Source organism: Nonomuraea turcica, from assembly GCF_030718205.1.
Lineage (GTDB): Bacteria > Actinomycetota > Actinomycetes > Streptosporangiales > Streptosporangiaceae > Nonomuraea.
The window spans coordinates 226,030-281,051 of sequence record NZ_JAUZQF010000016.1 but is presented as its reverse complement, the minus strand read 5'-3'; the positions used below and the strand labels follow the sequence as shown (position 1 = coordinate 281,051).

Annotated in this window: 58 protein-coding genes, 1 tRNA gene and 2 pseudogenes (2 of these 61 only partly in view); 36 read left to right on the top strand and 25 right to left on the bottom strand. The window is 68.7% G+C overall.

The window, feature by feature from the left end:
- From moaC to Q9G87_RS36820, 5 genes are all read left to right on the top strand, one after another.
- Window positions 1–425, top strand: partial view of a cyclic pyranopterin monophosphate synthase MoaC gene (gene moaC / locus Q9G87_RS36840; protein ID WP_305921188.1) — the 3' portion only. 55 nt of this gene lie to the left of the window's left edge; the window shows 425 of its 480 coding nt (coding positions 56–480); its start codon lies beyond the left edge, outside the window; it ends in the stop codon at window positions 423–425.
- On the top strand, window positions 425–904 hold the full coding sequence (locus Q9G87_RS36835) for a MogA/MoaB family molybdenum cofactor biosynthesis protein (protein ID WP_305921187.1): 480 nt from the start codon (window positions 425–427) through the stop codon (window positions 902–904). The genes moaC and Q9G87_RS36835 overlap by 1 nt, the downstream gene beginning before the upstream one ends.
- A gap of 47 nt (window positions 905–951) precedes the next feature.
- Entirely contained in the window at window positions 952–1,605 is a 654-nt protein-coding gene (locus Q9G87_RS36830; RefSeq protein WP_305921239.1) for a GNAT family N-acetyltransferase, read from the top strand.
- A gap of 129 nt (window positions 1,606–1,734) precedes the next feature.
- A complete protein-coding gene (gene sepX / locus Q9G87_RS36825) occupies window positions 1,735–2,340 on the top strand; it encodes a divisome protein SepX/GlpR (RefSeq protein WP_305921186.1) in 606 nt (201 codons plus the stop codon).
- A 49-nt stretch (window positions 2,341–2,389) separates the two neighbouring features.
- Window positions 2,390–2,466 (top strand) — tRNA-Ala (locus tag Q9G87_RS36820).
- Window positions 2,467–2,569: 103 nt separating this feature from the next.
- Here Q9G87_RS36820 and Q9G87_RS36815 read toward each other — a convergent pair.
- The 4 genes from Q9G87_RS36815 to Q9G87_RS36800 form a co-directional block, all read right to left on the bottom strand.
- Complete coding sequence (locus tag Q9G87_RS36815) at window positions 2,570–2,869, bottom strand: tyrosine-type recombinase/integrase (protein WP_305921238.1); 300 nt, start codon at window positions 2,867–2,869, stop codon at window positions 2,570–2,572.
- A gap of 631 nt (window positions 2,870–3,500) precedes the next feature.
- The gene (locus Q9G87_RS36810) at window positions 3,501–4,631 is read right to left on the bottom strand and encodes a serine hydrolase domain-containing protein (RefSeq protein WP_305921185.1); all 1,131 of its coding nucleotides are present in this window, start codon (window positions 4,629–4,631) and stop codon (window positions 3,501–3,503) included.
- A 390-nt stretch (window positions 4,632–5,021) separates the two neighbouring features.
- Window positions 5,022–5,354 carry an SDR family NAD(P)-dependent oxidoreductase gene (locus tag Q9G87_RS36805; RefSeq protein ID WP_305921184.1) on the bottom strand — a complete coding sequence of 111 codons (333 nt, stop codon included), beginning with the start codon at window positions 5,352–5,354 and terminating at the stop codon, window positions 5,022–5,024.
- Window positions 5,355–5,571: 217 nt separating this feature from the next.
- The gene (locus Q9G87_RS36800) at window positions 5,572–5,892 is read right to left on the bottom strand and encodes an antibiotic biosynthesis monooxygenase family protein (protein WP_305921183.1); all 321 of its coding nucleotides are present in this window, start codon (window positions 5,890–5,892) and stop codon (window positions 5,572–5,574) included.
- 97 nt (window positions 5,893–5,989) lie between these two features.
- On the opposite strand from Q9G87_RS36800, the pseudogene Q9G87_RS36795 reads away from it, so the two are divergent.
- Window positions 5,990–6,379, top strand: a pseudogene (locus tag Q9G87_RS36795) (DUF6461 domain-containing protein); the annotation flags it as partial.
- Window positions 6,380–6,523: 144 nt separating this feature from the next.
- Here Q9G87_RS36795 and Q9G87_RS36790 read toward each other — a convergent pair.
- Together Q9G87_RS36790 and Q9G87_RS36785 are read right to left on the bottom strand one after the other, a co-directional pair.
- The gene (locus tag Q9G87_RS36790; RefSeq protein ID WP_371825880.1) at window positions 6,524–7,360 is read right to left on the bottom strand and encodes an aldo/keto reductase; all 837 of its coding nucleotides are present in this window, start codon (window positions 7,358–7,360) and stop codon (window positions 6,524–6,526) included.
- A 42-nt stretch (window positions 7,361–7,402) separates the two neighbouring features.
- Window positions 7,403–8,422, bottom strand: coding sequence for a hypothetical protein (locus tag Q9G87_RS36785; protein ID WP_305921181.1), 1,020 nt, complete (start codon window positions 8,420–8,422; stop codon window positions 7,403–7,405).
- 101 nt (window positions 8,423–8,523) lie between these two features.
- On the opposite strand from Q9G87_RS36785, the gene Q9G87_RS36780 reads away from it, so the two are divergent.
- Window positions 8,524–9,174, top strand: a complete 651-nt coding sequence (locus Q9G87_RS36780; RefSeq protein WP_305921180.1) for a TetR/AcrR family transcriptional regulator — start codon at window positions 8,524–8,526, stop codon at window positions 9,172–9,174.
- Between the two features lie 529 nt (window positions 9,175–9,703).
- Here the strand turns inward: Q9G87_RS36780 and Q9G87_RS36775 are convergent.
- From Q9G87_RS36775 to Q9G87_RS36765, 3 genes are read right to left on the bottom strand one after another with little or no spacing between them, the layout of a single operon-like run.
- Window positions 9,704–10,447 (bottom strand): glucose 1-dehydrogenase, encoded by a 744-nt coding sequence (locus Q9G87_RS36775; protein WP_305921179.1) that lies wholly within the window; start codon window positions 10,445–10,447, stop codon window positions 9,704–9,706.
- Complete coding sequence (locus tag Q9G87_RS36770; protein WP_305921178.1) at window positions 10,447–11,427, bottom strand: alpha/beta hydrolase family protein; 981 nt, start codon at window positions 11,425–11,427, stop codon at window positions 10,447–10,449. Before Q9G87_RS36770 ends, Q9G87_RS36775 begins: the two co-directional genes overlap by 1 nt.
- Window positions 11,424–12,347 (bottom strand): zinc-binding dehydrogenase, encoded by a 924-nt coding sequence (locus Q9G87_RS36765; protein WP_305921177.1) that lies wholly within the window; start codon window positions 12,345–12,347, stop codon window positions 11,424–11,426. Before Q9G87_RS36765 ends, Q9G87_RS36770 begins: the two co-directional genes overlap by 4 nt.
- 88 nt (window positions 12,348–12,435) lie before the next feature.
- On the opposite strand from Q9G87_RS36765, the gene Q9G87_RS36760 reads away from it, so the two are divergent.
- Window positions 12,436–13,389 (top strand): LysR family transcriptional regulator, encoded by a 954-nt coding sequence (locus Q9G87_RS36760; RefSeq protein WP_305921176.1) that lies wholly within the window; start codon window positions 12,436–12,438, stop codon window positions 13,387–13,389.
- A gap of 207 nt (window positions 13,390–13,596) precedes the next feature.
- Here Q9G87_RS36760 and Q9G87_RS36755 read toward each other — a convergent pair whose 3' ends face one another.
- The 4 genes from Q9G87_RS36755 to Q9G87_RS36740 all read right to left on the bottom strand — a co-directional run bounded on the left by Q9G87_RS36755 (window position 13,597) and on the right by Q9G87_RS36740 (window position 18,587).
- Window positions 13,597–14,124, bottom strand: coding sequence for a GNAT family N-acetyltransferase (locus tag Q9G87_RS36755; RefSeq protein WP_305921175.1), 528 nt, complete (start codon window positions 14,122–14,124; stop codon window positions 13,597–13,599).
- Between the two features lie 124 nt (window positions 14,125–14,248).
- Complete coding sequence (rph, locus tag Q9G87_RS36750) at window positions 14,249–16,849, bottom strand: rifamycin-inactivating phosphotransferase (RefSeq protein ID WP_305921174.1); 2,601 nt, start codon at window positions 16,847–16,849, stop codon at window positions 14,249–14,251.
- Between the two features lie 440 nt (window positions 16,850–17,289).
- Window positions 17,290–17,793 (bottom strand): dihydrofolate reductase, encoded by a 504-nt coding sequence (locus Q9G87_RS36745; RefSeq protein ID WP_305921173.1) that lies wholly within the window; start codon window positions 17,791–17,793, stop codon window positions 17,290–17,292.
- Window positions 17,790–18,587: a thymidylate synthase gene (locus tag Q9G87_RS36740; protein ID WP_371825877.1), complete on the bottom strand. Its 798-nt coding sequence runs from the start codon at window positions 18,585–18,587 to the stop codon at window positions 17,790–17,792. The genes Q9G87_RS36745 and Q9G87_RS36740 overlap by 4 nt, the downstream gene beginning before the upstream one ends.
- A 353-nt stretch (window positions 18,588–18,940) precedes the next feature.
- On the opposite strand from Q9G87_RS36740, the gene Q9G87_RS36735 reads away from it, so the two are divergent.
- The 3 genes from Q9G87_RS36735 (at window position 18,941) to Q9G87_RS36725 (ending at window position 20,494) form a co-directional block, all read left to right on the top strand.
- Window positions 18,941–19,141, top strand: coding sequence for a hypothetical protein (locus Q9G87_RS36735; protein WP_305921171.1), 201 nt, complete (start codon window positions 18,941–18,943; stop codon window positions 19,139–19,141).
- A gap of 100 nt (window positions 19,142–19,241) precedes the next feature.
- Window positions 19,242–19,598 (top strand): PadR family transcriptional regulator, encoded by a 357-nt coding sequence (locus tag Q9G87_RS36730; protein WP_305921170.1) that lies wholly within the window; start codon window positions 19,242–19,244, stop codon window positions 19,596–19,598.
- Complete coding sequence (locus Q9G87_RS36725; RefSeq protein WP_305921169.1) at window positions 19,595–20,494, top strand: hypothetical protein; 900 nt, start codon at window positions 19,595–19,597, stop codon at window positions 20,492–20,494. The genes Q9G87_RS36730 and Q9G87_RS36725 overlap by 4 nt, the downstream gene beginning before the upstream one ends.
- Before the next feature lie 82 nt (window positions 20,495–20,576).
- Here the strand turns inward: Q9G87_RS36725 and Q9G87_RS61380 are convergent.
- Window positions 20,577–20,781 (bottom strand): annotated as a pseudogene (locus Q9G87_RS61380) (IS30 family transposase); the annotation flags it as partial.
- A gap of 46 nt (window positions 20,782–20,827) precedes the next feature.
- Window positions 20,828–21,106: a helix-turn-helix domain-containing protein gene (locus tag Q9G87_RS60890; RefSeq protein WP_371825876.1), complete on the bottom strand. Its 279-nt coding sequence runs from the start codon at window positions 21,104–21,106 to the stop codon at window positions 20,828–20,830.
- 100 nt (window positions 21,107–21,206) lie between these two features.
- On the opposite strand from Q9G87_RS60890, the gene Q9G87_RS36715 reads away from it, so the two are divergent.
- The 3 genes from Q9G87_RS36715 to Q9G87_RS36705 all read left to right on the top strand — a co-directional run bounded on the left by Q9G87_RS36715 (window position 21,207) and on the right by Q9G87_RS36705 (window position 23,319).
- On the top strand, window positions 21,207–21,707 hold the full coding sequence (locus tag Q9G87_RS36715) for a SigE family RNA polymerase sigma factor (protein ID WP_305921168.1): 501 nt from the start codon (window positions 21,207–21,209) through the stop codon (window positions 21,705–21,707).
- Between the two features lies 1 nt (window position 21,708).
- A complete protein-coding gene (locus tag Q9G87_RS36710; RefSeq protein WP_305921167.1) occupies window positions 21,709–22,575 on the top strand; it encodes a hypothetical protein in 867 nt (288 codons plus the stop codon).
- Between the two features lie 228 nt (window positions 22,576–22,803).
- Complete coding sequence (locus Q9G87_RS36705; protein ID WP_305921166.1) at window positions 22,804–23,319, top strand: DinB family protein; 516 nt, start codon at window positions 22,804–22,806, stop codon at window positions 23,317–23,319.
- Between the two features lie 240 nt (window positions 23,320–23,559).
- On the opposite strand, the gene Q9G87_RS36700 is transcribed toward Q9G87_RS36705, so the two are convergent.
- Window positions 23,560–24,207 (bottom strand): nitroreductase family protein, encoded by a 648-nt coding sequence (locus tag Q9G87_RS36700; RefSeq protein ID WP_305921165.1) that lies wholly within the window; start codon window positions 24,205–24,207, stop codon window positions 23,560–23,562.
- A 12-nt stretch (window positions 24,208–24,219) separates the two neighbouring features.
- Window positions 24,220–25,581, bottom strand: a complete 1,362-nt coding sequence (locus Q9G87_RS36695; protein WP_305921164.1) for an MFS transporter — start codon at window positions 25,579–25,581, stop codon at window positions 24,220–24,222.
- 135 nt (window positions 25,582–25,716) lie between these two features.
- Between Q9G87_RS36695 and Q9G87_RS36690 the strand changes: the two genes are divergently transcribed.
- The 8 genes from Q9G87_RS36690 (at window position 25,717) to Q9G87_RS36655 (ending at window position 32,187) form a co-directional block, all read left to right on the top strand.
- A complete protein-coding gene (locus tag Q9G87_RS36690) occupies window positions 25,717–26,196 on the top strand; it encodes a MarR family winged helix-turn-helix transcriptional regulator (RefSeq protein WP_305921163.1) in 480 nt (159 codons plus the stop codon).
- A 140-nt stretch (window positions 26,197–26,336) separates the two neighbouring features.
- The gene (locus tag Q9G87_RS36685; protein ID WP_305921162.1) at window positions 26,337–26,681 is read left to right on the top strand and encodes a hypothetical protein; all 345 of its coding nucleotides are present in this window, start codon (window positions 26,337–26,339) and stop codon (window positions 26,679–26,681) included.
- Window positions 26,678–28,621: an AbfB domain-containing protein gene (locus Q9G87_RS36680; protein ID WP_305921161.1), complete on the top strand. Its 1,944-nt coding sequence runs from the start codon at window positions 26,678–26,680 to the stop codon at window positions 28,619–28,621. Before Q9G87_RS36685 ends, Q9G87_RS36680 begins: the two co-directional genes overlap by 4 nt.
- Window positions 28,622–28,882: 261 nt before the next feature.
- Window positions 28,883–29,221, top strand: a complete 339-nt coding sequence (locus Q9G87_RS36675; protein ID WP_305921160.1) for a sigma-70 family RNA polymerase sigma factor — start codon at window positions 28,883–28,885, stop codon at window positions 29,219–29,221.
- Entirely contained in the window at window positions 29,221–29,952 is a 732-nt protein-coding gene (locus tag Q9G87_RS36670; protein ID WP_305921159.1) for a hypothetical protein, read from the top strand. Before Q9G87_RS36675 ends, Q9G87_RS36670 begins: the two co-directional genes overlap by 1 nt.
- A 180-nt stretch (window positions 29,953–30,132) precedes the next feature.
- Window positions 30,133–30,981, top strand: a complete 849-nt coding sequence (locus Q9G87_RS36665; protein WP_305921158.1) for a TIGR02569 family protein — start codon at window positions 30,133–30,135, stop codon at window positions 30,979–30,981.
- A gap of 471 nt (window positions 30,982–31,452) precedes the next feature.
- Window positions 31,453–31,575 (top strand): hypothetical protein, encoded by a 123-nt coding sequence (locus Q9G87_RS36660; protein WP_305921157.1) that lies wholly within the window; start codon window positions 31,453–31,455, stop codon window positions 31,573–31,575.
- Between the two features lie 243 nt (window positions 31,576–31,818).
- Complete coding sequence (locus Q9G87_RS36655; protein WP_246083276.1) at window positions 31,819–32,187, top strand: nuclear transport factor 2 family protein; 369 nt, start codon at window positions 31,819–31,821, stop codon at window positions 32,185–32,187.
- Window positions 32,188–32,241: 54 nt separating this feature from the next.
- Here Q9G87_RS36655 and Q9G87_RS36650 read toward each other — a convergent pair whose 3' ends face one another.
- Window positions 32,242–33,465: an alpha/beta hydrolase fold domain-containing protein gene (locus tag Q9G87_RS36650; RefSeq protein ID WP_305921156.1), complete on the bottom strand. Its 1,224-nt coding sequence runs from the start codon at window positions 33,463–33,465 to the stop codon at window positions 32,242–32,244.
- A gap of 109 nt (window positions 33,466–33,574) precedes the next feature.
- On the opposite strand from Q9G87_RS36650, the gene Q9G87_RS36645 reads away from it, so the two are divergent.
- Genes Q9G87_RS36645 through Q9G87_RS36630 form a run of 4 tightly spaced genes read left to right on the top strand, consistent with a single transcriptional unit; the run spans window position 33,575 to window position 35,936 of the window.
- Window positions 33,575–34,021 carry an alpha/beta hydrolase gene (locus Q9G87_RS36645; RefSeq protein ID WP_305921155.1) on the top strand — a complete coding sequence of 149 codons (447 nt, stop codon included), beginning with the start codon at window positions 33,575–33,577 and terminating at the stop codon, window positions 34,019–34,021.
- Complete coding sequence (locus tag Q9G87_RS36640; RefSeq protein ID WP_305921154.1) at window positions 34,018–34,611, top strand: dihydrofolate reductase family protein; 594 nt, start codon at window positions 34,018–34,020, stop codon at window positions 34,609–34,611. The genes Q9G87_RS36645 and Q9G87_RS36640 overlap by 4 nt, the downstream gene beginning before the upstream one ends.
- Complete coding sequence (locus Q9G87_RS36635; protein ID WP_305921153.1) at window positions 34,608–35,528, top strand: NAD-dependent epimerase/dehydratase family protein; 921 nt, start codon at window positions 34,608–34,610, stop codon at window positions 35,526–35,528. Before Q9G87_RS36640 ends, Q9G87_RS36635 begins: the two co-directional genes overlap by 4 nt.
- A gap of 24 nt (window positions 35,529–35,552) precedes the next feature.
- Complete coding sequence (locus Q9G87_RS36630) at window positions 35,553–35,936, top strand: PPOX class F420-dependent oxidoreductase (RefSeq protein ID WP_305921152.1); 384 nt, start codon at window positions 35,553–35,555, stop codon at window positions 35,934–35,936.
- 103 nt (window positions 35,937–36,039) lie between these two features.
- Here the strand turns inward: Q9G87_RS36630 and Q9G87_RS36625 are convergent, their stop codons facing one another.
- Both Q9G87_RS36625 and Q9G87_RS36620 read right to left on the bottom strand, forming a co-directional pair.
- Window positions 36,040–36,198: a hypothetical protein gene (locus Q9G87_RS36625; RefSeq protein ID WP_305921151.1), complete on the bottom strand. Its 159-nt coding sequence runs from the start codon at window positions 36,196–36,198 to the stop codon at window positions 36,040–36,042.
- Between the two features lie 16 nt (window positions 36,199–36,214).
- Window positions 36,215–36,787 carry a dihydrofolate reductase family protein gene (locus Q9G87_RS36620; protein ID WP_305921150.1) on the bottom strand — a complete coding sequence of 191 codons (573 nt, stop codon included), beginning with the start codon at window positions 36,785–36,787 and terminating at the stop codon, window positions 36,215–36,217.
- Window positions 36,788–36,859: 72 nt separating this feature from the next.
- On the opposite strand from Q9G87_RS36620, the gene Q9G87_RS36615 reads away from it, so the two are divergent.
- Window positions 36,860–37,432 carry a TetR/AcrR family transcriptional regulator gene (locus Q9G87_RS36615; RefSeq protein WP_305921149.1) on the top strand — a complete coding sequence of 191 codons (573 nt, stop codon included), beginning with the start codon at window positions 36,860–36,862 and terminating at the stop codon, window positions 37,430–37,432.
- Between the two features lie 78 nt (window positions 37,433–37,510).
- On the opposite strand, the gene Q9G87_RS36610 is transcribed toward Q9G87_RS36615, so the two are convergent.
- Both Q9G87_RS36610 and Q9G87_RS36605 read right to left on the bottom strand, forming a co-directional pair.
- Window positions 37,511–37,951: a pyridoxamine 5'-phosphate oxidase family protein gene (locus Q9G87_RS36610; RefSeq protein ID WP_305921148.1), complete on the bottom strand. Its 441-nt coding sequence runs from the start codon at window positions 37,949–37,951 to the stop codon at window positions 37,511–37,513.
- A gap of 73 nt (window positions 37,952–38,024) precedes the next feature.
- Window positions 38,025–39,026 carry an NADP-dependent oxidoreductase gene (locus tag Q9G87_RS36605; protein ID WP_305921147.1) on the bottom strand — a complete coding sequence of 334 codons (1,002 nt, stop codon included), beginning with the start codon at window positions 39,024–39,026 and terminating at the stop codon, window positions 38,025–38,027.
- Between the two features lie 97 nt (window positions 39,027–39,123).
- On the opposite strand from Q9G87_RS36605, the gene Q9G87_RS36600 reads away from it, so the two are divergent.
- The 6 genes from Q9G87_RS36600 to Q9G87_RS36575 all read left to right on the top strand — a co-directional run bounded on the left by Q9G87_RS36600 (window position 39,124) and on the right by Q9G87_RS36575 (window position 46,867).
- A complete protein-coding gene (locus Q9G87_RS36600) occupies window positions 39,124–42,219 on the top strand; it encodes a BTAD domain-containing putative transcriptional regulator (RefSeq protein ID WP_305921146.1) in 3,096 nt (1,031 codons plus the stop codon).
- Between the two features lie 69 nt (window positions 42,220–42,288).
- Window positions 42,289–43,188, top strand: a complete 900-nt coding sequence (locus Q9G87_RS36595; RefSeq protein ID WP_305921145.1) for a zinc-binding dehydrogenase — start codon at window positions 42,289–42,291, stop codon at window positions 43,186–43,188.
- Between the two features lie 122 nt (window positions 43,189–43,310).
- The gene (locus tag Q9G87_RS36590) at window positions 43,311–44,294 is read left to right on the top strand and encodes a phosphotransferase family protein (protein ID WP_305921144.1); all 984 of its coding nucleotides are present in this window, start codon (window positions 43,311–43,313) and stop codon (window positions 44,292–44,294) included.
- Window positions 44,295–44,493: 199 nt separating this feature from the next.
- On the top strand, window positions 44,494–45,669 hold the full coding sequence (locus Q9G87_RS36585) for an MFS transporter (protein ID WP_305921143.1): 1,176 nt from the start codon (window positions 44,494–44,496) through the stop codon (window positions 45,667–45,669).
- Between the two features lie 261 nt (window positions 45,670–45,930).
- A complete protein-coding gene (locus Q9G87_RS36580) occupies window positions 45,931–46,482 on the top strand; it encodes a TetR/AcrR family transcriptional regulator (RefSeq protein ID WP_305921142.1) in 552 nt (183 codons plus the stop codon).
- Window positions 46,466–46,867 carry a DUF5360 family protein gene (locus tag Q9G87_RS36575; RefSeq protein WP_305921141.1) on the top strand — a complete coding sequence of 134 codons (402 nt, stop codon included), beginning with the start codon at window positions 46,466–46,468 and terminating at the stop codon, window positions 46,865–46,867. Before Q9G87_RS36580 ends, Q9G87_RS36575 begins: the two co-directional genes overlap by 17 nt.
- Window positions 46,868–47,011: 144 nt before the next feature.
- Here Q9G87_RS36575 and Q9G87_RS36570 read toward each other — a convergent pair whose 3' ends face one another.
- The 3 genes from Q9G87_RS36570 to Q9G87_RS36560 form a co-directional block, all read right to left on the bottom strand.
- Window positions 47,012–47,716, bottom strand: a complete 705-nt coding sequence (locus Q9G87_RS36570) for a TetR/AcrR family transcriptional regulator (protein WP_305921140.1) — start codon at window positions 47,714–47,716, stop codon at window positions 47,012–47,014.
- Window positions 47,717–48,006: 290 nt separating this feature from the next.
- Entirely contained in the window at window positions 48,007–50,643 is a 2,637-nt protein-coding gene (locus Q9G87_RS36565; RefSeq protein WP_305921139.1) for a hypothetical protein, read from the bottom strand.
- Between the two features lie 130 nt (window positions 50,644–50,773).
- The gene (locus tag Q9G87_RS36560) at window positions 50,774–52,087 is read right to left on the bottom strand and encodes an alpha/beta hydrolase family protein (RefSeq protein ID WP_305921138.1); all 1,314 of its coding nucleotides are present in this window, start codon (window positions 52,085–52,087) and stop codon (window positions 50,774–50,776) included.
- Between the two features lie 237 nt (window positions 52,088–52,324).
- Here Q9G87_RS36560 and Q9G87_RS36555 point away from each other — a divergent pair, with 237 nt between their 5' ends.
- From Q9G87_RS36555 to Q9G87_RS36545, 3 genes are all read left to right on the top strand, one after another.
- Window positions 52,325–53,659, top strand: a complete 1,335-nt coding sequence (locus Q9G87_RS36555) for a sensor histidine kinase (RefSeq protein ID WP_305921137.1) — start codon at window positions 52,325–52,327, stop codon at window positions 53,657–53,659.
- A complete protein-coding gene (locus Q9G87_RS36550) occupies window positions 53,656–54,333 on the top strand; it encodes a response regulator (protein WP_305921136.1) in 678 nt (225 codons plus the stop codon). Before Q9G87_RS36555 ends, Q9G87_RS36550 begins: the two co-directional genes overlap by 4 nt.
- A gap of 256 nt (window positions 54,334–54,589) precedes the next feature.
- Window positions 54,590–55,022 carry the 5' portion of a dihydrofolate reductase family protein gene (locus Q9G87_RS36545; protein ID WP_305921135.1) on the top strand. 287 nt of this gene lie beyond the right edge of the window, so 433 of the gene's 720 nt are visible here — the first part of the coding sequence; the start codon lies at window positions 54,590–54,592; the stop codon falls past the right edge of the window.

Here is a 55,022-nt window from a genome sequence, read left to right as displayed (position 1 = left end):
CCGCCAAGGACGTGTCGGCGCGTAGTGCCGTGGCCACCGGCCGGGTGCTGCTGTCCGCCGAGGTGGTCGCGTTGCTGCGGTCGGGGGAGGTGCCCAAGGGTGACGCGCTGGGGGTGGCGCGGATCGCGGGGATCATGGGGGCGAAGCGAACTCCTGATCTCATCCCGCTCTGCCATCCGATCGCGTTGCACGGGGTGAAGGTCACGCTGGACGTCGAGGACTGGGGCGTGGCGATCACGTGCCGGGTGAAGACGGCCGACCGCACCGGCGTGGAGATGGAGGCGCTGACGGCGGTCTCGGTCGCGGCGCTGGCCCTGATCGACATGGTCAAGGCGGTGGATCCGGGCGCGGTGATCACCGACGTGCGGGTGGAGGAGAAGCTGGGCGGGAAGACCGGCCGCTGGACGAGGGAGCCGGAGGGCTGATGCGGGCACTGGTGATCACCGTGTCGAACCGGGCGTCCGCCGGGATTTATGCCGATAAATCAGGACCGTTGCTGGTCGAGTTGCTCCGCGACGACGCCGGGTGCGAGGTCGTCGACGGCCCGCTGGTGGTGCCGGACGGTGACCCCGTCGAGGCGGCGCTGCGCAAGGGGCTGGCGGACGGCTACGACGTCATCGTGACCACCGGGGGGACCGGGCTGACGCCGATGGATCTGACGCCGGAGATCACCGCCCGGGTGATTTCCCGGGAAGTTCCCGGCATCGCCGAGGCGATCAGGATGGCGAACCGCGACAAGGTGCCGACCTCCGTCCTGTCCCGTGGGCTGGCCGGTCAGGCAGGCAACACCTTGATCGTGAATTTGCCCGGATCGTCCGGTGGCGTACGCGATGGCGTGGCCGTACTCGCCCCGATCCTGCGGCACGCGGTCGACCAGATCCAGGGCGGCGATCACCCGCGCTGACCGTGATTCGGTGCGCACGTGGCGACATCATGCCCGATGGGGGGATGATGAGAGATGTGGATCGACTTCGTGGCTGGCCGGCGGCCCTCAACGAAGGCCCGGTAGGCCTCCGGCCGCTGCGGCTGAGCGACGTACGCGTGTGGCGCGAGACCAGGCTGCGCAATGCGGACTGGCTGCGCCCCTGGGAGCCGAGCAATCCTGAGACGCCCCTGTTCAGGACCGGGCTCGGCCCCTACATCTCCATGGTCGGCACCCTGCGGCGCGAGGCCAGGCAAGGGCTGGCGCTGCCGTGGGTGGTCACGTACGAGGGGCGCTTCGCGGGCCAGCTGACCGTGGGCGCGATCGTGTGGGGATCCGCCCGATCTGCCCAGGTCGGATACTGGATCGACGGCGCCCTGGCCGGCCGGGGGATCACCCCCACCGCCCTCGCCATGGCCGTCGACCATTGCTTCTTCACCACCGGATTGCATCGGCTGGAGGCGAACATCCGCCCCGAGAACCAAGCCAGCCGTAGGGTGGTTGAGAAGCTCGGATTCAGGGAAGAAGGCATTCGGCGTCGCCAACTCCACATCGACGGAGCCTGGCGCGACCACATTTGCTACGCGTTGACCGTCGAGGACGTGCCCGGCGGGCTGCTCGTGCAGTGGCGTCGCGCCCGCGAGTCGGCCGCTCGCGGGGGGTCTCCTGTCGAAGAGGTTTGACGATCTCGCGACACACCGCACCGAATGCTCGTCAATCAGAACACGCGGTCTTACGGTGCGTGACGTGAGCACATTGAAGACGCAACGAACCCACATGCGTCTTCGTGCTGCCCTCATACGGAGGTGGCCGTGAGCAGCGTCCTCCTCTACCTCGCCATTGTCGTCATGTGGCTGTGCGTCCTCATCCCGATGTGGCTGCGCAAGGACAAGACGAACCTCGCCGAGCTGGCCGAGCTCGAGGAGTACTACACCGGCGAGCACCAACTGCCCGACCTCGACAACCTCGAGCCCTCGTCCGTGGAGGGCTCCGATGAGGACGAGGGCGCGCCGCCGCCGCCGTCGTCGTCGGAGGCCGAGAAGGTCGACGTTCGCCGGTTCCGGCTGCGGCGCCGCGCCATCATCGTCGCCCGCCGGCGCCGGCTGCTGTTCTTCACCACGCTGCTGGTGCTGGCCTCGGTCGTCACGGCCGCGGTCCAGATGATCCCGTGGTGGGGGGTCGCGCCGTCCGTGGTCATCATGCTGGCGTACATGGGGTTCCTGCGGGTCGCCGTACAGGTGGACAGTGAACGCCGGGTACGGGCTCGCCAGGCGCGCGCTGAGCGACTGCGGCGGGCCCGCGAGCGCCGCCTGGTCGTCGAAGAGCCGCCGGCCGAGGTGATCGATCTTACGTCGCTGCACCAGGACGTCCTGTTCGACCAGTACGCCGAGCCGCCCAGGCGGGCGGTGGGGGACTGAAACGGTGGCGCGAGGACCCTCAAAGGTTTGCTAATCTGGTCGAGTCCTTGGGGATGTAGCGCAGTCCGGTAGCGCACTTCGTTCGCATCGAAGGGGTCAGGGGTTCGAATCCCCTCATCTCCACCAGGAAGTTGCAGGTAACAAGGGGTTTCGGAGTTGATCCGGAGCCCCTTTTCCCTTGTCTGGGAGTCGATGGGAGCCAATCGGGGAGCCATCTCACTCGGACTCTCTACCCGTGTTGGCTGTCGCCGAAGATGGTGTTCATGGTCTGGGCACCCTTGGTGATCACGGGCCTAAGTTGGTGTCGGTACACGGCTTCCGTGACGCTGGTGCCCGCGTGCCCGACGAGATCGGCGATGGTCTCGATGGGTACGCCCTGGTCACTCATGATGGAGACGAACGAGTGACGCAGTTTGCCGGGACTCCAGGCGGTTCCGATCCCCGCTTCTTTGGTGATCTTGCGGAATGCCCGTCGGACGTTGGATGCGTCCAGTTGGGTGCCGGCTCGTGCAGAACGCCAGGTTGTGATCTTGCCATGCCTCGCCTGCCTTGAGCTTGGTGGCGGCTTGGCTGACGTGGTGCTGCCGGACGCGGACGATTACGGATCGGTACCAGGATCGAGTTTGATCGAGGCACTCTCAACAACGATGAAGACATCTGGGTGATGAACGCCGACGGCTCAGGGGAGAGCCAGGTGACCAGCCCCCCTTCAACGCTGATCCCTACTGGTCTCCGGACGGCGCCAAGGTCGTGATCGAGAGCGGCCCCAACGATCCCAACAACAACTTCTGGAACATCTTCGTGATGAACCCGACGGCACCGATCGGGTCAACCTCACCAACGACACCATGACGCAAAACCAGCATCCCGCCTGGTCTCCTGACGGTGCCAAGATCCTCTGGGACACCAACCGCGGTGGCGGCACCTGCCAGATCTGGGTGATGAACACCAACGGCACTGGCCAGAGGCAGTTGACCAACGACCCTAACTCCAACTCCCGCGATCCCGACCAACAGAGATTGATAACGCCCTCGCTGACGATCAGCGAGCTTCCTGCAGAGGGCTTCACCCAGGGTCGCCACCGCCAGCGCCAAGTCCAGCAAGGCCGCCAGCACCAAGGCCAGAGCCAGAGCCAGAAGATGAGCCTGCGGCTGGAGCGATCACTTCGCGGGGCAGAACAGCGATTTGAGGGCGTTGGTGATGCGCGGCGGTACGGTGCCGCGCTCGGCATCGTCCATGACCAGGGTCAGGGACACGGCGAACTGCACGCGGCCGTCGGATGAGGTGAGGGTCGCGGCGGTAAAGCCGGGGGCGCTGCCTCCGCCCCCGGCGGCGAACTCGGGGTTGCCGGAGCACGGGCCGCCCGCAGGCGGCGACGGCTGGCCGGGCGGCGGATCGGTGATCACTTTGGTCAGGGACGCCGGCAGCAGCTTGCCCTGGCGGAAGGCGCGCTGGAAGGCACTCATCTCGCGTGCGGTGGAGATCACGCCGCCGGCACCGAGCATGGTGGTGGCGTTGATCTTGTCGGCATCGCGCATCGTGCCCGTCTCGTCCGGAGCGTAGCCGTGCCCGTGCGGGCCCTTGATGCCCTCGGTCGCCTTCGTGGGCAGGTAGGTATGGCGCATGCCGAGCGGGGCGAAGAGCCTCCGGTTGAGTTCGGCCGCCAGTGACCTTCTGGACAGTTTCTCGATGATCATGCCGAGCAGGATGTAGTTGGTGTTGGAGTAGTTGAAGCTCCCGACTTCCACGGGCCGGGCGTTCTTGCGTGAGGCCGCCAGCAGGTCGGTCGGGCGGTAGTTACGCATGGGGTCAGAGGTGTCCGGGCCGATGTAGTCGGGGATGCCCGAGGTCAGCTGGATCAGATTGCGTACCGTGATCTCGTCGGCCCGCTCCACCAGGTCCTTCTCCGCCACCTGCGGCAGGACCTCGCTGAGTTTGTCGTCCAGGCTCAGCTTGCCTTCCTTGACCAGTTGCAGCACCGCGGTGGCGGTCATGGTCTTGGTCTGCGAGCCGATCCGGTAGCGGGCGGTCGACGGGATCGCGCCGCCCTTGCCGTCGAGCAGGCGGGACCCGGCTGATCCCTTCCCGACCCGCTTACCGTCCACGTACACCTCGCCGATGGCTCCCACCACGTGGCCCGTCTTCACCAAGTCTTCCATCGCCTTCTGCACATCCCCGACCTTGACGAGGGCGGCAGTTGTCGAGGCCGTGGCGGGCGGGGCCGCGCTCAAGACCAGCGCCGCGCACGCCAGCGAGGCTGCGCCAGTGAACGTCGCTCGACGCAGAATCATCAAGTCTCCCTCTTCCAAGTCCGAATACTCCGCTGTCGAGCCACAAGTTCTAACGAGGGCAGCGTTTCCTCGGCGTTAACCGTGTAGGGCCAGGTGGCTCTGCACGGAGCCCAGAGCACAGGTGCGGACCTTGGCCCTCCGCTCCCGCACTCTGGGAAACGATCAGCGCTACCCCGGGAAGCGATCTTCTCGACGCAGGGATCGCGCACCTCCGCGGACCGGATCGAATCACCCGGCTCGGCGATGTAGCGGAGGCCGTGGCGGTAGGCGTGGTCGACGTTGTCGCGGAAAGGCGGCGGCCCGCTCCCCGGCAAGAGGATCAGCGCGGCGACGGCACGACGGACAGCTCGCAGGCGTAGGAGTCAGCCGGCGCGCTCAGCACCCAGACGATCATCGCCGCCAGCGTCTGCGGCCGGATGCACAGCTCGGGATCATACGGGCGCCCGTAGGCGTTCGTGACCTCCCCCAGCAGGAGGTCGCCGTCGCTGCGGAATAGACCGTGGTGACACGTATCCCATGGGCGGCCTCCTCCTCACGCAGAGTCGGCCAACCCCGCAGCGCCGCCTTGCTGGCGACGAACGCCGACCAGCGGGGGACACCGGTCATCCCGGGCGAGGCGTTGACAAAGATCACATGCCCCCTGGACCGCCGCAACGCGGGCAACATCAGCCGCACCAGCTCGGCGGCGGAGGCCACGTTCACCGCCAGTGTCCGCCGCCACATCTCCGGGGGGCTCGGCGATGGCTTCGACGGGAGAGATTCCCGGGCAATGCACCAGCAGGAAAAGCGTCCTCGTCCACGACGGCGATGTAGCCGTAGCAGGGCGGGCCGTGCCGGTAGCCGTCGGCGGCATGCTGCCGCTGGCCGCGCATCGACTGCAGGAAGTACGGCTGCCGCGCGGCAATCAACGCGGTGAGTTCCCCGGACGGGGCCGCCAGGTTCAGGCTCTGAAACTGTAGGCGCGCTCGACGTGGGCGATCCGAATGTCGTAGTACTCGTACCAGCGCTCGCGTCCGAGCCGTTGCGCCTCCAGGTGCTCGACGTCGGCCTGCCAACTGGCGATCGACTCGGCGTCGGCGTAATAGATAACCGTCAGTTCGTGGCCATCGGCTCTGGCGACGGACTCGCGGCCCAGGTAGCCCGGCCACTTGGTGCCGAGCTCGACCATCCGGGCCGCCATCTCGTCATACCCCTCTAGGCCCGTGTCCTTCAGCTTCTGAGCGATGATTACCGCATAGTAGGGGGGTGTAATAGGCGTCATGCCCATATGCTACTGACGGTTCCCCGTTCGGCGCTCGCGTCGCACTCGCTCGGGTTCGGCTCGACCACCGTTTCTCTTCGGGTGGGACTACCTCGGGGCAGGCCCCGCCGTGCTCCGGCGGCTCAGTGAGGGAGCGCGTGTCTACAGCGCCTGGTGGAACGTCAACGCCAACAATCTGCTGAGCTTCGCGGCCGGAGGCGAGCTCATCTTGACGATCGACGCGCTCTTCCCCGGGCGGCAGGAACACCATGTCGGCCTAACTCGATGGCGCGAGCTGCAGGCGATGACGGACTTCTTCGCCAAGCCCGCGTCCGCGGACCTCAACGAGGACGAGGACGACCTCGATGACCGCGCCGACTACGACTGGAGGGCCGCCCGCCTCGCAGTCATCGACCGCACCACCGGGGCGCGGCTGCCCGGCGAGTGGCTGGAGCAGCCGCATCCCTACGTGAGGTCCGCATGCCCGACGCGACCCGCTGACCCCTGAACGGTCAGCGCCCGGGCTGCGTACTCGGGAAGCGATCTTCTCAACCCCACTTGCGCCCCAGACCAGCCGAGCCGTACTCGTGAACGCCCCGATACCGAAGGCGTCGGCTGTGCCTCCATCAGAAACACGATGGGTTTCGAGGGATCATGCGACGTGTTGGTCGGAAAGTTCGGCCAGGTCGTCAATGGTGAGGCGAAGTCCGTCTGCGGCGATGTTGCCAGTCAGGTGGTCGAGCGAGCTGGTGCCGGGGATGGCCAGTGTCACCGGTGACGTCGCGAGTAGCCAGGCCAGGGCGACTTGTGCGGGCGTGGCCTGGTGGCGGGCGGCGACGCTTGTGATGCGGGCCGTGTCGAGCCGGGCTCTGCCGCCGCCGAGTGGAGAGTACGGCACGTAGGCGATGCCGTCCTGTTCGCACCGTGCGAGAACCTCGGCGTCGCTTCGATCGTAAATGTGGAACTGGTTTTGCACCGCGGCGACCGGGGCGATGGACCGTGCCTCGGCGAGCTGGGTCTCGTCGATGTGGCTGACGCCGAGGTGCCGGATCAGCCCCTCGTGGCGCAGGTCCGCGAGGACCGTGAAGCGTTCGCCGAGTGATTCGCCGCCGGCGTTGCCCATGCCGCCCACGCGCAGGTAGACCAGGTCGAGGTGGTCCTGGCCGAGGCGGCGCAGGTCCTGTTCGACCAGACCGCGCAGTTGAGCGGCGGCGGCCTCGCCGGGGGAGCTAACTTTGGTGGCGATCACCAGGTCTTTCGGATACGGCGACAACGCTTGCCGGATCAGCTCGTGCGCATGGAGGTCACCGAACCCGTAGGTGCCTGCGGTGTCGATGTGGTTCACCCCGAGCTCCACGGCACGGCGCAGCACCGCAACGGCCGCCTCGGGATCGCGAATGGAGCCGCCGAGGGCGAGCCGCATCGCGCCGAAGCCCAGCCGGTTGACCCGCAGGTCGCCACCCAGCAGGAAGGTATTGGCCGCGATCATGTTCACGTTCATGCTCCTTCGTGTCGTGCTGACCCGGTCTGGTCAGCCGCGGTAGTAGTCGGCCAGCGCAGTGAAGGCGGCCTTGGGTTCCCACGGCATGTCCGGATACGTGTCGCCGTTGCGGTCTTCGAGAACCTTGACGATGCCGAGACTGGCCAGGTCGAGGTCGTGGCGAGGGTCGTCGGGGCGGTGCGGGAAGGTGTCGAGCGCGAAGAGATACACAAAGGTGCTGTCAACGCCTTCGGCCTCAAAGATCTCCAGCAACTCGCGTAGGTAGGTGGCCTGGCCAGCCTCGTCGCGGACGTAGTCCCCATTCAGCCCAACCGGGCGCCCGGTCTTGTCATACTCGACGATCTCCATACTGCGCGGTGCGACGTCGCCGGCGCCCCGCCAGGTAGCCGTGCCGAAACCGGTGATCGCGACCGGTTTTCCCTGCGCGACAAGGTTGCGCACGCCTTCCCGGAATTGGTTGGCCACCTCGGCAGACCGGATGAGTTCGACCGACATGAAGTCGAAGAGGGTCCAGTCGACGCGCTCGAACGGTATGCAGGCATAGGTGATCTTCCCCCGAAAACACTCGCATACCGCCCTGACGGCTTCGCCGAGAAGGTCGTTGAGGCGGGCACTCGCCTCGGCGAGCCGCTCGGCCCGGCCATCGGGCTGGCTCAACAGCAGGCCGAGCCGCTCTTCCACGTTGTCACCGGGAAAGAACCCCCGGTTCATGATGCTCAACTCGACACCGGTAACGAACACGACGTCGGCTCCCGCCTTACGGACCCGCTCCGCCCGCTGCGCGCAGTCGGCGAACAGCGACAGGATCTCCGTGGTCGTCAGTTCCAGCGGATAGGGCGAGAACCAGACCTCCAGCCCGAGCTCGGCGGCGCAGCGGGCAGCCAGTTCCAGCCGCTCCGGATCGCCACCGACGACGTGAACGGCATTGCAGTGCAGGTCATCACGGATGATGGCCAGCTCCCGCCTGACCACGTCGAGATCGAAGCGCTCACGAGAGATCACGCCGTTACGAACAAAACCGGTGTCGTACGCGATGCCCTTGGCACGCATGGGTTTGGTCCTTCCTGTCGGTATCCGACGGCCCGACACTAGAACCTAAAGTGCGCGCGCGCAAGTTTGCGTGGACGCACTTTAACTGGCATACTTGGACGGTGACGACACGACGGACGGGGCTGCGCGAGCAGAAGAAGCAGGCCACCAGGGAGGCGTTGCGCGAGGCGGCCCTGCGGCTGGCCCTGGAGCGTGGACTGGAGAACGTGCGCGTCGACGACATCGCCGAGGCAGCCGGGGTCTCGCCGAGGACCTACAACAACTACTTCTCCAGTCGCGAACAGGCAATTGTCGCCGCCGTCACCGCCGAACGAGAGGCACGAGTCGCGGCGGCGGTCGCTGCCCGGCCCGCCGCCGGCCTCGCCGACGCCGTGGTCGAGGCGATCGTGGAGCAGTACACCGACCCGGGAGAGAACCATCGCGATGCGCTGCTGATGATCACCGCCCGCCCCGCGCTGCGCGACGCGTTCGTCGACACCGCCGGCGCGGTCGAACACCCCCTCGCCGGCGCGATCGCCCAACGCCTCGGCGACACCGACCCGCACACCCCCCGTGTGCTCGCGGCGAGCGTGGCCGCCGCGATTCGGGTCGCACTCCACCAATGGGTACAGCCGAGGACCGCGTCTCCCACGACCAGCGGGCTCGTCGTGCCATCCGGCTCGCTACCCGACCTGCTCCGCAGCGCACTCGCACCACTCGCACCCGCACTCGACGCGGCCGAACAACGAGCACAACAACACTCGCCTCAGTGACTCGGAAAGCGCCCCCGGTGAAGCCGAATGCAAACAACACGACCGTCTCCAGCACGAAGGGCCCCACGAAGCCAGCGCGGGAAACGATCACTCGTCCTGCGGGAAGCGATCCTTACGCCGTCTCTCCGCCCCAGGCCAAACCCACTCGTGAACACTCCACCCAGGGCCGTTATTGAGACGGCCGGACTGAAGTTGACGGGATCCCGTCTGATCTTGGTGATCGGGCGGGATCTCGTCGTTTCAGGGGTTTCCGAACCGGCCTAGGAGCACGAGCGCATCACCGTACTCCTGGAGGCCCTTTCCTGTGGGGATCCGCCGAAGGCACGGGCCGAGATCGAACGGCTCGTCGATGAGCTTGAAGCGCACCTGACGTATGAGGAGGAGCCACTGATCCCGATTCTCGACCGCCTGAAGTCCGAGGATGCGCGGCAGCTGGGGCGGAGGACGCTCGTGGTGTCGGGCCGCTGGGAGACGTGAGAGATCGGCCGCTGGGCTGCGGTGCCCATCTCTCGTGCATGGGCGGGCGTGGTCAGGCGGGGATCGCAGTCACCAGGCCGCCATCGATGACGAGGTCTTGGCCGTTGATGTAGGACGCCTCTGAGGAGGCCAGGAACGTCACCGCCGCGGCGACCTCCTCTGCCCGGCCGAATCGGCCGGCCGCCACCCTGCCAGTGATGGCCGTCGCCTCTGTCTCGCTCAACGCCGCGGCCGGGTACATCGGCGTGTCGATGTACCCCGGGCTGATGGAGTTGACGCGGATTCCACGCGGCGCGAGTTCCGCCGCCAAGGTACGAGCCAGGTTGTGCGCGGCAGCCTTGGTGGCCGAATAGAGCGTGAGAATGCCGTTGCCGCGATGCAGGGTCCAGGAGGCGTTGATGATGATGGAGCCGCCATCGGCCAACAGCGGCAGCGCCTTCTGGATCGTGAAGAACACGCCTTTGACGTTCACGCCGATGGTCTGATCGAAGTCGGCTTCGGTGATGTCGGCGAAGGGCGCGAACGTGCCCACGCCGGCGTTGGCGAAGACGATGTCCAGCCGGCCGTACCGAGTCTTGATCATGTCCATGAGGGCCACCAGATCGTTGAGGTCGGCCGCGTCCGCCACCACGCCGAGGGCGTGCGAGCCGAGCATGGCTGCGGCCTGGTCCACACGCCGCTGGGTGCGGCCGGTGACGATCACGTGGGCGCCTTCGGCGACGAGGCGGTGTGCGGTGGCCAGGCCCATGCCGCTCGTGCCACCGGTGATCAACGCGGTCTTGTCGATGAAGCGCATTATGTGAGTGCTCCGGAAAGTCGGTCGGCGGCCGCTGGCAGCCAGTCGGGGCGGGCGTTGCCGAGCAGGTGGTCGCCGTGAGGGATGTGCAAGTACTGTCCGCGTGGCGCCAGGCGGGCGAGGGGTTCGCCGTTGGTCACGCCGGGGATGAGGTCCCGGCCGCCGTCCACCACCATGAGAGGGCAGGTGATGCGCGGAGCGAGGGTAGACAGGTCCACCTGGCGGGCGAAGTGGCGGGCGGCTTCCTCTCCTCCGGCGCGCTGGATGAGAATCTCCTGTACGGGGGGCGGCAGGGTGTCCCAATCCAGGCGGAAGGGACCGCTGACGGTGACCGCGGCCGCGACGCGCGGTTCATGGGCGGCGCTTTCGGCCACGTAGTAGCCGCCGAGGCTGAGCCCGACCAGTCCCACGCTCTCCACGCCGAGTGCGTCGATGACCCGGCCGATCACCCGGTGGTAGTCCGCAGTGACCGTGGAGGTGGCCGCGAGCGCGCCCTGGCCCGGCCCGTCCATGGCGAATACGGCCAGACCCCGGCGCAGCAAAGCGGTGGTCACGTCGTGGAACTCCTCCTTGCTGGAGTCCAGCCCAGGCACCACCACGGCCGTGGCCGCCGCGTCGGCCGGGCCGCGCAGCCAGCCGGCGAAGCCCGATCCCTCGATCCGGCGCGCGCCAGGCTCCAGCAGTTGCAGGGCGCGGCCCATGGCGGCGTCGGCTTTCGCGGCGGCGAGTGCGTGTTCAGGATTCGGCCCCAGGGTGGCGACGTGGAACCAGCGCGCTGCGACCTGACAGTGCTCGCCCGCGGAAATTGCCGTGCCCGCCTGCTCGGCGCGCGCAAGGTGTCCGTGTGCGGCGCGCATCAAGACCTCGCCCCATTGGCCCAGGTCGGCCAGCTCACCGGTGACCCGCTGGTATTCGTGCGGGTCCAGCCCGGCTCCCGTGGCCCGCGTCAGGTTGGCGGCGGCGAAGTCGACAGCGTTCATCGTGGTGCTCCGATCGTCAGGGCGGCGTTGCCGCGGATCCGGCGTTCCCGCAGGTCGACCAGCACATCGGCGGTCTGGCTCCAATCGGCGGTACGGCCGATCTCCGGGTGAAGCCGCCCGCCGGACATCAGACGTACCAAGGTGGCCAGATCGGGACCGTATGGCGCGCCCGCATAGTGGAAGTGCCGGATCACGGCGTTCTCCGGCCCGGCGAGCAGGTCGAAGAAGTTCATCGTCGCCGGGGTACGGCTGGCCTGGCCGAACCAGACCAGCGTGCCGCCGGGGACCAGCCTGGCCAGCGCGGTCGCGAGTGCGTTTCCGCCGGTGGACTCCAGCGCCACGTCGAACGGCCCGCCCGCGTCGGCCACGTCGTGCACGATCGCCGCAGCACCCAGCTCGCGCAGGCGTGCACCACGCTCCACAGTGGCGGTGACCGCACTCACCTCCGCCCCGGCCGCGGCCGCCATCTCGGTGAAGTAATGGCCCACCCCGCCAGAGGCGCCGGTGACCAGCACCCGCCTGCCCGCCAGGGCGCCGACCGTACGGATCAATCGAAGCGCGGTGATCCCGGCCAGCGGCAGCGCGGCCGCCTGGACGGCGCTGATCTCATCGGGCAGCACGGCCAGCGAGTGAGTGGGCACGGCCACGTACTCGGCCCAGCCGCCCATCGGCGGATGGCCCACCACGCGGGTGCCGGCCGACGGGCCTGAGCCGTCGGCGGCGGCCTGGACTACCAGGCCGGCGACGTCCTTGCCGGGCAGCAGGCCGGGTTTAGGCTCTTCCAGAAGGAATGTCTCACCTCGGTTCGGGGAGAAGGCCTCGACCTTGATCAGCGCATCCCCTGCAGTGGGTACGGGCTGAACGTCCTGGGCGAACTCCACCGGACGCACTGGGTCTCTCGTGGGGATCAATCTTCGCATGCAGCCATGAAACCGGCGTACGAGCCGCGGGATCCAACAACGTACGGGACAAGCCGACAACCACCGGTTGTCGCCTAAGGTGAAAGACGTGGACCTCGACCTGGCGCAGGTGCGCGCGTTCGTCCTGGCCGCCGAGGAGCTGCACTTCGGTCACGCGGCCGAGGAACTGTCGATCTCCCAGCAGGCGCTGTCCAAGCGGATCGCCCGCCTGGAGTCCATGCTCGGCAGGCGCCTCTTCGAACGTGGTGGCCACGGGGTACGGCTCACCGAGGCCGGGCAACATTTCCTGGAGCCTGCCCGACAGGCCTTGGCCGCCGCCGACCTGGCCGTGGCGACGGTGCTGGATGCGTACCGTCCGCTTCGGATCGACGTGTGGGGCCACCTGTATGCGCCCATGCGCACGCTGGCGCAAGTGGCGTCCCACGAGCCACGGCTGGAACTCGGGCATGGCCGTGACCTTCCTGCGGTGGCAGCCGCGCTGCTTCACGGCGCGATCGACGCCGCCTTCGGCCGCGTTCACGCGCCTCTGCCCGCCGGGCTGACGCATCGCCTGGTGCGACTGGAGCCGGTGGATGCGATCCTCAGCGTCGACCATCCACTGGCGCACGCTCCGGCCATCCGGCCCGAGCAACTGCACGACGGAGTGCTCTGGACCCCGGGGCCGCTCCAGCGGCTGGACTTCCTACACCGCTTCGCCGAGCACTTCGGCATCCGCGATCAGGCCGAGGGCACCAATCTGGGGCTGGACCACTTCCTGGCGGATCTGGCAGCCGATCCGCGCCGCTTCTGCCTGCTGCCCGCGGACGTGCCGCTCCCATCCGGCCCTGCGATCCGCTCGGTCCCGCTGGTGGACCCGACACCCCTGTACGCCTGGTCATTGCTGTGGCGTGACAACGGCGGCCATCCACTGCTGGAAGCCTTGACGAGCGCCTTCACGGCGCAGGCGAAGCGCAACCGCTGGCTGGAATACGATCCCACCCGCGATTGGCTTCCCGAGCATCATCCCTCACCGCCGCGGAATCGTCCCGACCCAGGCCATTGAGCCCCAGGGATCCGCATTGCTGTCGTGCGGCCTCCTCGGCCCGGTCCAGCTTCGTCAGCAGCGACGTCACCACCGCCATCACTCAAAGGCATACCTGCAACTCCACGCTGTAGGCGGCAATGGCATCGCTGACCCTGAAGACTGCAAGATGATCTCCGGCGAAAGGACGCCAAGATCGGCGCAGGCGTATGCCGCTGCGGGCGGTCGTTAAAGAAGACGCTCCATCCACAGCGAACTGATGTACTGACCGTTCTTGACGGCGTACTCGTGGAACGTCCCGACCTCTGTGAAGCCGAACTTCCGGTGCAACGCGACCGATGCATCGTTGGGCATGGCGATGCCTACGACCGCCACATGGATCGGCTCATCGGCAATGCTTTCAAACAGCGCCCGATACAGCGACGTTCCCACCCCCAAGCCCCGGCAACCGGCATCGATCGCGACGCTGAGCTCAACCGTCTCCCGGAAGGCATCGTGATCCCGGTAACGCTGACTGCAGGCATAGCCCGCCACCTGACCATCTCGTCGAGCCACGAGCAGTCGGTAAGGGCCGGTGGAGGAGAACCGTTCGAACCAGGCGCGCCGCTCATCCACTGTGATCGGCCGGGAGTCGAAAGACGCGATCGAGGTCGCCGACACGTCGTTGAGGAGAGCGACAATTCCGACAAGATCAGCCTCATCTCCGATAGCAACCTCAACCGGACCTGAACCATCAAGCGTGCGCACATCGTTCATGAGTCACATTCTGATCAAAGCGGGGCTGCCTCGCTACCGCCGGAGTTCAGCCCGCCCGCACACCATGAACGAGAAGGCCACGGGACTGCTCACCTCACGCAGTTACCGTTCTCCGTGTGATCAGTCAGGGCAGAATCTCGACGTACCCGTCGGTTCCGTGCACGCGGATCCGCTGCCCATCGGGGATCAGTCGGGTGGCGTCTACCACACCGACGACGGCCGGCAATCCGTACTCGCGTGCGATCACTGCGCCGTGAGTCATCAATCCTCCGACCTCCGTCACTAAGCCTGCGATGGCGACGAAGACGGGCGTCCAGCTGGGGTCCGTGTGGGCCGTGACGAGGATGTCGCCCGGTTCGAGGTCGGCCCGTGCCATGTCCAGGATGACGCGGGCCCGGCCTTCGACGGTCCCGGCGGAGACCGGTAGGCCGATCAGCGCGCCGGCCGGCATATCGTCGCGTCGGTACGTCCCAGAGATGACCTCGCCATCTGACGTGAGCACCCGGGGCGGCGTGAGTGCTTGATACGACCTGAACGCGTCCTTGCGCAGGCCGATGAGCTGGTCATCCACGCGGTTCGTGCGCACGACGTCGTGGAGCTCCTGGAACGTGAGGTAGAAGATGTCTTCCTTCTCACGAAGTACGTGGGCCTGCACGAGGCGCTCGGCTTCTTCCACCAAGGCCTGCTTGTACACGAAGTAGCGGCTGACCATGCCGTACTTCGGATACTCCCGGTACCCGATGAAGGTCCGGACCCGGTCGATCATCCGCTTCGTCTCTTCGGCCTTGCGCTGCCCGTCCGGCAGGGCACGCAAGCGCTCCAGCAGCTCCTGCTCCTTCTTCCATGCCTCCTGCCGCCCTTGCTCGAAGCGCCGCTCGCCGGCTCCCGGCTCGAAGTTCTTGATGTTGCCGAGGATCATGGGCACGAGCGTGGAGGGGCGTTCACTCCAACGCGGCCGCGTGATGTCGATCTCGCCGACGCAGCGCATGCCGTACTTGTCGAGCCAGGCCTCGATGGCGTCTCGCGCTTCCCGTCCGCCCGCGAGCTTGGGCAGCTCGTCCAGGAAACCCTCGTCCTCGATGTGCTGCAGAAACGCCACCACGTCCGGATGCGGTCGGATCACGTCAGCCACGCCCAGGAGCGCCAGCCCCATCTCTGACGTGACGTTGTGGGGCACGGACTGCGTGAGCGTGTCCGCCGCGTTCTTCTCGCCCAGCCACGCCTCCAGCTGCTCGTTGAGCCACCACGTGGCCTCCATCGCCGACATGAACACCTGATGGCTCTGCGGATCGAACAAGATCCGCCTCAGCTCCTGGATGTCCGCCCGAATGAAGTCGAGCAGCGCCTCTCCGGACTTCGTCCGGATGTCGCGCTCCGACGCGGCGATGGATGCCTCGCTGAGCCCGATCAGCTCGGTGACGATGGCCGGATCGGTCTCGATAGGGGCGGCCGGCGCGCCGCCAGCCAGTGGCCCGGGGGGACCCTCGTCAGGGAGCGGCCGGATGAAGCCGTCGCGCTCGAGAACGGTCTGCAGCGCGTCCGCGATCAGCGGATCGGATCTCCCCGCGAGCTCCAGGAAGCTGGCGCGGCTTGTCGGCGAGGCCAGCCTTTGGGTGACGTCGACGAACAGGCGGCCGCCGGCCTCGGCTATGGGCGCGGGGGTCGTCATCTGCCAGAAGGAGAGCCCCAGGGGCTTCATAGCGTCGGTCATCATCTGCTGATGGCCGACGGAGATGTAGACGTGGTTTTCCCGGTCGCCGGACTCGGGGATGGGGAACAGCGTGGTGATCGGCCGGCTCTGGACGATCTGGAAGCCGTCGTCGACCAGGCACCATTCGATGTCCTGGGGGCGGCCGAAGTGCGCTTCGATCCGCCGGCCGAGCTGCGCGAGCCGCACGACCTGCGAATCCGTCAGCGCCGGCTGCTCCTGCCGCTCCGGGTCGATCGCCTGTTCCTGCGTCCCGCCCGCCGGCGAGGCGTGGATGGCGAGCTGCTTGGCGCCGACCGCCTTGGCGACGACCTCGCCGTCGCGCACCTTGTAGACGTCCGCGTTCACCAGGCCGGAGACCAGGGCCTCGCCGAGGCCGAAGCCGGCCTCTATGGAGACGACCCTTCGGTTGGACGTGACGGGGTCGGCTGTGAACAGGATGCCGGCCGCCTGCGGGAAGACCATCTGCTGCACGACCACGGCCATGTGGACCGTACGGTGGTCGATGCCGTTCCGCTGGCGGTAGGTCACGGCCCGCTCGGTGAACAGCGAGGCCCAGCATCGGCTGACGTGCTGGAGGATCGCGGCCGGGCCCACGACGTTCAGGTACGTGTCCTGCTGGCCGGCGAAGGAGGCCGTCGGCAAGTCCTCTGCCGTCGCGCTGGATCGGACGGCGTAGGCGGCTTGCTCGCCGAGCTGGGCGAGAGCGCGAGTGATCGCCGCCGCGAGATCGCCCGGGATGGCGACCCCTTCGAGGGCCCGGCGGATCTCCGCGCTGAGCGTGCGGATCGCCTCCCGGTCGTCCGGGTTCAGGCGCGACAACTGATCGAGCCGATCTTCGATCGACGGCGCTTCCGCCATGATCCGCCGGAAGGCGTTCGTCGTCACGCAAAAGCCGGCCGGCACGCGGATGCCGTCGATCCGCGACAGCCCGCCCAGGTGCGCGCCCTTGCCGCCGACGACCGCGACCTGCGTTTCGTCAACCTCTTGAAGACCCAACACGTACTGCTCGATCATCGCGATCCCTCCGAGGCAGCCGCGCTCCGTTGCCCTGCACCGGCCGGTCGAATCACCGGCGTCTCGAGAACAACACACGCACGTCGTGCCCCCATGTCTTCGTCCGTTGTTGGTCCGGCCGACGATTCTGCAGCACGACCCGGGTCTTGCGGCAAGCCCCCCAGTCCGCTATACGGTGAAAATGGCAAGGAGTGAGATCTCCTTGCCTTGCTTTTCGGGTCGTCCGCGCGGACTGACGCCCTTCTCGCGAAGCGGCGGCCCCCCGCGTACGCGGGGGCGACATCGTCCGGGCTGAACGGGCCCATGAAGTCGCTGGCCTGCATCGTTGTAGCGGTGCGAGGGTGAGCTGACCGGACGAGGCGGGTTTCTCCCAGGGATGACGCAGGTCTTCGGTCAGGCGGCGAGCGCAGCTGAGAAGTTGATCAGGGCGTGGTTGACCATTACCGCGTGTATCTGCGGATGCGGTAGCACAGCCCGGACGTCGAGGACTGCCAGCCTCTGTCCTCGGCGACTTTCCACCTCGGGTCCGGTATCGGGGCGTAGGTGTCGCCGTCCACCGTCGTGTCGACTTCAGTCACCCAGAGCGTCGTGGCATATGGCAGGGCCGCACGGTAAATTTCCCCGCCGCCGATCACCCATGCCGCAGCAGAGGCGGCCGGGTCCAACGGCTCGGTTGCGAGTTCCAGGGCCCTGGCGATGGACCCGGCACGTTCCGCGCCTTCGGCCGCCCAATGCGGATCGCGAGTCACCACGATGTTGCGCCTGCCGGATAGCGGGCGGAATCGCGAAGGCAGCGAATCCCACGTTTTGCGCCCCATCACCACTGAATGGCCGAGGGTGGTCGCCTTGAAATGCGCCATGTCCTCAGGCAGTCGCCACGGAATCGCGTTATCCGCGCCGATCACACCGTCGAGGGTCTGCGCCCAGATCAGCCCGACGTTCACACCGCGACCGGGGCTTTGATGGCCGGGTGGTGCTGGTAGCCGAGCACTTCCACATCGGAGTAGGCGTAGTCGAAAAGCGAGTCGGCTCGGCGCAGACGCAGCTCTGGGAACTCGAACGGCGTACGCGAGAGCTGCTCGGTCACCTGCTTGACGTGGTTGTCGTAGATGTGGCAGTCGCCGCCGGTCCAGATGAAGTCGCCCGGCTCGAGGCCGACCTGCTGCGCCACCATGTGCGTGAGCAGGGCGTAGCTGGCGATGTTGAACGGCACACCGAGGAACAGGTCCGCGCTGCGCTGGTACAACTGGCAGGAGAGCTTGCCGTCGGCGACGTAGAACTGGAAGAAGGCGTGACATGGCGCGAGTGCCATCTTGTTCAGCTCGGCGACGTTCCAGGCGGAGACGATCATCCGGCGGGAGTCCGGGTCGCGGCGCAGAGTGTCGAGAACGTCGCTGATCTGGTCGATGTGCCTGCCGTCCGGGGTGGGCCAGGCGCGCCACTGCACGCCGTAGACCGGGCCGAGTTCGCCGTTCGCGTCGGCCCATTCGTCCCAGATGGTGACGCCGTGTTCATGCAGCCAGCCGACGTTCGAGTCGCCGCGCAGGAACCACAGCAGCTCGTACACGATGGACCTGAGGTGCACCTTTTTGGTGGTGACCAGCGGGAACCCCTGTGAGAGGTCGTAGCGTAGTTGGTGCCCGAAGACACTTCGGGTGCCGGTGCCTGTCCGATCGGCTTTGGCCGTCCCAGAGGTGAGTACCAGCCGCAACAGGTCTTCGTACTGAGTATCCGCCACGGCCGTCGAGTCTAGTGGCCATCCACAAGCGGGCATGCGCCGACATCCACGTCCGTCGCGCTCAGCGTGCGAAGCCGATCGACCTCCGCCGGAACGGCGTCCGCGAACGCCTCGGCATTTCCTGTGAAAACCCCGTCCTCACCAAGAACGCGCTGTACGAGGCGGGCCCGCTGCCGCCGACGACATGAGCCGCACAACGGCCATTCCCGGCTTGCGTCCCCGTCCGACCTCCTGCTCTTCAACAAGGCCGCGCTGATGTACGGCTACCACATGCGGAAGCTGACCGGCCTTTACGACGCCGGCGAAGACCTCAGGGCCGCAGCAAGGCCGAGCATCAGGAGCAGTTCCGGCGCATGTACCTGAAGGTCGAATGTCTGGGCGGCGCCTTCATCCAGAGCGTCTGGCCGATCAAGGGCAGGACCACCGAGGATTGGAACAAGGTCCTGGGATACGTCTGGGACGACAACGTCAAGCATTGGATCCGTGCCGGTTTCTGCACCGGCGACCCGGGATCCTGCAACACATGGGTGGCGCACTCGTCGAAGGTGGCTTAAGAGCTGCTTACGCAATGAGGTGAGGCGTCGCCAGCAGATGACGTCGAACGCTACGTCCGGGTGTTGCACTATAGGAAGATTGTCGGTATATATCGATCGCATGAAGAACAGATCGATGCAGGAACCGACGTTCCTGATCCTCACGGCCCTGGCGGCCGGGCCACAGCACGGCTACGGCATCATCACCGACGTCCTGAAGATCTCCGGTGAGCGGGTGCGCCTGCGCGCCGGCACCTTGTACGCCGCGCTCGACCGGCTCCAGGGCGAGCAGTTGATTGAGACCGACCGCGAGGAGGTCGTGGACGGCCGGGCCCGGCGTTACTACCGGCTCACCATCGAGGGCGCGGCCCGGCTGTCGGCCGAGGCCGAACGGCTGCGCCGGAACGCCGACACCGCCACCGCGCGGCTGGGCCGCAGCCCGGCCGCTGCGCAGCCGTCCCTCGGCGGCGCCTCGTGACCGCGCTGGAACGGCGCTACCGCCGGTTGCTGACCTGGTACCCGAAGGACCACCGGGCGCGGCACGAGGAGGAGATGCTCGCCGTGCTGCTGGCGGCCTCGGCTCCGGGCCAAAGTCGCCCGTCCGGGCGGGACGCGTTCGATCTGGTGCGCGGCGGCCTGGCGATCCGGCTGCGCCGGGTTGCGCCGCCCGGGTCGCGGCGGCACTGGCGGGCCGCCGTCGACCTGGCCGCCCTCCTCGCCCCTCTCACGCTGTTCGGCGCCGGCCTGTCTCGCGCTGCCGCGCTCGCTGGCCGGTTAGCCTTCGACCAGGCCCTCCCGGTGCTCGTCTATGCGCTGCCGTCCGGGCTGGTCTTTCTGCTGGCGTGGCTGGGGCGGCGATGGGCAGCGATCGCCTGCGCGTGGGCCATGGCGGCGTTGTCCGCGGCCACGATGATGGCCCGGCTGCTGTCCCTGCCCGAAGGGACCAGAGTAGTGGGCGACGTGCTTCTCGTCTCGGGGCGGCCGTTGATCGCTGCCAACATGCTGCTGGCGGCCCTCCCGGCGTGCGTCTGCGCGGCGATGCTGACCCTCGCGCCGTCGCCCGGCCCCGGCCCTGTTGGGTCCCGGCGGCTGCTGGCCTGGGCGGGCGGGGTGCTGGCCGCGTGCGTCGTGGGCGCCCTGCTGCCCGAGGCCTTCGGGGCCGTCCTGATGCTGGCCGCCCTCGGTACGGTGGCGGTGCTGGCACTGCGCTCCCCTGTGGGCCGCCGGACGGCTGCCATCCTGACGCCGTTCCTCGTCGTCGATGTCATGCCGTCGTGGTTCACCGATCTGGCGAGTCTGACGGCGGTCTCCGTCGCGACGGCGGCGCTGCTGGGCCTCACGGCGTGGCTGGCCCGCACCGCGGAACCCGCCTGACGCCCGCTACCGGCACCAGCCACCCACTACCGCCACCGCCGCGGACTCACCTGCACATCCACACCCTCCGGGCGACGAACGATCAATTCTTGGCTGCGAGCAGCACGGTGAGACGCTCGGCCGGGGTTTCCCGGCCGAGCGTCTTTCTCGGTCTGAAGTTCAATTCAGCAGCGACGCGTCGAGCTCAACGCGGGTGTGGTGCCCTTGGGGAAGCGCTGGCGCAGCAGGCCGTTGGTGTTCTCGTTGGAGCCGCGCCGCCACGGGCTCGCCGGAACGCCGTAGTAGACGGGGCATGTCGGCGGCGATGGGTGCGGCCGGTGCGCAGTGCCCGGGTCAGCTCACGGCGCAGCTCGCCGCGGCCTCGGACGTAGAGGGCCTGGTAGATGGTCTCGTGGCCCACATGCATCTCCGCCCGCTCGGGGAAGCTCTTGCGCCGGCTCTGACAGATCTGCTCCGGACTCCAGCGCTCACGACGGCGCGGGCCTGGGCCGCGTGCGGCCGGTACTGGCCGTTGCCAGGGTGCCGGTTGCGGCGAATCTCCCGGCTGATGGTGAAGGGCGCGCGGCCAAGCTCTCGCGCGATCTCCAGGCACGCCGGCCCGGCGTGGCTCATCGCCGGGATCGCCGGGATCGCCGGGATCGGCGGGTTAGGGCAACACACCATAGATTCGCGGGCCCGCCTCCATCTATAAGGGTGAGACCGAGGAGAGCCCTTGAACCCCGACCAGCAGCGAGATTTCACCGAGTTCGTCGTCGGCCGCTCCGACAGCCTGATCAGGCTCGCCTACGTGCTGACCAACGACCAGCACGCCGCCGAGGACCTGCTGCAGACGGCGCTGGCCAAGACGGCCAGACACTGGCGGCGGATCCGTGACAATCCGGAGGCGTACGTGCGCCGGATCATGTACCACGAACAGGTCGGCCGCTGGCGAAGCCGGCGCTGGGATCGCGAGAGCGTGGTCCCAGCACCCCCTGACCGGGCCGCGGATGACCGGACCCACGAGGTCGAGACCCGCATCACCCTGGCCCAGGCGCTGCGGATCCTGCCGGCCCGGAAAAGAGCGGTCTTGGTGCTGCGTTACTACGAGGACCTCTCGGAGTCCGAAGTCGCCAAGATCATGGGCTGCTCGGTAGGGACCGTGCGCAGCCAGACCCACCAAGCCGTCACCCGGCTACGCGAGCTCATTGGCGAAACCGTCACCCTGGAGGCATGAGATGACGATCGACGAACAGCAGATCGCCGAGGAACTGCGGCTGATGGCGGACGAGGCCAGGCCCGTTGACGTGCTCGGCTACGCCAGCCGGGCGCGGACCGTCTCGCTGCGACGCCGGCGTCTGTCCTGGTCGCTGGCCGGGCTCGCGGCGGCCGCTTCGGTCATCGCGACGGTGATCGCGGTTCCCTCCGGCGGCTCCGGCCCGGACACCGCGGCGAAGGTGATGAGACTGCCGGACAACACCCCTGAGCAGTTGCGACTCGTACGCGAATGCATGCCTCAAGGAGGTCCCGTCCACAACATGGACGGCAATCGGGGCATCCCGGAGCACGGGACGGTCAAGGACTTCCGGCTGCTGGTGGACTACCAGGACAAGGGCGGGACGACCGCCCTGGTCGGGAGCCAGTCCGGCTTCGTGCTGTGCACACCGACCGAGCAGACGGATTTCGCGGAGCGAGCGGTCTTCACTTACTGGGGGTTCATGTCTCCGGGAAATATCACGGGCTTTTCAGGTGATCTCCAGGTGGACGCCTACACCTCGCACACGCATTCGTACGCGGTGGGGCCGGAGCGAATTCAGAAGGACGACATCTACCGGGTCGTCGTCGGCCGGGTCGGTGCCGGTGTGCGGCGGGTCGAAATCGACTGGGCGGACGGGCGGCGTACCGATGCGCGTGTGGCCGACGGTTTCTTCATCGCCCGGGTGCTGGGGAAGGTGATCAGGGATCGCCAGGATGGCGACTACGAGCCGCCTACGATCTTGGAATCCCCGCCGGTCACGGTGACCGCGTACGGACCACAGGGTCAGGTTCTGAAGCAGGAGAAGAGCGTGGCTTTCGGCCCGTTGGGCCGGGGAAGCGGCTACTGACCTGGTGCCGAGTTCTGTGACAGCCTGGGGCGGTGACCGCAAAGACCGCAGTGGTCGGCACCGGCAACGCCACACCCGTTCTCACGCTGTGTCCGGGGCGGTGGTCACGATCGACCGTCTCATGGCGGAGCACTGGCAGGAGCCGCCCGCAATAGCCGCACTGGCCGCGACCTGTGTGAGCAAGGGATATCGTGCGACACCATGATCGATGCCGTAGCATCGGCCCTCATGAGCATTCCTCGCATACGGCCGCCCTTCGTCACCGATGAGCGCACCCAGCTGGTCGGCTGGCTCGACATGCAGCGTGCGATCGTCCAGTGGAAGTGCGAAGGGTTGTCGGACGAGGACGCCTACCGGCCGGTGCTGCCCGCCTCGCCGCTCATGACCATGGCGGGCCTGGTATCGCACCTGCGCTGGACCGAGCATTGCTGGTTCGAGGTGCTCTTCTTGGGCCGCCCCGCCGACGGCAACCCGCAGTTCGACGAGAGCGTGGAGGACGCCGACATGCGGGTGGAGGGCGTCCCGCTGGCGCAGCTCCTCGACGAGTACGAGCGCCAGTGCCAGATCTCGAACGAGATCGTCGCCACGCACTCGCTGGACGACGTGGGCAAGCACCCCGACTACCGCTCGGCCGCCGCGAGCCTGCGCTGGATGTTGATCCACATGGTCGAAGAGACCGGCCGGCACGCTGGCCATTTGGACATCGTCAGGGAACTGGTCGACGGCGAGAAGGGCTACTACTGACCGCCTGGCCACTGTGCGCCTCAACTGGCGACCAGTCGATATGATCATCCCGTGATGAGGGCAGCATGCCCCGGACCGGCCTGCATCCGCCGAAAGTCACAGCGCCGCATCCGGCTGGACGGACGCAAGCCCGAGGCTGCCCAGCACGATCCTGCCTGCGCGCCACCTTGTAGGCCCCACTTCAGCCGCCCGTCGAGGACTTCCCCGAGGTCACCGATCACTCGCGGGAGGCAAGCGTGCTCACCACCGCTCCCAGTGCAGGACCTCCTTGCGCGGGATGCGGGGAGCGGGCTTGAAGTCGGTGCCGAGGGTGAAGGCCAGCGGGATGAACGCGGCCAGCATGACCTCCTCGTACGGCACGCCGAGCACCTTGGCCAGTTCGCGTTCGAGCGGTCCCTGCGCGGTGGTCCACACGGTGCCCAGGCCTCGCGCCCGGGCGGCCAGCATGAAACTCCACACCGCCGGCAGGATCGATCCCCACGCCCCCGCCTGCACGGCCGCCGGGGCGCGGTCGGTGCGGCCCTCCACGCCCGGGATGACGAACGCGGGCACCCGATGGATGTTGTCGGCCAGGTGGCGCAGGCCGTCAAAGACCCGCTCGGTGGAGCCGGGGTGGTAGTCCATCCGCCGCACGTCGCGTTCGGTCAGCGGCTGCCCGGTGGCCAGCGGCAGGGCGCGCAGGAAGATATCGGCCACGGCCCGCCGCTGCTCGGGCTCGGTCACGACCATGAAGTGCCAGCGCTGCCGGTTGCGCCCGGTCGGGGCTTGTACGGCCAGGTCCACGCACTGCTCGATCAGCTCGCGCGGCACCGGGCGGGTGAGGTCCAGGCGCTTGCGCACGGCGCGGGTCGTGCTCAGCAGCTCGTCGGGGGTGAGATCCAGCGTCACGATGTGTCTCCTTCAGGCGGTGGGGGCGGGTACAGGTGCGGAGCGGCGGGGGCGCAGGCCGAAGGCGGCGACGAGAGCGCCGATCAGGGAGAAACCGCCCGCGATCAGGAAGGCGATCCGGTATCCGGCCAGCGTGGAGCCGCCCAGCGTCATCATCGACGCCAGCACCGCCACGCCGAGTCCGGCGCCGATCTGCACGGCGGAGGTGACCAGTCCCGAGGCTAGCCCCTGCCGCTCGTCCGGCAGGCCGGAGACGGCGGCGATGTTGAGACTCGGAAAGGACAGCCCATTGCCGATGCCGTGCACGACCAGCGCGGGCAGCAGCACGGTGACGTAGTCGCCGGTGGCCCCGGCCCGCAGGAACAACAGGATGCCCGCGCCCTGGACCAGAATCCCGGCGGCGGCCACCCTCCCTAGGCCCCACCGGCTGATCAGCCGGCCGGCCAGGTTGGCGGCGATGACGATGGCCAGGCCCATCGGGACGATCCCGAGCCCGGTGGCCAGCGCACTGTAGCCAAGCACCTGCTGCAGATACAGGACGGCGACGAACTGCCAGCCGATGGTCGCGCACGCCCAGGCCAGCGCCGCGAGATTGGCGGCGCCCACGGTGCCGGATCTGAACACCTCCAGCGGGACGAGCGGCGCGGACCGCCGGCGCTCGATGAGGACGAAGGCGCCCAGGAGCAGCACGGCCACGACACCGGCCGGCCAGTTCCGCTCCGTCAGCGCGAACACCGCCATCAGCACGCCGCCGGTGACCGCGATCGCGCCGGCGGCGTCGAACCCCTCACGCGCCCCGGGCGGCCGAACGCCGCGTGGCAGCACCAGCGGCGCTGCGGCCAGCACGAGCAAGGCGATCGGGACCGGCAGGAAGAACACCAGCCGCCAGCTGATCTCGGTCAGCAGGCCGGAGGCGATCAGCCCGGCGGTGTAGCCGGTCGCCCCGGCCAGCGCGTAGACGCCCAGCGCCCGGTTACGCTGCGGCCCTTCGGCGAAGGTGGTGGTGATGAGCGACAGCGCCGCCGGGGCGGTGAGCGCGGCCGCCACCCCCTTGATCACCCGGGTGGCCACCAGCGGCCATCCGGCCGACAGGAGCCCGCCGACCAGGCTCGCCGCCGCGAACACCGCCAGCGATAGCAGGAACACCCGGCGGCGGCCGAACAGGTCGGCGATGCGGCCGCCGAGCAGCAGGAAGCCGCCGTAGGCGACCGCGTAGCCGGACATCAGCCACTGCAGGGTGCTCTCCGGCAGCGACAGATCACGCCCGATGGCGGGCAGGGCCACGCCCATCAACGACAGGTCCATCGAATCCAGGAACACCGCGGCGCACAGCAACGCCAGGGCCACCTGTTGGCGGCCGTCGGTTCGGGTCACGATCACTCTCCATCTGCATTGAAACAATTGGCGGACAGACGGTTCGGACCGTATGCCTGCAAATCATCTGCTGTCAAACAGTCTGTGTGGAGATGGACTTGCGGTAGACTGACGGCTGAACGCAAGAGGAGAGCGATGGCGACAACGACCAGAACGACAGACCGTGGGACGGCCTACTTTCCGCAACTCGCCGCCGAGCGGCTGGACATCGCGCTGTGCCGGGCCTCGGCCGCCGTGGCCCGTGCCGCCGACGCTCATGCCGCCGGGGAAGGGCTCGGAGTCGGGCAGCACCTCGTGCTCCAGATGCTCGACGCCGTCGGCCCCTGCTCTCAGCAGACGCTCAGCGAGGAACTCCGGATCGACCGCAGCGTTATGGTCGGCATCTGTGACGACCTGGAGCAGGTGGGTCACGTCCGCAGGGAACGCAACCTCCGCGACCGGCGCTCCTACGCCGTCACCATTACCGACTCAGGCCGCCGGCGGCTCGCCGAGGCTCAAGCCTTGATCCCGGCCTTCCTCGAGGACACCTTCCAGGTCCTCACCCCCGACGAGCGCGGCCAGTTGAGCGTGATCCTCGCCAAACTCCTGCAGGTCGGTGCCAGCAGCCCCCGCTGACCCCCCATGTCGGTGGCCCATGCGCAGGATGTGGCGCCCGCAGTAAACAGGCCGCCCACAACGCCACCGCCAAGCTCTTCCTGAGCTGGATCACGTCCCAGGCCGCCCAGAAGTCCGCCGTCGCCACCTGGTCCTGGTCGGTGCGCAAGGACGTCGCACCCCCGACCGGACTCAAGCCCCTGGCCGACTACACCAACACCGACCCCGACGCCTTCTCCCGCTTCATGTCCGATCGCGCCGTCGTGGAACGCTTCCGCAGCCAGGTCATCGAGCCCGCCTCCCGACACCTCGCCGCCGCACGTAAGGGAGACCGGGAGGTCGAGCTCGTCGCCGTCATCGGCGAGGAGACCCACCTGGCGAGCCAGGACCTTGCCCGAGAGAGCGTGGCCCGGCTCACGAGCATTTTCTGTTATCCGCGCCCACCTGTTTCGTCACCTCTCACGAGAGCCTCCACACGGGAGGCGGCGGCAGTAAGGCAGCAATGAGCGACAAGGGTTTCGGAAAAACCCCAGCCCGCCACGTGGCCCTCGCCGCGCTCGTGACGGCGGCCGCCGTCTACGGCGCGCAAGGGCCGGCGGCCGGGGCAGCCGTGCGCACCGGCACCTCGGCGGCGCTGCACGGCGGCACCGGCATGGCAGCCGATCCGGCCAAGGATCCGGGAGTCGATCCGGTCTTCTCCTCTGACGGAGAGCTGAACAGGAAGGAGACCTACACCTACCGGCCCTCCGAGCCGGGCGACCACGCCTTGCCACCGGACACGTTCACCCTGCGCTACGACGTCTCCCAAGCCGCACAGCGTCCCCTGAAGGCGCAGCTCGTCAAGGCACGGGCGGAGCTCGCGCGCAGCACCGGCATCGCGCTCTACCTCACCGGCGGGACCGCGCTGAACGACGCCGACCTGACGGCGGTGCAGACCGTGGGCAACGCCGAGAGCGCGGGCGGGCTCGGGCTGACCAAGCTGAACCGGCTGCACATCTACAACCTGCGATCCCTCGAGGGCGGGACCGAATGCACCCCCGACTCCGGCCTGGCCTGCGCCGGGCAGATCGCGCGCGGCGGACGCTCGCCGTACCTGTGGCACAACGGCTGGTGGGGGTCGTGGGTCAGGCACCTGGTGCTGGACGATCTGCAGGACATCAAACCCGGCTCCTTCAGCAACCACAACTTCGCCTCGGTCAGCTTCAAGGCGGCCCGCACCGTCGGCGCGATGGCGTTCGGGCACGGGCCGTACGCCAAGCTCAGCGTGCTCTACCTGCCGAGCGTCACGGAGATCGGCGCGAACGCGTTCCGCCGCAACCAGTACCTGACGAAGGTCAACCTCCCGCGGGTGCGGACCATTGACGACTTCGCGTTCGACGACGCTTCCCGCCTGCGCTACTTCAACGCCCCTGAGCTGGAGTCGATCGGCAGGAACGGGTTGAACGACAGCCACGTGCTGGAAGCGGTCAACCTTCCCAAGCTCCGCTACATGGGCATCAACTGCTTCGATCTCAACGGTGACGCCGCCACCGGGACAGGGATCAAGGTGCTGCGGCTGCCGAGCGTGCAGACGCTGGACAAGAACGCCATCGTCCGCCTCGCCTCGCTCAAGGAGCTGTACGCGCCCGCGCTGACCACCGCCTGGCATGACTCGATCTCCGACAACGCGAGCCTCACCTCGGTCTACGCGCCGAGCCTGAGCAAGCTCGGTCCGCGCGTCTTCGCGCGTGATCCCCAGCTGCGGGCGCTGTACCTCGGCCAGAAGCCACCGGTCCAGGACCCGGCCGCGTTCGCCGGAACCGACCCGGCCAAGCTGATCATCTACTACACCGGCGGCACCTCCGCCTGGGCGAGCTTCGTGCCCGCCGGAAATCCCACGATCAAGCTGGTCAAGCGGATCGCGGACGCGGCGCCCTCCGCCACCCCTGTGCCGTCCCCCACCACCACGCCCAGTCGAACAACCGCGGCGTCGCCATCACCGACGTACGCGCCGTCGGAGGCCGCCGGGCTGCCCACGGGCGTGACGCGGTCCTTCCGGTCGGTCGGCACTCCTGACGCGTTCATCCAGGAGCTGCGCGGCCAAGCCCGGCTTGTCACCATCCGCGACACCGACCCGGCCGCATCCCGGCAGGGCGCCGGCTTGCGCATTGTGCCGGGCCTTGCCGATCCCAAGGGATACTCCTTCATCGGCCCCGACGGCCGTTACCTGCGGCACAAGCACTTCCGGCTGCGTTTCGACCGCAGCGACGGCAGTTCCCTGTTCAAGAAGGACACGACCTTTTACGCCCGCCCGGGCTCGATCACCGGATCGGTGACGCTGGAGTCGCTGAACTACCCGGGCCGGGTCATCCTCCACCGCGACCGTCAGCTATGGCTCGCTGCCCGGCAAGGGACCGCCGCCTTCCGGACCGCAAGCTCCTTCCAGCCGGTCCTGCCTCTCGGATGACCCACGGCTCCGGCCGTCACCCACGGCACGATCCGCAGCGCGGCCCTGGCCTTCGCCGCCGCGGCTGCCCTGACCTGGCGCCCGAGCGGTCCGGCCGCTTCGGCAACTGATCGCTGAAGATGGGCGTCGAAAATCAGGCTCGGCCCGCCGGTCACCCAAATCGGTCTCTCACTCAGTAGTACATCGTGAGGATTCCAACGGGCGGAGGTTGAGGATGGCGGATGGTTTCGCCAACTACGTCGGACAGCGGCACGAGCGGTTGTGCCGCACCGCGTACCTGCTGACCCGGGACTGGACGCCTCCTGGTGGCGGCGGCGCTGGCGGGACGAGGTCCCGACCGAGGTGATGCCGGAAGGTCCCACCGGGCGGGACTTCGTGACGGCGGTCAACGCGCGGGACGCCCTGTGGGAGGCCATCGGCGCCTTGCCGAGACGGCAGTGCGCGGCCCTCGTCCTGCGGTACTTCGACGACATGACGCCGGAGCAGGTGGCCAGGGTGCTCGGCTGCTCGGTGGGAACGGTCAAGAAGCAGCTCAGCCGGGCGCTGGCGCGCTTGCGCGTGGATCCCTCACTTCGTGATCTGGATATGGAGGTCGTGTGATGGCTCAGTACACCGAGGACGATCTGCGTACCGCCTTCAATGAACGCAGCCGCCGGGAACACGGACTCCCCCCGGACGTCACAGAGATCACACGGCTGGGCGGCCGGGCACGCCGCCGCAGGCGGACGGCCACGGCCGCCGCGCTGGCTGCCGGCGCGCTCACCGTAGGTGTCGCCATCCTGCCCGTCCTGTACGGGAACGCGCCCGGCCCAACGTCGTCGGCGCAGGTGACGAGCGGGCTCGAACTGCCGCAGACCCTGGAAGGGCTCCACAGGCGGCAGGTGTCGCTGATCCAGGAGGAGACACATCAGTCACTGGCGAAGGGCGAGCTGGTCACTTTCAAACCGACCAGTGTCAACACCGGTTTCTCTATCCGCTGCGCGGACCCGCAGGCGTGGGTGCTGGTGCGATCGGTGCACGATCCCGGCCAGTGGACCGATTTCGGGCGGTGCGGCGAGCGGAAGGGGAACAGTCTCGACAGCCAGAACGATGCGCAGTCCGTCCCGCCCGGGTGGCTGGAGCGGCCGCAGAGCATGGAGATCTGGGTCTTCCCCGCCGACGCGCCGATCGGCTCCAGCGCCGGCTGCGACATCGAGGCCAGGAAGAAGGGTGCCTGCAACGCGCCGTTCGACCATGAGACGCTGATACTCGCGCCGGAGCTGCTGGCGAACCAGCTCGGCCCCCGGGAAGGCGCCCCCTGGTGGATCGGCGTCTACGACACTCCCCGATGATCGTCGCTAGCGCGGTGGGGCGTCAGCCGGCGCCATCGGCGACGATGACAGAGCTTCGCCGACACATCGGCCGTTCCAGCCCGCGGTCGTGAGGCCTTCACGACGCGAGCCAAGTGCCAAAGGAATGCTCGCCGCCATTGCGCCACCAACCCGTCATCCAACGACTCTACGATCTTGAGCGTGACACCTTCAGTTTCGCGTCCCCCAGAAGCGGTACTTACAGCATTCGGCATCCGCGCTGATCCAGTGGTATTACCAGGCGGCAAGGGCGGCACCTGGCGAGCTGATCAGGTGGTCCTCAAGCCCGTGGAGTTCTTGGCGGAGACGCTCTGGCGAGCGGAGGTGCTTGCCGCCCTGCCCGACTCGGCCGAATTCAGAATTGCCCGCCCCGTTCGGACCTTGGACGGGGCATGGGTGATCGACGGTTGGGAGGCGTCTCGGCTCATCGAGGGCGTCCCGGATGTCGGGCGTCAGGATGACGTGCTGCGCGCTGGCATCGCCTTTCACACAGCCATCGCGAGCCTGCCCCATCCTGAATTCTTGGACCTCCGCGACGATCCATGGTCCATCGGTGACCGTGTCGCATGGGAGGAACTGCCCATCCAGGCATGCCCGCTGGCCCTGAACCTGCTGGAGCCGCTGGTGCGCGCTCGCCGCCCGGTCAATCTCGCCTCGCAAGCGGTTCATGGGGATCTACCCGGCAACGTGCTGTTCGCGGACGGCCAGCCACCAGCGATCATCGATTGGCCCGTTTACTGGCGCCCCGCATCATGGGCGGCAGCGGTTGCGGTGGTCGATGCATTGTGCTGGTATGGCGCTTCACCCGAGTTGGCCGCCCGTTGGTCGCATCTGCCGGCCTGGGGCCAGATGCTGATCCGTGCTCTGATTTACCGGATTGCCACCCACGAAACGGCATTCGGCTCCTCCGGATGGACACCGGACCAGGTTGCGGCATACCTGCCCACCATCAATCTCGCTGTTGTCTATGCCGACCACGGTGTCGACCCCGCGCATCCCCGCAGTCCATGACCGATACCCGACACGCCCGCACAGCGACCGCGCATCGTCGATATCCGCGACAACCTCGTCGCCCAGATCGACCGACGCCACTCCATGATCGACGACAAGTTCAGAGAATCAGGAAGAAGATCCTGCTTCGGGACTGACGCCGGCAGATAGAGTCGCCGAGCACAGGCCGCCGGATTTTCGCGAGACGCTTGCGTGGTGGTCGAACGGCGGCGACCAAGAGCCCTTCTTCGAGCACCCCGCGGACCCTCCCGGCCCCTTGATACCCACGCCGACCGCCTGGCGATTCGCGGACTTCATCGACGACGCCAACGCGCCTACCGAGGCGACGGAAGCCATGCGGGACGCGAGCATGACGCTCATGCCCGAGGCAGAGGGCGCCGGTCTGTTGTCGCGACTGCCCGCAAGGCGAACCCGGCGGCAGCCCTGTGCACCACACAGCGAAGCGAGGTCCTCAGCCGGATCACCGCCTGGATGACCGCCATGGGCGACGCCCCCGACTTCGATGCGACGGAGCTCATTGACGCGCCGCTGCGGGTTCTTCAGTTCGCCGCGGAGACCGGATCCGGCGCCACCGCATTCAGCCGCTGGTACTGACAGCGGATCCCGTGACCGGCTCCCGAACGCGCGAAGCGTGTCATCACCCATCCCACGTGGGTGCGTAACGAACCCCCGACCGCTCGGCTGGGAAACGATCTTCGCCAGGGCATCATCGTCGGTGCTCAACTACTCCCCGAAGTGATGTCGAGAAGGCTCTGGCCGCTCCGACCTTCCTACCGAGGGAACCGCCGGTTCGCACGGCGGCGCCTCATGGACGACACCCGATTCGAAGGAGCAGACATGTCACGGAACATCGAGACCGTCAACACCTACCTGGACGGTTTCCGTAAGAACGATCACGAGCAGATCCTGTCCTGCCTGACCGACGACATCGAGTGGACCGTCTTCGGCGCCTTCCACCTGACCGGCAAAGACGCCTACGACAGGGCCATCGACGGCCCGCCCGAACTCATCGACCCTCCCCACCTGGAGGTCGTGCGCATGGTCGAGCAGGGCGATGTCGTCATGGCGGAACTCACCGGGACGGTGAAGCGAGTCGCGGGCGGTGAGATGCGTATGTCCATGGCGGAGGTGTTCGTCATGCGCGACGGCAAGATCGCCGAGCGTCGTGCCTGGGTCATCGAGCTGAAGGAGAACGACTATCGCTGACGGGAGGAGCTCGGTCACGGGCGGTCCGGCTCGAGGAAAGTCGTTGGCATTACCTCAGCCGGCTACGCGGCGGACGAAAGCGCCCGCTCGTTCCAGCGCGTCTGCGGCCTCCGGCAGGAACGACCAGAAGTAGTGGAAAACGTGGGCGGACACCGGATAGAGCTCGAGCCGCGCGTCGACGCCGTACGACCGGGCCCTTTCGGTGAGCCGGTGGGCGTCGCCGGCCAGCGGGTCGCCGGTGCCTGCCTGCAGGAGCATCGGCGGCAGGCCGGACAGGTCCGCGGTGAGCGGGCTGACCCGCGGGTCGCAGGGATCGTGACCGGCCAGGTACGCGGCCGCGAACCGGTGGAGCTGCCAGGGATCGATGGCCGGCTGTGGCTCCTGCTCATCGGGCGCTCGCACGTCGCCCGTCAGGTCCACCCACGGGCAAAGCAGCAGGACCCGGCCGGGCTGTGGCAGCTGCTGCTCCTTGAGGGTCATCAGCAGGGAGAGGACCAGCCCGGCGCCGGCGGAGTCACCTCCAACGGTGATCCCGGCCGCGGGAGTCCCGGTGTCCAGCATCCACGTGTACGCGCGTAACGCGTCGTCGACGGCCGCCGGGAACGGATGTTCCGGCGCCAGCCGGTAGTCAGGCACCAGTATGCCGGCACCGGTCGCGAGCGAGAGCGCCCCGCCCAGCGGGCGGAACCCGAAGGCAGACCCGGCCACGTACGCGCCGCCGTGCAGATGCAGCAGGGTCGGCGGGCGGTCCGCCACCTCGGCCACCGCCAGGGCGGGCACCCCGCCGGCGTTGACCGGCCGTACGCCGACCCCTTCCGGCAGCGTGAGTCCGGCGTGGAAGTCCTCCACCGCGGCGCGGAACTGCTGGATCCCGGCGCCGGCGCGGATCAGGTCGTCGAGCGGCCGCCAGGACTTGGCGGCCCGTTCGGCCAGCTCACCGCCCACCGATCGGGTCGTCGAGATCGCGTCGTCGAGATCGCTCAGCAGGCGCCGCGCCCGGTCCAGCAAGGCGTCGCCGGCCAGCGTGAGCTCCACCCGGTGCGTCGAGCGGCGCAGCAGGTCGCTGCCGACCAGCCGCTCGAGCATGCGGATCTGCCTGCTCAGCGCCGGCTGGGACAGGTAGAGGCGGGCGGCGGCCCGGCCGAAATTGAGCTCGTCGGCGACCGCCACGAAGGCCCGCAGGTGCCGCAGCTCGATCGCGTCCGGCGCGGCCGGCATCGGCAGCACCCGCTCGGGCGGCTGGTGTTCCTCGTCCCGTTTCTGCCCGTCGACGGCCATGTCGGCATTATCCACCCGCCGCGGCCGCCGCCGGTGATGCTTGGTCGGCAAGACTGCCATGCACCATCGGTCTTTCCCCCGAGGACCGTGCCGATGCGAGCCTCTACCCATGCCCGATCATCCAGCTGTACGGCTGGTCGCCGACACCCGGCTGCGGGGTGTCGCCGGGCCGCTGCCGGTACGCACGTACTGGCCGGCGGCGACCCGGACCGCGCCGATGCTGGTGTTCCTGCCGGCCGACGGCATCGAACGCGCGGATGCGCTCTGCCGCGCCGTGTGCTCGAGTGCCGGGGTGGTGGTCTTGTGCGTGTCGTACCGGAAACCGCTCTGGCCGGACGGGCGGTGCGACGCGATCCTGGCCACCGAGTGGGCCGCCGACCACGCCCGCGAACTTGACGCCGACCCCGATCGCCTGCTGCTGGCCGGCGAAGGCGTCGGCGCCGAACTGGCTGCGGCCGTCGCCTCGCACGCACGCGAGCGGGGATGGCCGCCGATGGTCCACCTTGCGATCGGCCCAAGTCAGCTGATCAACAGCGAAGGGAAAGGAAAGACATGAGCAAGGTCATCAGCGCCCACGCCGTCTCGGTCGACGGCTACATCACCGGCCGCAATCCCGGCTCCGGACGCGGCCTCGGCGAGGCGAACATGCTGTTCGACTGGTACTTCAACGGCGACACACCCAGCCAGACGTTCGACGGATTCAAACTCAGCGAGCCCAGCGCCCGCCTCTTCGACACTCTCGCCGGACGCGTAGGCGCGATCGTGGCCGGCCGCAACACCTACGACGACTCCGACCACTTCGGAGGCGGCAGCCCGCACCCGACAGCCCCGCTGATCCTTCTCAGCCACCGACCGGCCCCAGAAATCACCGAACGGCAGACGCTGGTCACCACCGGCATCGAGGATGCGGTCGCAGCTGCCCGCCAGGCCGCCGACGGCAAGGACGTCGGCCTCATGGGCGGCGGCGTGCTGGCCTCCGCGCTGGAAGCGGGCCTCGTCGATGAGGTGATCCTCCACCAGGTGCCCGTCCTGCTCGGCGGCGGCCGCCCCTTCTTCCAGACGCTCCCGAAACACGTGCACCTGCGCCTGGTGAAGTCCATCCTGGCCCCCGGCGTGACCCACCTCCACTACGAGGTGGCCCGATGATCCTCATCACCGGCGGGCTGGGCATGATCGGCGCCCACACCGCCCGCGCGCTCGCCGACCTCGGACACCAGGTCGTCGTCACCACGCACCGCCGGACCCAGGTCCCGTCGTTCCTCGTCGGCCGGGTCACCGTGGAACCCCTCGACGTCACCGACCGGAACGCCTTCCTCGCCCTCGCCGGCCGCCACGACATCAGCGGCATCGTCCACCTCGCCGGCACCATCCCCGACCAGGACCCGGTCGGCTTCTTCCGTACAGACACGACCGGCCTGCTCAACGCGCTGGACGCCGCCCGCACCTGGGGCGTCCGCAGGTTCGCCGTCGCCGGCAGCCTCGGCGTGTACATCGGCCGGACCGAGACCCGCTGGCACGAGGAACTCGCGCTGCCCACCGCGGACCTGCCGCACCTGATCGTCGCCTTCAAGAAGGCCGTCGAGCCACTGACCACGCACAGCCTCCAGGGCACCGGGGTCCAGCCGGTCGTCTTGCGGATCGGGAGCATCTGGGGGCCGCTGATGGACCCGGAATCACCGTTCAACCCCATCCCGCCGTACATCAACGCCGTGCTCCGCGGTGAGCAGCCGCAGCCGCTGTACGCCGACGACGGCGGCGACAGCTGCTACGCACCCGACGCCGGGCGCGCGATCGCCCTGCTGATGACCACGCCGACCCTGCGGCACACCACCTACAACGTCTCCAGCGGCCGGCCCTTCACCAACCGCGGGCTCGCCGACGCCCTGCAGGCGATCACCCCCGGCTCGCGGCTCGACCTCCTGGCCGGACGGCAGAGCGGCCCCGGCGCCAACCCCTACCTCGACATCACCCGGCTCACCGACGACACCGGCTTCACCCCGGCCTTCGACATCGCCAAGGCGGTCGCCGACTACGTCGCCTGGCGCGCCGACAACCCCCGCTGACAACCCCGCTGAAGGAGCATCCCCATGCTTGACCCCGACGTGCGCCGCGTCCTCGACGGCACCTCGATCGCGCACTTGGCCACCGTCTTGCCGGACGGCTCGCCGCACACCACTCCCGTCTACGTCGGCACCCATGGCGAGCGAATCGTCTTCTTCACCGGCCCGGGTGTGCGCAAAGCCCGCAACCTGCGCCGCGACCCCCGGCTGGCCCTGTCCATCGCGCCCGTCGACAACCCGTTCGAGCCGGTTGTCGTCCGTGGAAAGGCCGTCGAATGGCTCGAGGGCGACGCGGCGTGGGAGATCATCGACCGGCTGGCCACGAAGTACACCGGTGCGCCCTACCCCCGAGGGCAAGAGCGCGTCGTGGTCGTGATCGAGCCCGAGCGGCAAACCGTCGGCGTTGGCTGAGCAGCCCCAGTCCATCCCGAGGAGAGTGCGCCCGTCGCCGAGTCTGACGGGATCCCGTCCGATCGATTGATCGGACGGGATCCCGTCGTGAGCGCCGACTCGCTCAGTACCCGCTGCGGCGTGGGGCGGCGGTCGGGCGGCGGGAGGGATTGGTCCGGCCCGTGAGCTTGAGGTCGCGCGCCGGGTGTTCGTGCCGGTGCGGCGATCGGGCCTGGCGGTTGGTCTTGGCCTGGTCGTTCAAGGCTGAGAGTTTGAAATGCATGCTTCCTCCTGCGGTTCTAAGCCCTGGTGAGCCAGGTGACCTGGGCGCCGTTGTCGAAGGACTCGCGCCGGGTGGGGGTGAACAGGGTGGGGCGGAACTGTCCGGAGAACATGGGGATGCCCGTGCCCGCCACCACGGGGTAGCTCTTGAGGATGATCTCGTCGATCTCCGGGAGCAGGGAGGCGGCGAGCTTGCCGCCGCCACAGAGGTAGATGTCCATGCCGGTGTCCTCGGCCTTCAGCCGCCGGATGAGCTCGATCGGGTCACCTGTCTCCACCTGCACCGTGGGGTCGTCGATCGTCAGCGTGCTGGAGACGACGTACTGGCGCAGATGGGAGTACGGGCTGGTGGTGGGGACGTCCAGGGCCGGCTCATAGGTGCCGCGGCCCATCACCAGGGTGTCGAAGACCTTGTTGGGCACGCCGTCGAGGCCGACAAGCTTGCGGATGTGAGTGGGGAGCGTCTCGGGGTAGCGGGCGTTGATCCAGGCGGCCATCTGGTCCGACAGAGGGTAGAAGTCGATCTCGGCGTTGGGGCCCGCTATGTAGCCGTCGAGTGAGACGCCGACGTAGTAGACAAGCTTCCGCATACTGATCAACTCCTGATGTAGTACTCTGTTTGGAGTGGTTTGAACGTAGTACTACAACTGGAGTGGTGTCAAGTGCGGAGAAATCCCGAGCGGCGGCAGGCACTGATCGACGCGGCCATCGAGGTGCTGGCCAGGGAGGGGGCGCGGGGGCTGACCTTCCGGGCCGTCGATGCGGAGGCGGCTGTGCCCCCGGGCACGGCCTCCAACTACTTCGGCAACCGCGACGACCTGTTCACCCAGGTCGGCGGACGCATCTATGAGCGGTTGCTGCCCGACGAGGCCACGATCGCCCGCAGCCGGGAGGGCGTGCAGGACCAAACCCGCTATTCCGAGCTCATGCATGAACTGGTGGATCGGGTCTCCGCCTTCAACTCCGGCTACCTGGCCCTGCTCGAGCTCCGGCTTGAGTCCACTCGGCGCCCCGAGCTGCGCGCCGTGCTGACCAAGCGGATCCGCGAGGACATCGACGCCAACATCGGCCACCACGCCGCCTCGGGTCTGCCCGGCGATTCGACCTCGGTGGTGCTCCTCTACCTCGCTCTGAACTGGCTCATCGTGGAGCGGCTGACGCTGCCCGACATCTTCACTGAGCAGGAGATCCACGAGCTGGTGGACGCCGCCGTGCAAAGATCGCTGAATGCCTGACGTGCCGCTGGTGGAGCTCCCCGTTCTCGTCGCTGGTGCGCCGGCTCGAACCCCACCAGCAGTGCCTGGCCTCAGACGCTATCCGCTGAATTCCCGGCCGAAGTCATACGTTCGCCAGCGTTCGGGACGGACCCGCACGGTGACCATCGTCCGCACGTAGTCACCGATGCTGTCGAAGAACCGCTCGCCCGCATCCGGGCCGAGATAGCGAACGGACCACCTGCGATATTCGTCAGCATCGGTCGGCTCATAACCCACAACGGTCCCCTCGATGGAGACGTACTTGTACGGCATGGCCTCCTGCTGGACCGTGAATCCGATCTGACCCGCCTCGCGGATGAGCGCCATCTTGACGCTGTCGGCGCTCGTGGCGAAGGTGAGCTCGCCGCCGGGCTCGTAGCCGTACCAGATGGGCACCGCCATGGGCGGCCGCCCGCCGGAACCGGCCACGCTCAGCACCCCGATGTGGGTGTCCGCGAGGAAGCTCTCCCGCTCAGCCGTGCTCATTTTCGTCGACATGATCCGTTCCTCGATCCGTTGGTTGGCCTCACCGGTGATGGCTGGGAAAGCGGCAGGTCAGGCACCACGTGGCTCAGAGCCTCACCAGCATCTTGCCGACGTTGCCGCCGCGCATCATGTCCATAAAGGCAGAGGGCGCCCGCTCGATGCCCTCGGCCACGGTCACCTCGGTGTACAGGGAGCCGTCGGCCAGCCAACCGGCCGCCTTCGCGATCCATTCCGGGAACAGGTGGAAGTAGGAATTGATCAGCATGCCGCGCAGAGTGGCGTCCCTGGCGGCCAGGATGAACAGGTTGCTCGGGCCGGGCACCGGCTCGGTGGCGTTGTAGGAGCTGATCGCGCCCACCATCGCGATCCTGCCGCCGTGACGCAGTGCGTCGATGGCCGCCACCAGGTGGTCGCCGCCGACGTGGTCGACGTAGACGTCGATGCCGTCGGGGGCGGCCTCGGCCAGTTGCTCGGCGACCGAACCGGCGCGGTAGTCGATCGCGGCGTCGTAGCCGAAGTCCTGCACGAGCTTCTTGGCCTTCAGCGTCCCGCCTGCGGAACCGATCACGCGGGAGGCGCCGAGCTTGCGGGCGAGTTGCCCGGCGATGCTGCCCACCGCCCCGGCCGCCGCCGAGACGAGGACCACGTCGCCCTCCCGCACGGGGGCCACCTGGGTCAGGGCCGCGTAGGCGGTCAGCCCGGTGGTCCCCAGCGCGCCGAGCCACGCCTCGGCGGGGGCCAGGGCGAGGTCGGCGACGGTGACGGCCGCGGCGTCCACCGCGGCGTACTCGCGCCAGCCCAGGAAGTGCACGACGGTCGCGCCCACTGGGATGTCAGCCGAGCGTGAGGCCACGACCTCGCCGATCGCCGAGCCGTCCAGAGGTTCGCCGAGCTGGAACGGCGGCAGGTAGGAATCGGCGTCGTGCATCCGCTCGCGCATGTAGGGATCGACCGACATCCAGGTGTTGCGGACCAGGACCTGGCCTTCGGCCAGTTCGGGCAGCGCGGTGGTGACCAGCTCGAAGTTCTCGGTGCCGGGCTCGCCGAAGGGGCGGGCGGCCAGGTGGATCTCACGGTTCACGGTCATGGGGGTGCTCCTCACTCGTGGTGCCTCTGTTTCGGGCCCCACTCTGGACGGGGGCGCGCACGATCGGCTGGGGGTTCGCTGCGGGTACCGTGACCGGGTGCGATTCGGTGTGCTTGGCCCCCTATGCGTATGGACAGACGACGGGCGGCATGTGCGGGTCCCCGAGGCGAAGGTCCGGGCACTGCTCGCCGACCTACTGGCCCACGAGGGACGCCCGGTGTCGGCGGACCGCTTGGCCGAGGACCTGTGGGGGGACAACCCACCGGGCAACCCCGTCAACACGCTGCAGACCAAGGTGTCCCAGCTGCGCCGCGCCCTGGAGCAGGCGGAGCCGGGAGGTCGCGGGCTGGTGGCCTTCCAGGCGCGGGGCTACGTCCTGCGCGCCGCCGACGTGGACGCCGCCCATTTCGTCGCGCTGCTCGACCGCGCCCGCGCCGCCACCGATCTGCGGGCGAAGGCGGAGCTGCTGGCGGATGCGCTGGCCCTGTGGCGCGGTCCCGCCTACGCCGACTTCGGCGACGAGGAATTCGCCCGTACCGCCGCCACCCGTCTGGAGGAGCAGCGCCTGACTGCTCTGGAGGAGTGGGCCGAGGTACGGCTGGAGCTGGGCGAGCACAGCCTGGTGACCGACGAGCTGGGCGAGCTGGTGGCCGCGCACCCGCTGCGTGAACGCCTGCGCGCCGCCCACCTGCGCGCGCTCTACCGGTCGGGACGTCAGGCAGAGGCGCTGGCCGGGTACGACGACCTGCGGCACCGGCTGGCCGACGAGCTGGGCCTCGACCCCGGACCCGAACTGGCCGCGCTCCACCAGGCGATCCTGCGCCAGGATCCCTCGCTCGCGCCCCCGCGCCCGCGCACGAACCTTCCCGCTCCCCTGACCGGACTGATCGGCCGCGAGCTGCCCGTGGCCGAGGTCGGTGCCCTGCTCGGCTCGGCGCGTCTGGTCACGCTGACCGGTCCGGGCGGTGTCGGCAAGACCAGACTCGCCCTGGCGGTCGCCGACCTCGCCATCGACGCCTTTCCCGACGGGGTGTGGCTGGTCGAGCTGGCGGGCACCTCGGGCGAGACAGCGACCGTGGCCGAGGTGGTGGCCGCCGAGCTGGACGTCCGCGACGACACGGCGACCGGTTCGCGTCCCGGCGTGCGCCCGGCAGGCCTGGAGCATCGGCTCGCCGACGCCTTGCGCGGCCGGCGGCTGCTGCTCGTGCTGGACAACTGCGAGCACGTGGTCGAACCGGTCGCCGAGCTGGTGGACCTGCTCCTGCGGGCCGCCCCCGATCTGCGCGTGCTGACCACGAGCCAGGAGCCGCTGGCGCTCCCCGGGGAGACGCTGTACGCCGTACCGCCGCTCGAGCTTCCGGCGCCCGGAGCGGATCCGGCGCGGGCCGCCTCGGTGCAGCTGTTCGTGGCCCGTGCTGCGGCCGCCGCGCCCGGGTTCGTACTGGACGAGGTGAGCGCGCCCTCAGTGACGGCGATCTGCAGGAGGCTGGACGGCCTGCCGCTGGCGCTGGAACTGGCCGCCGCCCGGGTACGCGCGCTGGGCGTGCGCGGCGTTGCCGACCGGCTGGACGACCGCTTCCACCTGCTCACCGTCTCGGGCCGGGGACGGCCTGCCCGCCAGCAGACCCTGCGCGCAGTGATCGACTGGAGCTGGGAGCAGCTCACCAAGCAGCAGCGGCTGATCCTGCTGCGGCTTGCCGTTCACCCGGGAGGCTGCACGCTGGAGGCAGCCGAGGCGGTGTGCGCCGGCCCCGGACTGGACCCTGGCCTAGACGTCGCAGACCTGCTGGACCAACTGGTGGCCAGGTCGATGGTCGAGTCCTCCGACGGGAACCGCTACCGGCTGCTGGAGTCGATCTCCGCCTACTGTCTCGAACGGCTCGCCGACGGCGACCCCGTCTTCCAGCGCCGCGACCTCTACTACACCGAGCTGGCCGAACAGGCGAGGCCCCACCTCTATGGTCCCGCCCAGCGCCCATGGCTGGACCGCCTGGACACCGAGGCGGCCAACCTGCGGGCCACCCTCGAGCACACCACCGACCACGTGCTGGCACTGCGCCTGGTCGACGCCCTGGCGTGGTACTGGTATCTGCGCGGCAGACACCGCGAGGGCCGCGCCTCCATCGCCACGGCCATGGCGCTGCCCGGCGCGGAGTGCTCCAGGACGGCGGCGTGGGAGGCCGGGTTCGCGATGCTGACCGGCGACGGCACCGACCTGCTGCTGCGCAGCCGTGCCGCGGCGCAGGCGCTGGACGCCCGCGACGCACGATCACGCTGGTTCCTGGCCTTCGCGCATCTGAGCTTCGGGGACGCCGCCACCGCCGAGGGCCTGCTGACGGAGGCGCTGGCCGGATTCCGCGCCGTCGGCGACCGCTGGGGCGAGGCGGCGGCGCTGGCGGGCCGCGCCAAGCAGGCGATGTTCCAGGGTGACCACGCCCTCGCCGAGCTGTCCGGCACCCAGAGCCTGGCGATCTTCGCTGAGCTGGGCGATGGCTGGGGACGGCTGCAGGCATCCGACATGCTCGGCTACCTTGCCGAGATCACCGGCGACTATGAACGGGCCGCCCTCCTGCACCGCGAGGGCCTGCGCATCGCCGAGGACCTGAGGTTGTGGACCGACGCGTCCTATCGGCTGTCCGGCCTCGGCCGGCTCGCCCTACTGACCGGGGACATGGACGGATCCCGGGAGCTGCACGAGCGGGGGATGCGCCTGGCGGCCGAGCAGTCCAACAGCTTCGCCGAGGAGTTCGCCCGGGTGGGCCTCGGCCTCGTGGCCCGCCGCGCCGGCGACCTCGACACCGCGGAGCGGCTCTTCCAGCAGTCGCTGGCCTGGAATCGCCGCCTGGAAGCCGACTACGGCGTGCCCTTCTACGGGATGACGCTGCTGCTGGCCGAGCTCGGTTTCATCGCCGAACAGCGCGGCGACCTTGCCACGGCCAGGTCGCTGCACCTGGAGGGGCTCGCCACGGCCCGAGAGGTCGGCGATCCCCGGGGCATCGCCCTGGCCCGGGAGGGGCTGGCCGGGGTCGCGGCGGCCGAGGGTGCCTACGAGGAGGCCGCGGCCTTGCTGGGTGAGGCCACCGCGCTCAGGGAGTCGGTCGGCGCACCCCTGCCGCCCGCGGAACGCGGAGACGTCGACCGGATCGCCGCCGCCGTCCGCGCGGCTCTGGGCGGGGAGGCGTCCGTGCGCTGACCCCCAGCCGATCGTGCGCGCGTTCCGTCAGGGTCGTGCCCGTCACCCCACTGATGGAGGAGTAACGCGATGCGAGCCCTGACCTTCAAGCCGGACCTCTCCTTGGATGTCGTGCCCGACCCGGTGCCCACGCCCTCCCAGGCGCTGGTCCAGGTCGCGGCGTTCTCGCTCAACTTCGGCGAGATCGCCTACACAAACGCGAACGTCCGGCCCGGGTACGTGCCGGGCTGGGATGCCGCCGGGGTGGTCGTCCAGGCCGTCGCCGACGGTTCGGGCCCTGCCGCCGGCACCCGCGTGGTCACTTTCGGCTGGTCGGGGGCCTGGGCGGAGCTGCGTGCCGTGGACACCGCCGAGCTGGCCGTCGTTCCCGCCGCCGTCGACCTGGGGCCGGCCAGCGCCCTGCCGGTCGCCGGAGTCACGGCGCTGCAGGCGGTCCGCCGGCTCGGGCCGGTGGCGGGCCGCCGCGTCCTGGTCACCGGGGCGTCCGGCGGCGTCGGCCGCTTCGCCGTACAGCTCGCCGCCCGTGCTGGAGCGCATGTCGTCGCCTCCGCCGGCAGCCCCGCCCGCGCGCAGGGCCTGCGTGAACTGGGCGCCGCGGAGATCGTCATCGGTCCGGAGAACCTGAAAGGCCGCGTGTACGGCGTGCTGGACAACGTGGGCGGGCGGCAGCTCGCGCAGGCGTTCTATCGGCTGGAGGACGACGGCGTGGTGATGGCCATCGGACGGGCGGCCCGCGAGGCCACGGTCATCGACTTCGAGCTCGCTGGCACGCGATCGGCGCGGGGGCGGATCGAGAACTTCAACGTGACCACGCCGTTCGGCCCCGACCTTGCTCACCTGGTCGGGCTGCTGGCGGCCGGCGAGCTGGACGTGCAGGTCGGCTGGCGCGGGCCGTGGGACAAGGCGATGGAGGCCGCCGATGCCCTGATAGCCCGCCGCGTCGCCGGAAAAGCGGTCCTCGACGTATGACCACCGAGCCGTGCTGCGTACTGTGCTGTCGCCGGGCACGAACCGGTGGCTCCACCGCTAACTCGATTGCGACGTACCGCCGGCTCAGGGAGCATGGTCGGTCGACGTGACGAAAGGCGATCATGACACGAGCGTTCCTGCAGCCGGACGATGTGCGCGACCTTGTGGCGGAACAGCTCGGCGCTGATCGGCGAGTGACTGGGCTGGACCGACTGACCGGCGGCAGCAAGAAGGGCGTCTACCGTCTCGGTCTGGACGACGAGACGACCGTGATCCTCTACGTATGGGCGGCCGGGGAGAACTACTGGCCGCCGTCGCCGGCCGTCCCTGATGACCCGTTCACCGACGCATCTGGAGCAGAACTGTTCGCCATCAACCACGCGGCCCTCGCCGCCGCGGGTGTGCGAACCCCACGGCTGCTGATGCTCGACCGCGACAGCCGCTACCTCAATGCCGACGTCGCACTGGTCGAGGACGTCGGTGCGGTGAAGCTCGAGGCGTTGATGGAAGACGACCCGGCCGCGGCTGCCATGCCGCTGTCCACGCTCGGTGACGCCTTGCGCCGCATGCACACCACGCTCGGCCCGAAGTATGGCAAGCTCGCCGCTATCAACCGCGGCGAGGCGCCCCAGACCCGACGCACCGAGGACATCATCGTGGACCGGGCGCTCGGCCACCTCGACGCCGTGGCGGCCCGCGACGCCCGGGTGGAGGAGGCGCATGACCGGATCGCCGGACATGTGCGTCACCTTCGTGGCGCGGTCACGGCACGCGAGACGTATGGGCTGGTACACGGCGAACTCGGACCAGATCACGTACTCATCACGCCCGCAGGCGAACCCGTCATGATTGATTTCGAGGGCCTGACCTACTTTGACGTCGAGTGGGAGCACGCCTGGCTGCAGATGCGCTTCGGCGAGGCGTATCCAGTGCTGCGTCCGGTCGATCTCGACCCCCACAGGTTGGAGCTCTACCGGTACGCGCAGGTGCTGTCGCTGATCGAGGGCCCGCTACGGATCGCGGACACCGACTTCCCCGATCGGCAATGGATGCTGAAACTAGCCGAGTGGAACATCACCAAGGCGCTGGCCGCCGTCAACAGGTGACGGCGGCGGTGGTCTGGGGCCGGCCGACCTCTGCTTCCACCGCAGCCCGATGGTGATCGGCAATGGGTGCAGAACTGGAGCCTCGCGGGCCTACCGGACGTCGTCACGGGACGGTTGCGTCCGAAACGTGCCAGTGCCCGCTGCTTCACCACTGCTTGGCTGTGTTCGCAGTCCACTCGCACCTGCCTGAACGGGAACGATGTCTACCACCACGCTCGCCCGGCCCCGCTCGCCCTTCATCAGCTGGCTCGCGGTCTCCTCGCTCATGCTGGGCATCTTCTCCATCGTCACCAGCGAAATCCTGCCCATCGGCCTGCTGACCGCCATCGGCGCCGACTTCGGCATCTCCGACGGCGCCACAGGGCTGACCATGACACTGCCCGGCGTCGTCGCGGCGGTCGCCGCACCCACCGTCACACTGACCACCGCGCGCCTGGACCGCCGCGTGATGCTGTGCGTCCTCATGGCGGTGCTTGCCGTCGCCGACGTGCTGGCCGCAGTGGCGACCTCCTACTGGGTCATGCTGATCTCCAGAGTGCTCGTCGGCCTCACCATCGGCGGCTTCTGGTCCATCGGGTCAGGGCTGGCCGCCCGCCTGATGCCGCCGCACGCCGTCGGCACCGCCACCGCTGTGATCTTCTCTGCCGTGCCGCTGGGCTCCGTGCTCGGCGTACCGGCCGGCACCTTCATCGGCAACCTCGCCGGCTGGCGAACCGCCTTCCTGGTCCTCGCCGCGCTGGCCATCCTGGTCCTGGCCGCCCTGCTGACGCTGCTGCCGCCACTGCCCGCCCAGCAGGTCACCAGTCCTCGCGTCCTGCTCGACCTGCTGCGTACCCGGGGGGCCAAAACCGCCCTGCTGGCCACCTTCCTCATCGTCTTGGCCCATTTCGGCACCTATACCTACGTCTCGCCCTTCCTCCAGGACGTCACCGGCCTGCATCCGGCAGCCGTCGGCGCCGTCCTGCTGGCGTACGGCATCGCCGGAATCGCCGGCAACTTCCTGGCCGGCAAGGCCACCGCCACACGCGTGCGAGCCGCTTTCGCAACCTGCGGCTGCCTGATCGCGGCCACCACTCTCCTGCTGCCCTCGATCGGCGGCACAACCGCCGGCGCCGTGGTGTTGCTCGTGGTCTGGGGCCTGGCCTACGGAGGCGTGCCCGTCTGTTCGCAGGCATGGTTCATCACCGCCGCCCCTCACACGCCCGAAGCCGCCACGGTCGTCTTCACCTCCTCCTTCCAGGCGACCTTCGCGCTCGGCGCGTTCCTCGGCGGACGCGTCGTCGACGCCTTCTCGGTCTCCACCGTGATGATCTGCGGCGGGCTGACCGCTCTCCTCATGGCGGTATCCCTATGGTCACTGCCCCAATCCCGCTGAGCCGGCGCCTCGCATTCCCGCAGCCGACAGGAGCCCCTCCTTCATCCCAGCTCAATCACACCCGTGAACACTCCACCCAGCTCAAAAGCCGTTTCCGTGATCACAAAGGATTGGGTCGCCGAGGCCGGCGGCCGGGATGGTCCGGGGGTGTCGTCTGCGAGTGAGTGCCCGCGGACAGGAACGGGCTCCTGATCAAAGCGGTGTTGTCAAAGCAGGAGGGCTTGCTCGAAACTGTACCGGCCGACCGGTACAGTTTCCGGTATGTCACGACCAAGCTCGAAGGACCGTCTCCTTGACGCCGCCGCTGACGTGCTGCTGTCGCAGGGAGGTGAGTCGCTCACCCTCGAAGCCGTCGCCAAGCGGGCCGGGGTCTCCAAAGGCGGACTGTTCTATCACTTCCCCACAAAACATGCCCTGGTCGGCGCCATGGTCGACCGGCTGACCAAGGCCTTCGAGGATGCGCTCGCTCAGGCGGGCACCCACCCGGGCGACTTCTTGCGCGCCTATGTCGAGGCCACCATCCCCGAGCGGCACACCACCGCCACGGTGCCTGCCGACCGCGTCACCGCTGCGCTGCTTGCCGTGATGCTCGTCGACCCGGCGGAGCTCGAGCCGTTGCGTGAGCGGTTCGCCGCCTGGCAGGCCAGACTCGCCGACGACGGCATCGACCCCGCAGCGGCGACAGCCGTACGGCTGGCCGTGGACGGATGGTGGGCGGCCAGGCTGCTTGGGCTCGGCCCTCCTGGACCTGACCTGCATGACGGGACTCGCCGCTACCTGATGGAGGCTATCGACCGTGCTACGCGCGACTAAGGGCCTGATGCTCGTCACGGATGTCGGCTTCGTGGTCTATTTCGCCGTCACCGGTCTCGGGCTGATCCCGCTGGAATGGGCGTTCGCTGACTACGCCAACCCGCTGATGGTCGACTGGAACTGGTCGTTCCTCTGGATCGACCTGCTGGCCAGCGTCACCGGGCTGACCAGCCTGTGGCTCCTGCGCCGCGGCAGGGTGAGCGGTCCGTCACTGATGCTGGTCTCGCTCGTGCTGACCATGGCCTCAGGGCTCATGGCGATCGCGTTCTGGACGTTGCGGGGAGACTTCTCACTCGCCTGGTGGATACCGAACCTCTACCTCATGCTCTTTCCCGTTCCCGGGATCATCTGTCTGACGAGCCAGCCCGCTGGGAGTCGCGCATGATCTCTCAGGGCGTCGCGACGGTACGGTGTGCCGACGGGAGGCATCTGCGAACTCGTGCTGTCGGTGGACATTCGTGCTGACGTTACTGACGACGAGCTTGCCAAGCTGCGGTGGCATGTGGGACAAGGGGCACGACCTGAGCGACTAGCGGCCGTCAGATGATGGCGATCCATTCGCGCGGGCCCTGCCCTTTGGGCGGTGGGAGTCGTGCGTCGGGCGCGCATCGGCGCCGTAACGTAGTCCGTCGATGAGGAGCGCGACCATGCGCTGGCTGTACGCGACTCCCTCGTCCTCCACGGGTAGGCACAGATGGGAGACGGCGTACAGGAGCTCCTTGGGGCTGATGTCGGCGCGGATCTCGTCGGCGGCGGCTGCTGCTTGGAGCAGTGATCCGAGGGCGGGTCCGAGGCGTTGCATGAAGTAGCCGGGTAGGGCGTCGAATGCCGGGTCGCCGGAGTGCAGAGCTGTGGCGAGTCCGCGTTTGGCCGCGAGGAACTCGGTGTAGCGGTGGAGCCACTTGGCGAGTGCCACCACCGGCTCGTGCGCTGCGGCCAGCGCCGGGGCGGCGTCGGCGCAGGCATCCACTTCGCGCTGGAACACCGCTTTGACCAGGTCCGAGCGCTGTGGGAAGTGCCGGTACAGCGTTCCGACGCCGACGCCGGCCAGATCGGCGATCTCTTTTGCGGGGGCGTCCACGCCTGAGGTGCCGAAGACGGCCTTGGCTGCGTCAAGCAAGGAGTCGATGTTGCGTTGCGCGTCGGCGCGCAGCCGGCGCGGCGCTCCTTCGCGCGCGCCCGGACCCGCTGGGGCGGTCGAGTCATCCCTGGTCGGGGTTGTGTTCTCGGTCACGTCGTTCCCTCGCTTGCCAACCGGAAAGTCCTTCCGTATAGTTCCGGAATAGCTTTCCGGTTCAGAGTACGGCATCGACGGCGTGCTCACCACACTTCGACCACCACTTGCCGCGCTACTGAGCATGCTCGACCCGTTGGGCAGGGCTGAATCGAAGTGAACCGCCTGAGGCGCTCGCGGGATCCGGTTCCCCAGCCGTGGCAAACGGTGCCGGCGGATGCCCATGGGACATCCGCCGGCACCGTAGTCACCCCGGTCGCGGTCGGCTTGCTGTAACTGCGGCCAGGCGCCTAGTGGCGCGGCACGTAGCCGAACATGAACACGTTCGGCGAGCCGCTCCCGGTCGTGTTGGCCCTGGCCCGCGCCGACGTCTGGATCCCCAGGGCGTCCAGCGCCTCGTTGGCGGCGGCGCTGGTGCCCGCCGCGCCGTAATAGATGGACATCTTGCCGATCAGCCCCTCTGCCGGATCGAACGTCATCGGCACGGTGAGATCGAACAGACTGCCCTGGTCGTACGGCCCGCCTTCGTTGATCTCGCCCTCGTTGACCAGCTTCGTCCGCCCGGCGGCGGGATCGGGTGAGGCGAAGCCGTCGTCGCTGACGTACTCCGTGCCCGGCGCAGCCGTGTCGGTGGTGAGGAATTCCTGGCGCGCCGTCGGCTCGACGTTCCAGTTCATCACCCGGCGGTAGGTGACGTGCGGCAGGTCGGCGGCCTCGCCCGCGGCCCGTACGGTCACCTTGACCTGGTAGAGCTCGGGCCGCGCCGACGGCACGAACTCATGCTCCACGATCAGGTCGCCCGACGGATGCTCGACCTTGAGCACGGACTTGGCCGTGGAGTCCGTCGCCTCGAAGCTGACCACCTCGATGTGCCCGGTGCCGCTGCCCGGCAGGCCGGAGATGCCCCGCCCGGCGTGGGCCCAGGTCGAATACCTGCCCGCGCCGACCGGCCACGTGACCTGCGTGCCCCAGCCTTCGCATGGGCACTGGCGCGCCGGGTCGGGGTGGGCCAGCGCCTCGGCCCCCGTGGGCACGTAGCGCAGCCCGAGCGAGGTCACGCCCTCGCCGGTGGACGGGCCGCAACCCTCCTCGATCAGCGTGCCGTACCTGCTGACGCCCAGCTGGACGGTGCCGTTGGTGATGCCGGCGCTGTCCAGCTTGCTCGCGCCGACCTCCCAGTGCACTTTCGCGGGCGGCTCGCGGTAGTCGACCTGCGCCGGGTTGTGGTGGGTGAACACGAGCGTGATCTGCCGTACGTGGCCGCCGCACGGGCCCATCCGCACGCTCTGCTCGAAGTCGGGCTGCGGGGCCACGCTGTCGTCCTCGTACGCGCGGGTGGGGAAGTCCTTCCAGCGCATCGTGGAGATCGTGACGGAGCCGACCTGCTGCTCCACCTTCGCCTTGAGAGCGACCATCCAGGATCGCCACGTCTTGTCGGAGGTGGCTTTGGGTGCGGTGATGTCCAGGTAGGCACTGCCGCCCGGAGCGAGCGTGACGTCACCGCTCACGGTCCCGCTCTCCTGCAGGTTCACCACCTGGCGGGCCGGGCGCGGGATCGCGGGGAAGGGATCGCCCTTGGTGGTGCGCGGGTCGGCGTCCAGGAGGTCGCACCACTTGGGGATGTCGGGGTCGGTCATGTGCCAGACGCCGCCCCACGGGTCGCCCTGGTGCCCGCCCCTCGCCTCGCCGCACAGCTGGTAGGCGGCCCGGGCGAATGCGATGGTCTCGTTGACGATGTGGCTGCCGAGCTGCTCCACCGTGTTGGCGAGCTGGATGCCGGGATCGGCCTCGTCGGAGGCGCCGATGTTCTCCCACGACTTACGGATCACGTCGGCGCCGAAGCGCTCCTCCAGGAACTCCGCGAAGATGAACGCGCCGTACTGCCGTCCCTGTGCGAAGCCGTCCCAATGGGTGATCCGCAGGTCGGGACGGCCGAGGAACTCCTCAATGTTCTTGGCGTAGTCGTAGCGCTCGGCATCGGGGAACCCCGGAGCGGGCTCGTCGCGTACTGACTGGTGGGTCGCCCACTCGGCCGTCGCCTCCATCCACGACTGGAGCGGCACGAAGTTGCCTACCTTGTTGATCACATCGGTCTTCATGTACGCGTACTGGTGCACGTGGAAGACCTCGTGCCGCGGCGTGGACCACTCGTCAGACTTGTTGCCCATCCAGATCGTGTTGCGCGCACCGAGCAACGACGTCGGTGGCGTGAACGCGTCGGTCTCCGCGCCCCTGCTCGAGCCGTACAGCACGACGATCGGATCGTCGTTGGGCCGCTTGTAGCCCAGGTTGGCGTAGTCGTAGAGCGCGACCTCCAGCTGGCCCGCGGCCCGCTGGATGTAGTTCGGGATGCCGTCGCCCTCGATGCCGTAGGTCCAATGCGGCACCGGCCCGTCGTCGGTGTCCACCGGCCGGTCGCCGTCGACGTTGTACCAGATCTCGAAGTGCGGGGTGCTGTGCTTGCACTTCCACCGTCCCACCCAGGCGAGGTTCAGATCCTCGTCACACTGCGGGAACCCGGGCACCACGAGCGCCGTCGTGGACGGCTCCGGCTCGGCCGGCGGGCTGTCGAAGGCGCCCTTCGTGATGCGGTTGACGATGCCGTTGCGCACCCCGTGCGGGAGCTTCTGCAGCACGTCGTTGACCACGAGCCCCAGGAACGCGTGCTCCTGCTCCGTGAGCGACTCGTCCCGGTACTTCTCCGGCGGGTTGTTTCCCTGGAAGCCGAGCTTGGCGTATCCGTGGTTGACGAACGCCTGCTCGTTCAACCTCCCGGAACGCACGTCCTCCAGCAGCGCCCGAAGACCGGGCGCGAGCTTGGAGTAGTCGTCGCGCGGCTGCTGATCGGCGGAAACCTCAGCGAGCGCCGGTGCCGACTGCTGATCCGCCTGCGCGGGGGCCGCTACCGCCCCCAGGGCGACGATCATCAAGGTGATCGTCGCCACACGTAACACGCCTGCTAACCCCATGTGATGCCTCCCCGTGGATGATTTGTCGGGCCGACAGTGGCAGACGTGGCGGCCTCGCACAAGGGCGGCGTGAGCTGCCCCGGGCAATCTAAGAGCATGTCTTCTGCGCGACATCACACCGTTTGACCTCGGGGTAACGTGCCGACGGCCCTTGGAGAAGCGGCTGGGGCCTGCCGCGAAGATGCTGGTCGAAGAAGGCCGCCACGTACGCGCGGGTGATCTCCAGCGAACGCACGGGGGGCAGGTCGGTGTTGCGGTAGATGCCGATCTGTTCGGCCAGCACGGAGATGTCGGTGAACGAGGCGTGCTCTGCCCCCGCCACCACGAGCCAGCGCTTCCATCCCGTCAGGTTCTGCCAGGCCTGCTCCCACGAGGCATCCCTGCCACCTGGGCTGTGTGTCGCCTGCGCGCCCAGGAAGACGAACGGCCGCGACAGCCCGCTCTCCGGTACGGGGACGATCGCGGTGCCGTCCATGTTCATCCCGGCGCGGAGCCTGGAGTCCTTGAGCATGGCCCCCACGGCGCTCGCGCCGCCTGCCGAGTGACCGGCCATCGCGATCCTGGAGGGGTTGATCAGCCTGGCGCCCTTCCATTGGGGCTGCGCGCGCGTGAGTTCGTCGAGGACGAAGGAGACGTCGGCCGCTCGGGTTGCGCCCACCTTGTCCCAGAACGCTTGGTCCTTCTTCTCGACCTCGCAGGCCACACAGGTGGTGACCCGTCCGTCGGGGAAGCTGGTGGCGATGTTCTCGTACGTGTGGCCGATGACGGCCACCATGTAGCCGCGGCTCGCCAGGTCCTCGGCCAGTCCGGTGAGCGAGCTCCGGGGCTTGGTGAAGCCAGGGGAGAGCACGACGAGTGGCAGTCCGCGCCGATGACCTGCGGGGTGCGCGTCGCTGATCGCGTTGGTCCGCGTCTTGCTGAGCAGGTCGAGCGGCAGGTCGGTGATCTCCCCGTCTTTCAGGGTGAGCTCTGATTCCTTGGGCGTCATGTAGGGGGCCCGCTTCCCGCTGCGGGATTTCGCCGGGTACCACACGGAGACCATGAGTTCCCTCGCCCTCACGCTGGGAACCCACGGGTCGGCGCGAGAGGTGTCCTTGAGGTACAGGGAGACGGTGCCGATCGGCTGGGATCCGGTCGGTTTGGGGATGTACGGCGTGCCGATCCGGGTGGACGACGGATCGGCGGGTGCGGATGAGGTGGAGCCGGGCGACGGCCGGCGCGAGGGGGCGTCGGACACGGCCGGGCTGGACGCGGATGCCGAGGCGCAGGAGGTGGCGGCCACGAAGGCGAGCAGGGCCGCGACAGCGGTGGCGCCTCGGCCGATGCGGCGGCCCGGCGTCGGTTCGCCGGCGCCGGTGCCCTGCTCTGAGGCCGGCGTTTCCCGTTCAATCACATGATCCATGAACTGTCCTTCGTGGTCGGGGCGGCCGCCTCGACGCGCTTTCGCGGGCGGTGGCCGGTGGCGGCAACGACGCTAGGGGGCGGCGAGATCCGTCCGCGTCGGCTGTCACGCCGATATCCACGCCCTCTCAGGGAGGACCCCTCCGCCGTGTCATCCCTGCGATGTACTCCTGGGGGAGGTCGGACGCGGTTATCGGGGCTGACGCGGGATGTGCCGTGCAATCGGGACAATGCACCAGTGACAGTGAGCAAAGGACGTGGATGGTGGCAGTTCGGTCTGGATGCGCTGCGCCCCGGGCTGAAACCCGCCCGGCCCTCGCGCGGGTCGCTCCTCGCCGACCTGCTGCTCGCGATCGTCTTGACCGTTGTCGCAGTGGCCGCGACGGCGGGCACCGTAGACAGTCCCCATCGCGTCGGCGAGCAGCCGCCCTCATTGCTGGAGCCCTTGCAACTGCGGCCCCCTCCCCAGTCACGAGGCGGCGATGCCCCGCCCGACCGCCTGATACAGCCCGGCACTCCCGCCGACAACCAGGAGGGCCCGCTTCCGCTCCTGGTGGTCCTGACGGCGCTGCCGTTGGCGGTGCGGCGGCTGTACCCACTGGTCACCTTCTGGGTGGTGCTGGCCGCGGCGTTGGCCACCCATGACGACGCGACGTGGATCACCGTGCTGACGTTCGCCATCGCCGCCTATGGCGCCGTGGCCCATAGCCGTCACCGGGTGCCGGCCATCGGCGGACTCGTCCTCGCCGCCGTTCTGGCAGGCACCGCCTTCCAGGACTCCGTACCGGTGTTGCCGAGCTGGATGGGGCCGTTCGTGGTGCTGCTGAGTGCCGGAGTCGCCGCCGGTGCCGTCCGCTCCTGGCGGCAACAGCTCGACGCCGGCCGCCGTCGGTTCGCTGAACTACAGCGCGCACAGGAGGCGGCCATGCGCCAGGCCATCCAGGAGGAGCGCTCCCGGATCGCCGGTGAACTCCACGATGTCGTCACCCACAATGTGAACGTGATGGTGATCCAGGCCGGAGCGGCGCGCAAGGTGATGGACACGGCCCCGGACCGGTCGAAGCAGGCCATGCTGGCGGTCGAGGCCAGCGGCCGGGCCGCCATGGCCGAACTCCGCCACGTCATGGGCCTGCTCGCCGGCTATGAAAGCGAACGGGCGGCCGGCAGCGCCGACGGGCTCGAACCACAACCGGGGCTCGACCAGCTCGACTCCTTGATTGAACGGGTTCGCGCAGCCGGAGTGCCGGTCAGCATCGAGATCTCCGCGCCGCCCGGCCCGCTGCCACCCGGGGTGGACCTGGCCGCTTACCGCGTCGTTCAGGAGGCGCTGACCAACACGATCAAGCACGCGGCCGGTGCGGCAGCGTCCGTCACGATCGGCCATTGCGGCGACTGGCTGGAGATCGACGTCACCGACACCGGCGGCAGACCGACGGCGCGCGCCGCAGACGGCCAGGGCCGAGGCCTGATCGGGCTGCGGGAGCGGCTCGCGCTCTACGGCGGCGCCCTGCAGGCCGGGCCGCAGAGCGGCGGCGGCTACCAGATCAAGGCACGGGTTCCGTGGACCACGTGAACAGGCCTCTGCGCGTGGTCATCGCCGATGACCAAGCGCTGGTACGCAGCGGGTTCGGCATGATCCTCGCCGCGGACGGCATCGAGGTGGCGGCTGAGGCGGCCAACGGAGTCGAAGCCGTCGCCGCCGTCCGGCGTACCCGACCTGACGTCGTGCTCATGGACATCCGGATGCCGCAGATGGACGGACTCGAAGCCACTCGGCAGATCATGGCAGAAGGCGCGGACGAGACCCGCGTCCTCATTTTGACCACGTACGACCTCGACCACTACGTCTACGCCGCGCTCACCGCGGGGGCCAGTGGGTTCCTGCTCAAGGACGTCACGCCCGAACACCTGGTGGCCGCGGTGCGTCTGGTGCGCGCGGGTGACGCCCTGCTCGCACCGACGATCACCCGCCGCCTGGTTGAACGGTTCGCCCCTCGTGATGAGGCCAAAGCAGCCGTACACCGGGATCTGTCGGAGTTGACACCCCGGGAGCTGGAGGTGTTGCGCCTGCTCGCCACCGGGCTGAGCAATGGCGAGCTCGCGGAGCGACTGAGCCTCAGCCCGACGACGGTGAAGACTCATGTCGCGCGCATCCTGTCCAAGCTCGGCCTCAGGGACCGGGTGCAGGCGGTCGTGCTCGCCTACGAGACGGGGTTGATCGCGCCGGGCCCGGCCGCCAGGGAGTAGGTCTCGGCCTTCCGCTCATCGCTGCGCTCGCGCTGAGGCAGCCCGGTGATATCAGAACCCGCCGGGCAGGCGCGATTGCCTTCCGAATGACGGACGACCCGGCGCTGGGTGTTGCTGAAGCCGGCGGGCATGAGCGGGAGCTGAGCGGGGACCACCGCGGGTCGGCGAAGTGGTGTGTAGAGAAATGGCCGACAGCTTCGACTCCCTGGTGAGCGGGCCCGCTCCGGGGCGCCGCCAGAGGAGGAGGCGAAGCAAGATGACCAAGGTGACCGCACAGATGTCGGTGTCACTGGACGGCTTCTACGCCGGTGCGCGGCACAGCGGCGACGACGGAAACTGGATGGACTCGGCAGAGGCCGCGGGGTTCTTCCGGATCACCCGCTGGGTGATCGACGCCATGGCGTGGCGCGAGCGGCAGGGCTTTGCCGGCGGCCGGCAGGACACGAACTCCGACATCGTCGCCGAGTCGTTCGAGGCGGCCGGCGCGTACGTCATGGGCCGGCGCATGGCCGACGGCGGTGAGATCCCCTGGGGAGAGGAGCCGCCCTTCCGCGCGCCGGTTTTCGTCGTGACACATCGCCCTCGCCAGGTCCTGCTGCGCCGCGGTGGCACGAGCTTCACGTACGTCACCGACGGCATAGCCAGCGCCATCGAGCAGGCCCGCGCGGCGGCGAACGGTAAGAACGTGG

Excerpts from the sequence above, each read along its gene's own strand:
- Q9G87_RS36680 (WP_305921161.1), top strand. The coding sequence starts at position 26,678 with ATGAGCGACAAGGGTTTCGGAAAAACCCCAGCCCGCCACGTGGCCCTC.
- Q9G87_RS36580 (WP_305921142.1), top strand. The coding sequence starts at position 45,931 with ATGTCACGACCAAGCTCGAAGGACCGTCTCCTTGACGCCGCCGCTGAC.
- Q9G87_RS36610 (WP_305921148.1), bottom strand. The coding sequence starts at position 37,951 with ATGTCGACGAAAATGAGCACGGCTGAGCGGGAGAGCTTCCTCGCGGAC.
- Q9G87_RS36705 (WP_305921166.1), top strand. The coding sequence starts at position 22,804 with ATGAGCATTCCTCGCATACGGCCGCCCTTCGTCACCGATGAGCGCACC.
- Q9G87_RS36630 (WP_305921152.1), top strand. The coding sequence starts at position 35,553 with ATGCTTGACCCCGACGTGCGCCGCGTCCTCGACGGCACCTCGATCGCG.
- Q9G87_RS36605 (WP_305921147.1), bottom strand. The coding sequence starts at position 39,026 with ATGACCGTGAACCGTGAGATCCACCTGGCCGCCCGCCCCTTCGGCGAG.
- Q9G87_RS36810 (WP_305921185.1), bottom strand. The coding sequence starts at position 4,631 with ATGATTCTGCGTCGAGCGACGTTCACTGGCGCAGCCTCGCTGGCGTGC.
- Q9G87_RS36690 (WP_305921163.1), top strand. The coding sequence starts at position 25,717 with ATGGCGACAACGACCAGAACGACAGACCGTGGGACGGCCTACTTTCCG.
- Q9G87_RS36645 (WP_305921155.1), top strand. The coding sequence starts at position 33,575 with ATGCCCGATCATCCAGCTGTACGGCTGGTCGCCGACACCCGGCTGCGG.
- Q9G87_RS36620 (WP_305921150.1), bottom strand. The coding sequence starts at position 36,787 with ATGCGGAAGCTTGTCTACTACGTCGGCGTCTCACTCGACGGCTACATA.
- Q9G87_RS36800 (WP_305921183.1), bottom strand. The coding sequence starts at position 5,892 with ATGACGCCTATTACACCCCCCTACTATGCGGTAATCATCGCTCAGAAG.
- Q9G87_RS36650 (WP_305921156.1), bottom strand. The coding sequence starts at position 33,465 with ATGGCCGTCGACGGGCAGAAACGGGACGAGGAACACCAGCCGCCCGAG.
- Q9G87_RS36830 (WP_305921239.1), top strand. The coding sequence starts at position 952 with ATGAGAGATGTGGATCGACTTCGTGGCTGGCCGGCGGCCCTCAACGAA.
- Q9G87_RS36835 (WP_305921187.1), top strand. The coding sequence starts at position 425 with ATGCGGGCACTGGTGATCACCGTGTCGAACCGGGCGTCCGCCGGGATT.
- rph (WP_305921174.1), bottom strand. The coding sequence starts at position 16,849 with ATGATCGAGCAGTACGTGTTGGGTCTTCAAGAGGTTGACGAAACGCAG.
- Q9G87_RS36730 (WP_305921170.1), top strand. The coding sequence starts at position 19,242 with ATGAAGAACAGATCGATGCAGGAACCGACGTTCCTGATCCTCACGGCC.
- Q9G87_RS36755 (WP_305921175.1), bottom strand. The coding sequence starts at position 14,124 with ATGAACGATGTGCGCACGCTTGATGGTTCAGGTCCGGTTGAGGTTGCT.
- Q9G87_RS36805 (WP_305921184.1), bottom strand. The coding sequence starts at position 5,354 with ATGTGGCGGCGGACACTGGCGGTGAACGTGGCCTCCGCCGCCGAGCTG.
- Q9G87_RS36670 (WP_305921159.1), top strand. The coding sequence starts at position 29,221 with ATGGCTCAGTACACCGAGGACGATCTGCGTACCGCCTTCAATGAACGC.
- Q9G87_RS36585 (WP_305921143.1), top strand. The coding sequence starts at position 44,494 with ATGTCTACCACCACGCTCGCCCGGCCCCGCTCGCCCTTCATCAGCTGG.
- Q9G87_RS36785 (WP_305921181.1), bottom strand. The coding sequence starts at position 8,422 with ATGCGTGCCAAGGGCATCGCGTACGACACCGGTTTTGTTCGTAACGGC.
- Q9G87_RS36655 (WP_246083276.1), top strand. The coding sequence starts at position 31,819 with ATGTCACGGAACATCGAGACCGTCAACACCTACCTGGACGGTTTCCGT.
- Q9G87_RS36565 (WP_305921139.1), bottom strand. The coding sequence starts at position 50,643 with ATGATCGTCGCCCTGGGGGCGGTAGCGGCCCCCGCGCAGGCGGATCAG.
- Q9G87_RS36595 (WP_305921145.1), top strand. The coding sequence starts at position 42,289 with ATGCGAGCCCTGACCTTCAAGCCGGACCTCTCCTTGGATGTCGTGCCC.
- Q9G87_RS36790 (WP_371825880.1), bottom strand. The coding sequence starts at position 7,360 with ATGATCGCGGCCAATACCTTCCTGCTGGGTGGCGACCTGCGGGTCAAC.
- Q9G87_RS36765 (WP_305921177.1), bottom strand. The coding sequence starts at position 12,347 with ATGCGAAGATTGATCCCCACGAGAGACCCAGTGCGTCCGGTGGAGTTC.
- Q9G87_RS60890 (WP_371825876.1), bottom strand. The coding sequence starts at position 21,106 with ATGAGCCACGCCGGGCCGGCGTGCCTGGAGATCGCGCGAGAGCTTGGC.
- Q9G87_RS36590 (WP_305921144.1), top strand. The coding sequence starts at position 43,311 with ATGACACGAGCGTTCCTGCAGCCGGACGATGTGCGCGACCTTGTGGCG.
- Q9G87_RS36735 (WP_305921171.1), top strand. The coding sequence starts at position 18,941 with ATGTACCTGAAGGTCGAATGTCTGGGCGGCGCCTTCATCCAGAGCGTC.
- Q9G87_RS36660 (WP_305921157.1), top strand. The coding sequence starts at position 31,453 with ATGACCGCCATGGGCGACGCCCCCGACTTCGATGCGACGGAGCTCATT.
- Q9G87_RS36560 (WP_305921138.1), bottom strand. The coding sequence starts at position 52,087 with ATGGATCATGTGATTGAACGGGAAACGCCGGCCTCAGAGCAGGGCACC.
- Q9G87_RS36770 (WP_305921178.1), bottom strand. The coding sequence starts at position 11,427 with ATGAACGCTGTCGACTTCGCCGCCGCCAACCTGACGCGGGCCACGGGA.
- Q9G87_RS36775 (WP_305921179.1), bottom strand. The coding sequence starts at position 10,447 with ATGCGCTTCATCGACAAGACCGCGTTGATCACCGGTGGCACGAGCGGC.
- Q9G87_RS36640 (WP_305921154.1), top strand. The coding sequence starts at position 34,018 with ATGAGCAAGGTCATCAGCGCCCACGCCGTCTCGGTCGACGGCTACATC.
- Q9G87_RS36635 (WP_305921153.1), top strand. The coding sequence starts at position 34,608 with ATGATCCTCATCACCGGCGGGCTGGGCATGATCGGCGCCCACACCGCC.
- Q9G87_RS36625 (WP_305921151.1), bottom strand. The coding sequence starts at position 36,198 with ATGCATTTCAAACTCTCAGCCTTGAACGACCAGGCCAAGACCAACCGC.
- Q9G87_RS36710 (WP_305921167.1), top strand. The coding sequence starts at position 21,709 with ATGACGATCGACGAACAGCAGATCGCCGAGGAACTGCGGCTGATGGCG.